Genomic DNA, 57,501 nt, shown 5'->3' on the forward strand with positions numbered 1-57,501 from the left:
GGTATTTTACATGTTGCAGCAGTTTTTGCTTCTAATTTCACCAATCATCTCTATCAACTGAGCAGTGAACTGCTGGAGCAGCATCAGCTGAATTTCGATTTATTGAAACCATTAATCCTGGAAACGGCCGAAAAAGTGCAGTCATCGACGCCAGCTGAAGCCCAAACCGGCCCGGCCATCCGGAACGACCAGGAAACTATAAAAAGACATCTTGATTTACTAAGCAGTACACCCGGACTACAGCAAATCTACCAAACGTTAAGTAATAGCATTAAAAAAAACGATCTATAACAAGATTGCGGTTTTTGCTGCTTATTTTTGAAAACAATTATGAATATTTATCAATTAACAGTCAATTTTGAAGAAAAGGGTAAAGCACAAATCCAATTGCCAATTGCAGGCGGAGAATCAGTGCTGGAAGTCTGTTTGGATAATGGAATAGATCTACAACATAACTGCGGTGGTGTTTGCGGTTGCAGTACCTGTCATGTATATGTGACTAAGGGAATGGATAACATTCAGGAAATATCTGATAAAGAAGAAGATTTCATTGACAGGGCAGTAAGTCCGAAGATCTCTTCCAGATTAGGTTGCCAGTGCATAGTGATCAACGGAAATATCGAGGTTACTATTCCTAACCAGTCAGAATTTTTAGGCCATTAATAAATTATAAAACAAGAAAACATGCAGGATAAGTTTGCTTTACCTATTCACTGGCAAGATCACGAAGATATTGCTCAGGAATTATATGAAAAGTTTGGAAATGATTTTAATGAATCTAAAATTTACCGGATCAGGTTTACTGAATTAGTGGACTGGGTTCTTTCCCTGCCTAATTTCAAAGGTACAAGAGAAGAAAGCAATGAAGGTCACCTGGAGCAAATCCAGTCTGCCTGGGTTTATGAATGGAGAGATAACCAGGACTAGATGTTACTGCAGAAACTTAAAGGAATTACCACGTTTGTTTTTGATGTCGATGGCGTTTTAACTAACGGCGATGTTATAGCAACCGAGTCCGGAGAGCTCATGCGTACTTTCAATATTAAAGACGGCTATGCTTTACAGCTGGCCGTTAAAAAAGGATACCATGTATGTATCATTTCCGGAGGCCGTGGTCAGGCAATGGAGAAACGCTTTGAAGGTCTGGGTATACCAGATGTGTTTTTAGGCGTATCAGATAAAGTTGAGGTCTTCAACGATTATCTGGAAATCTATACTATTAAACCCACACAAGTGCTGTACATGGGAGATGATATTCCTGACTTGAATGTAATGAAGCTGGTCGGTATTCCTACCTGCCCTTCAGATGCCTGTTCAGATATCAAAGCTATCTCTGAATATATTTCACCTTTTAAAGGTGGTCAGACAGCGGCCAGGGATGTCATTGAAAAAGTCTTGAGAATACAGGGGAAATGGTTTGATGCCAATCCCTCTGCTGTCGATTCCAGTAAATAAGTTACACAACAATTTTAAACCTTCCTTTTAATTTTGACTCTATCTGTAAAAAAAAGATAGATATGAAGAAATTATTGATGATTTGCGGAATGTTATTCTGTGTAATAACTTTTGCACATGCACAAGGTGGTAACCGTAACGGAACACCAGAAGAAAGAGCGACAAAATCTACTGCGCAGCTGACTGAGAAATTAACTTTGACTGCTGATCAGCAAACCAAAATCCACGATATATTGCTTGATCAGAATACACAGATGAACAAAGCGCGAGCAGCAGCCGGGGACGATAGAAAAGCTGTGCGTACCAAAATGATGACGCTGATGCAAGGTAATAACGAAAAGATCAAAGCAATATTAACTGACGATCAAAAGAAAGCCTACGCTACTTTTCTTGAAGAAAGAAGAACAGCAATGAAAAACAGGATGGGAGGCCAGGGAACTGGTCAGCCGGCAGAGAACCAGTAGTGCTATAAAATTCAACGTCTGAATTTATATCAGCTTTCAAATAAAGAAAATAATAGAAGCGGCTTTGGGCCGCTTTTATTATTTTTGCCCAAAATATATTCATATGTACAAGCAAACGACTCCCCTTATTCTGGCCTCCAAATCACCCCGCAGACAAGAACTGATGCAATTAATGGGGCTTGATTTTAAGGTGTTATTAAAAGATGTAGACGAGAGTTACCCTGAACACCTGTCTCCTGATGCAATTGCTTGTTACATCTCGGAGAAGAAAGCGATGGCATTTGTTGAAGAACGTTTAACAAGCCTGGTCATTACTGCTGATACTATCGTTGCTTATAATGGTGAGATTTTAGGTAAACCAGCAGATGCATTACATGCTAAAGTTATGCTTGAAAAACTATCAGGTACCAGTCATCAGGTTTATACAGGAGTAAGCCTGGCTTATAAAGACAAGCTTAAAACCTTTTTTGATCAAACAGAAGTGCGTTTCAGAACCCTCAGCACAGCAGAAATAGAACATTATATCCATCACTATAATCCACTGGATAAAGCGGGCTCTTATGGCATACAAGACTGGCTGGGCTTTATCGCAGTAGAACGTATTGAAGGCTCTTATACCAATGTAATGGGGCTGCCAACAGAGAAGCTTTACTTAGAACTTTCAAACTTCTGATCTGACCAGATCCGGTATAATACACCCATCTTTAAATCATAAGTAGATAAGCTGATTGCTTTTAATCCTGTTTTGTCCAGTATATAATTGGTCAGGATGGCGGCGATGACAATCATATCCACTCTGAGCGGAATCAGGTTTGGCATCAAAACCCTTTCTGCATGTGCAGAAGCAATCAGCCTTTCAGCAAGGCTCCGGTACTGTTCAATATCAAAAGAAGCTGAACTTATTGTTTTCAGGTCAATACCTTCCAGTAACATCGCTGCGAAAGTCTCAAATGCACCAGCAGAACCAACCAAAATCTGTGGCTGATACTTTTGACAGGCAGCCAGCAGATCTGCCAACTTCTGATCAAGATGCTTTTGTATCGCAGACTGTTCTTCATTGCTCATCGGATCAGAATGAAAATAAGCCTGTAATAATCTTGCAGCACCTATATTATAACTTTTCTTCCACAGCGGACCATCCTGATTACAAATTATAAACTCAGTACTTCCCCCGCCAATGTCCATAATCAGCGATTGCTGGCTGATCACACCTGTTGCCTTGACGCCATTAAAGATATAAGCAGCCTCATCCTCCCCACTAATCACTTCAATAGCTATTCCGGCTATTCTAAGGGCGGCAATAACAAAATCTTTTCCATTTCCAGCACTGCGTACTGCGGACGTTGCAATGGCACGAACAATAGTAACCTGTTGCGCATCTATTTCTTTTTTAAAGCCCTTTAGCGCCTCTATTCCGCGTTCAAAAGCTTCAGGAATAATCAAGTTCTCATTGATCCTGCCCTGGCCTAATTGGACAGGTAAATTAGTTTTATAAATGACCTCCACACCTAATGGCGTAAGATCAGCAATAATCAAGTGAAAAGTATTCGTTCCTAAATCAATAACCGCTGCTTTCATCTGTTTCGTTAATACTATCTTTTCTTGTTAATTCTGTTCCCTGAATTTTTAATTCTTATAACTGAACCACTTGAACATTTCCTTCAAACTGGTTTTTTTGCCATACATTAATATACCTACTCTGTATATTTTTGAAGCTACCCACACTGTCCCTATAAATCCCACTATCAATAATCCCATAGACAAAGCCAGCTGCCAGTCGGGCACACCATAAGGTAACCTGACCATCATCGCAATCGGAGAAGTAAAGGGTATCATCGATAACCAGAAAGCAAGCGGCCCATAAGGATCATTCACCACAACACTTAAAGATAGGGCATAACTCAAAGTAAGCGGCATCATAATCGGCATCACAAATTGCTGTGTCTCCGTTTCACTATCCACAGCTGAACCAATTGCCGCATATAGAGAACTATAGAATAAATAGCCGCCAATAAAAAAGAATATAAAGACCAGCAGGATTTTTGTCAGATCAAGATTAGCCATACTTTTTTGAATATAAGCAACCGGACCATCGTCAGCTACCTGTTTTCCGATGGAAGTTCCTGTCTTTGATTGTACAGCAGAAACAGTACTTTGCTGCAATCCTTTATTGCCTGTAAACGTTTTAACCGCTACAGTTGAAATCGTGACTGTCAATAAGATCCAAAGAACAAACTGCGTCAATCCTACCAAAGCAATACCGATGATTTTTCCCATCATCAGCTGAAAAGGTTTGACAGAAGAAATCATCACTTCAATAATCCTGCTTGTTTTCTCTTCAATTACGCCACGCATCACCTGAATACCATAAATCAGAATAAAAGTAAACATCAGGATACCGGATGCATAGCCAATAACCGTTGTTGCACCAGCACTCGAATCCTCTTCCTGTCCTGCCTGATTAATCTTCTTGTTATCAATATTGACAGTAGCTTTTAATTTATCAAGGTCTTCTTGTGCAATACCACTTTCCTTAAGTTTTTGAATTCTGATAGTATTCTCCACATCGTCAACTACTTTCGAATTCATGGAAAAGCCGGCCTGTTTAGTTCCTAAAAGTTGTATTCCTGCAGGATGGTCCAGGCTAAACTCAGGCAGGTAAAGAATGTAGTCATAATCTTCGTCCTTAAGACCAGCTTTCATTTGCGCCAATGATTTATGGACATAAACGTAAGTCGTATTTTTAGTAGAAGCAACCTTTTCAGTTAGTGTTTTATTATCATTCACTACCGCAATCCTGTTATTGGCCGAACTAGCCCCTTGTATGGAGAAGTAAATGATCATCCCATAAAAACCTGCGACAATGATTGGTGTTAACAACGTCATGACAATAAATGATTTCTTTCTGACCCGGCTTAGGTATTCTCTTTGTATAATGAGTAAAATCTTGTTCATCGCGTTAATCTTTTAGTTTTACCTGGTCAATAAAAATGTCGTTCATTGTAGGGATTACTTCATCTAAGCGATGAATATTTACGACAGGCAGCAAGGCTGATAAAAGCTGGTTGGCAGTCTTACCTGTGCTGATCTGAACCTTAATCCTTGTTTTACCCGGCAGTGTCTCTTTATGCAGTATTTCAAACAGACCAGTTGCCTGTTCAGCAGGATACTCCCCATCATACTCTACCCAGTAGGTATTATTCCTGTATTGTTCCTTAATATCCGATACTGAACCATCCAGTATTTTTTTAGAACGGTGAATCAATGCAATGCTATCACATAACTCTTCTACAGATTCCATCCGGTGCGTAGAAAAAATAAAAGTTGCACCTTTCTTGTTCAATTCCAGGATTTCATTCTTGATGATGTCTGCATTGACAGGATCAAAGCCAGAAAAAGGTTCATCCAGAATAATCAGTTCAGGTTCATGTAATACAGTAGCTACAAATTGTACCTTTTGCTGCATCCCCTTACTCAGGTCTTCTACCTTTTTATTCCACCAGCTTCCCATTTCCAGTTTTTCAAACCAGTACCTGACTTTTTTAGTAGCTTCAGATGTACGCATACCTTTGAGCTTGGCCAGGTACAGCACCTGCTCACCAATTTCCATTTTTTTGTATAAACCACGCTCTTCCGGGAGATATCCTATTCTTGCAATGTGAGAAGAATTCAGACGTTCGCCATTAAAGATTACTTCACCGCTATCTGGTGCAGTAATCTGCGTAATAATTCTGATGAGTGATGTTTTGCCTGCACCATTTGGGCCTAGTAATCCGAATATCTTTCCCTGCTCTACCTTCAGACTTACATCGTCCAGTGCAAGATGCGTAGCATATTGTTTAACAATATTATTTACGTTAAGCATTTAGTCTTTATTTAGTTCTTAGTTACCCTTTAGACTGAAATCAGACAAAATGTTACAGATTTAGCGAGCTGTATTTGTTAATGCAATTAATTGTTTTGCATTGGTCAATGCCGATGTGCCCCAGGTATTGTTGAAATATACGAATACTTGCTGAGGTCCCTGCATTATAGATTTAGCAAAAGCAATTATTTCCTGTCCGGTATACAGTGATTTATAGAGGACCGGCTTGCCATGGAAGCGGTAATAAACAGGATCATTAAATAGAACCACTCCATCTGGTAAAGCAGAAGGATAACTTAATCCGCTGAAAGTCAGGTGATGTTTTTTAAACTCTTCCATCACCGTATTATTCCACCAGCTAATATGCCTGAATTCAACTACGTTCTTAAACAAAGGATTTAAATTTTTTAACAATAAGGCTAATCTCTCTTCGGTATAAGTGAAAGAAGGAGGCGTTTGAAATAATACGCAGCCTGTTTTATCCCGCAAGCCAGAAGAAATTACCTCATAAAAATCAATAACCAAGCCTTCCACCTCATTAAATTTATTATAATGTGTAATTGTACGGGGCGCTTTAATCGTAAAAAGGAAATCAGCCGGACTGGTCTCATACCAGGTATTAAAGCTTTTTAAAGAAGGCTGTTTGTAAAAGGAAGAATTAATCTCTATCGTATTAAAATGCTGGCAATAATAGCTAAACCAGTCCTTTTGAGGAAGACTGGAAGGGTAGAATACCTCTCTCCATTCTTTATAATAAAATCCGGAGCAGCCAATTCTCCAATCTGCTATTGCTATTCCATCCATAAACCATTTTTTAAATTAAACAACGGTTCCGGACTAAAGTTTTTGCATAAAAAAACAGGCTGTACCCATTCAGATACAGCCTGTTTTAAAATTATATTTAAGAAACGATTACTCGAAATACTCTTTCATTTTTTCAAAGAAGCTCTTGTCATTTTTACCTGGCTGAGGTTTGAAATTCGGAGATTCACGTAGTTTCTCAAGCATATTCCGTTCTTCACTGCTCAGGGCTTTGGGCGTCCAGATATTTACGTGAATAATCTGATCACCACGGTGATAAGAATTTACTTCAGGAATACCTTTAGCTTTCAGGCGCAATAACTTTCCGCTTTGTGTACCGGGCTCGATTTTGATTTTAGCTTTACCATCAATTGTGGGTACTTCGGCACTATAGCCTAAAGCAGCATCAATGATACTTAAGTGTAAATCATAAACGATATTGTTTCCTTCACGTTTCAAGGTTTCATGAGGGATTTCTTCAATCAGAATGATCAGATCACCGGGAACACCACCATTAGGGGCTGCATTACCTTTTCCGCTCATGCTCAATTGCATACCGTCACTCACCCCTGCAGGGATATTGATTGTAATTGTTTCCTCACCACGAACTGTTCCTTCACCATGACATGAGGTACATTTAGAAGTGATTTGTGAGCCGGCACCATTACAAGTCGGGCAGGTAGCAGTAGTTTGCATCTGGCCTAAAATAGTATTGGTTACTCTGCGAACAGAACCACTGCCACCACAAGTTTTACAAGTGCTGATAGATGATTTGTCCTTCGCTCCAGAACCATCACAGGTTTTACAAACAATCTGTTTATTAACCTTTATTTTTTTCTCTGCGCCATGCGCTATTTCTTCAAGGGTAAGTTTGACTTTAATACGAAGGTTAGAGCCTTTAGCTACGCGTCTGCCGCTGCTGCGTTGTTGCTGTCCGCCGAAAAAGCTATCGAAAGGACTGCCACCGCCACCGCCGCCACCAAAGATATCGCCAAACTGGCTGAATATATCTTCCATGTTCATGCCGCCGCCGCCATAGCCACCACCGCCACCAGAAGCTCCGCCAACACCTGCATGGCCATAATGGTCATAGCGTTGTTTCTTCTCCGGGTTGCTTAATATCTCGTAAGCCTCAGCAGCTTCCTTAAATTTATCCTCAGCAGTATGGTCATCAGGATTTTTGTCCGGATGGAACTTTATAGCCAGCTTTCTATAAGCTTTCTTGATCTCTTCCGGAGAAGAACCTTTGCTTACACCAAGGATATCGTAATAATCTCTCTTACTCATAATTAACTACCTACAACTACTTTTGCAAAGCGTATAACTTTGTCATTTAAAGTGTATCCTTTTTCTAATTCATCTATAACTTTTCCTTTCAACTCTTCAGTTGGGGCAGGGACTTTAGTGATTGCTTCATGAAGGTCTGTGTCAAAAACAGTATTTGCACATTCCATTTCCTTTAAGCCTTTCTGATTCAGAATGCTTTTCAGTTTAGTATGTACCAATTGAATCCCTTCACGGATTGCAGTCACATCAGTAGCGTTTTCAGTTGCTTTATTTGCACGGTCAAAATCGTCCAGTACAGGAAGCATAGAAATAATTACATCCTTACCAGCAGTCTGTAAAAGCTCAACACGTTCTTTTTGTGTACGTCTTTTAAAATTATCAAACTCAGCAAAAAGGCGAAGATATTTATCATTCAACGCTGCATTATCAAGTTTTAATTGCTCTTCAGCAGAGATTTCCTCTACAGGTTCAGTGATAGTATCCGCATTCGCGTCATCTGTAAGTTCTTTGTTTAACTGCTCTTCAGCAGTATTTTCCGTAATAGGATTTTCTGTATCGTTTGTTTTCTTCTTGCTAAACATGGTATAGTAGAATTTTATAATGCAAACTCAAAAGGTTTGCCAATGAAGTATATCAGCCATGCTGTCAGTTTTGTTTGAACAACACTGTACAGAATGGCTGAAAAGAAATTATTTTGTCAGGAATGGTCAGTTTTTTGGAACAGACACCTAGTTGATTGTTGCATCATCATGGACGATACCTGCTTCACACTTAATAATACGTGATGGCAGGGTACGGATGATATGATAATCATGCGTAGCCATTAATACAGCAGTACCGCTCTGGCTGATTTGTTTCAGCAACAATACGATTTCTTCGGACGTTTCAGGATCTAAATTTCCTGTAGGCTCATCCGCGAGGATAATATCCGGATTATTTAATAGTGAACGCGCGATTACCACACGTTGCTGCTCACCACCAGAAAGCTCATGTGGCATTTTTCTGATTTTTGAACGCAGTCCCACCTTTTCCAGTACATCTTTAATCCGTTCTTCAATTAGCTTTTTGTCTTTCCAGCCAGTTGCTTTCAATACAAAATCAAGATTCTTTTCAATTGTACGGTCTGTTAACAACTGGAAATCCTGGAATACGATCCCTAACTTTCTGCGCAGATAAGGCACATCCCGCTCGGCCAGTTTTTTAAGGTCGAAGCCTGCAATTTCCCCCTCACCATTACCGATATGAAGTTCACCGTAAATGATTTTCAATAAACTGCTCTTTCCAGATCCTGTCTGTCCGATCAGAAATACAAATTCACCTTTATCTATGTTAAGATTAACATCAGAGAGTACCAGGTGTTTTTGTTGAAATACATCTACATTTTTTAAATTTATAACTGCGTTTCCTGCCATGTCTTAAATATCTAATTTTGCAATCTGACCAAATGGTAAATCTTTTACCATATCCATAATATAAGGCAACTTGTCACCCAGACCTAATTTTTCCAGAGATTTATCAGGCCGGTCTACCCTGAAATAAGCCAGTAAGGTGAATTTATCATCTCTTAGCTGGACATAATCCGGGATTTTGGCAATACCTTTTACTTTGATTACATACATTTTGTTCAAAAATAGTGTTTCAAAATGATAAAATGAGCGCCCGTTTAAATTTGTAGCGGAAACTTATAACTTATTCAGGAAGTTAATTGTATTCACGTTATCCGCATAATCCCATAACTGAGGATGCTGACTTTGGCCAAAAGTTACCGAATCCACATCCAGTTTTAAAGCCGTATGAGTGACCACACACTGGATATTATCCTGCATTCCTTTCAGTTTCTCATTTAATTCAGCCAGGTTTTTATAATGTTCAAAATATAAAACAGCAAGAGGAGAGGATAGCCCTTCATCTTCTTTCAATAACAAAAAGCCATTGTCAAAATGCTGAACTGTATTGACCAGGTAAATAGATTTATTATAATCGTAGTTATTATTGTACTTGAAATGATTGATAATATCCTGATACTGCTCCAGCGGCTCAAAGAAGTTTTTAAGCTCATAACCTTCAGGAACATAGATTTTAGAAACATTTCTGCAACCCAGTCCAAAATAATCAAAGATATCATGACCTAACTGCCCGATCTCAGTTATACTTTCTTTACCATCTAATACTGCAACACTATTCCTGTTTTTTCTGATGATATTGGGCACTTTACCAAAATAGTAATCAAAGTATCTGGAAGTATTGTTGCTTCCTGTTGCAATGATCGCATCGAAATCTTTCAATCTTTCTGCATAAATGATTCTGTCAGCTAATAATGGTTCAAACTCAATAAGCTGTTTCAATAAAGCTGGTAATAACTGGCTGTCAGCAGAAGAAAGTTTGATAATGGCTATGTTTCCTGTAGCCAGGACAGACAAAATATCATGAAAACCTACCAGGGGAATATTTCCTGCCAGGATCAGGCCTACTTTTTTTGGATGCTGGCTGACTGTGATTTGTTCAAACCATTTTTCCAAAGCAGGCAGATTAAGCATTTCCTGAAAAGAAGCTAAAGATCTCCGCACTTCAGCCACAGTAAACCAGGCATTATGATTAGGTGCTGAATCGATTGTATTACTAAATTCATCACCCGGGTGATTTAAGAAATCACTTAGTTTATGGAATGCAATAATTAACTTTTCAGCGGTAAGGATTGACATGTTTGAAGTAATTTTAAAGTATAAATGTTATATTTGCAGTGCAAAGGTAACTTTAGCAAATAGATTTATACGAAGACATGGCTATTAAAATAACAGACGAATGTATTAATTGCGGAGCATGTGAGCCTGAATGCCCAAATAATGCAATTTATGACGCAGGTACAGCCTGGAGGTTTTCTGATGGAACCAACTTAAATGGTATCATTGATTTTGGCGATCAGGAAGTAGATGCTGGTGCGGCTCAGGAAGCAGTTTCTGATGAAGTATATTATATCGTTTCAGATAAATGTACAGAATGTAAAGGGTTTCATGATGAACCTCAGTGTGCGGCAGTGTGCCCGGTAGATTGTTGTGTGGATGATGAAGATATCCGTGAAACAGAAGAAGAATTATTAAAGAAAAAAGCCTGGTTACACCAGGAGAACTAGTTCTTTAATTTGAATATAACAGAAAAAGACAAAAGGGCGCAGATGCGCCCTTTTGTCTTTTTCTGTTATATAGATTTATACTTCTGCTTTATTTGGAATAATCAATACCGGGCAGGCAGATTTCCTGGCCACATGTTCAGCCACACTTCCCATTAAAAAGTGATATAATCCCGTTCTGCCGTAAGTTCCGATCACAATCAGATCGGATCCCCATTCATCAGATTGCTTAATAATTCCATGAGCTGCAGTATCTACTACGCTTAAATACGTAGTTTTAATACCGTTACCATAAGTATCTTCTATTTCTTTAAGCAGCTGATGGCTGTTTTCTTCACTGTTATCGTAGCTTTCCAGGAAAACCGGCGCCAGGGTAAGGTCCTGATTGATTGTTGCCGGCATCGGCTCAATGATATTGACTAAGGCAACTTCTGCATTAAAGGTCTTAGCCAGTTCGTAGCCTGTTTTCGCTGCCTTTTCTGAGCAGGTACTGTTATCTACTGCAATTAATATCTTTTGGAAGTTCATAATTTCTGGCGTTAAAGAATGTAATATCTGGCATTAATATAGGTAATACTTATATAACAAATTAATCAATCAAATGTTTATCCTGTCGTTTTCTAAATCACTATCCTTACTTTTGAGTACTAGATTTCATTATGGAACAGATATTCGCAATTTGCAGGGTAGCGGTAGCACCAATCAGGGCATCATCGGCTGATCAGGCCGAAATAACGACACAATTATTATTTGGAGATCAGGTGGAGGTATTGGAAAAAGCTGAACCCTGGTGGCGGATCCGTAATGCCTATGACGGTTACGAAGGCTGGATAGATTTTAAACAGCTCGGGACACTTACTCAAACCGAATACGAAGCCTGTAAGCAACGTACTGCATTAGTGCCGGCAGCAGTCAGTAATCAGGTTATTGCAGCCGATGGAAGTACGTATTACTTAGCTGCATCGGGTAATCTGCCAGCTTATAGCAATGGATACTGCAAATTGGGTAAAGAAGAATTCCAGGTCTTATTTGAGCCTCATGATATTTCAGCACAAACTACTGGCTTAAAACTTGTTGATTCGGCCTTGTTTTATCTGAATGCACCTTATTTATGGGGGGGGCGCACACTATTCGGTATTGATTGTTCTGGATACGTACAGGCTGTTTTTGCGCTATATGGCATTGCCCTTCACAGAGATGCCTCTCAACAGGCAGCACAAGGAGAAGTTGTTAACTTTTTACCAGAAGCCCAAACCGGAGACCTTGCCTTTTTTGACAATGCAGACGGCAAAATCATACACGTAGGCATTATGCTAAATGCAAATCAGATTATTCATGCTTCAGGAAAAGTAAGAATTGACGCTATTGATGATCAGGGGATTTATAATCCTGAACTTGGACGTTATAGCCACAAACTCAGGATTATTAAAAGATTTATAAATCCCACTCCCACACCATAACCAGCTTATCATCGCCTGTGGTTAATAAATATTTACCATCCAGGCTCCAGATGAGCTTATTGATAGAATGGGTATGACCATGGGTGTTTTTTTCAATACTCAGGATTTTATAGAGTTTCAAATCATCACTACCCCATAATTTGATGCTCTTATCCTGGCTCACTGTGGCGAAATAAGGTAATGAAGGATGAAATGCAATTCCGTAAACACTAAATAAGTGTGCTGGAATGCTATGCTGAAGCTGATAATCCGGCAATGACCAGAAATTTAGCTGTGCATCTCTTCCGCCCGAAATCAAGTATTTCCCATCTGGTGAATACTGAACAGAAGTAACAGGTAAAGTATGCTGCTTTAATATATGCAGCAAGCTGTAATCATGCAGCTCATAAATGCGGGTAACACCATCTTTACAGCCAAAAGCAACCTGTAAACCATCCGCACTCACAGCTATTGCTCTTACTGTATCCGCAGAAACCCTGATCCGGTAAAGTAAGGAGAGGTCGGTCAATGACCATACCCCAACTGTACCGTCTTCACTTGCAGTTAAAAATTCCTGTTTTTCCGGAATGGTTACCAAGTCAAATACAGGTTTTTCATGGGCCTGAAAAGTTGTCTTAACTATTTGCTTGCTCAGGTCGAATATACTCACCTCACCACTTCTCTGACCCACAAAAAGCAGGTCATTATACTGATGAAGACTATAAACAGATGTTTTTACCGGCATTAAAACCTTCAAAAAGGACATTTTTTCCAATGACCATTCTACTACACCTTTATCATTTCCACCTGTAAAAAAAATACCGGCTTTACTGGAATTGGTTAATGCATAAATGGGGTTTTGATGGCCGCTAAGCGATCTTAAATGTTTCAGCATAATTAACGGTGCCTGCCTTCCAGGTTTACCCCGATATCGGCCAGTGTTTTACCTTTCTCTCTTAACAAAACTAATAAGTGGAAGATTAGATCAGAACTCTCGTTCACAAAGTCAACATCTGTTTCGTTCAATGCTGCGATAACAGTTTCCACACCTTCTTCTCCAACTTTCTGCGCAATCTTGTTTAATCCTTTTTTACGCAATTTGTTGACATAAGATTCTTCCGTAGGATGATCATATCTGTCGTGGATGATTTTCTCCAGTTCAAAGATGAAATTCTGGTTGAAGTTAGTTTTAAAACAACTTCTGCTTCCTGTATGACAGGTTGGGCCCACCGGGGTAACTTTGATCAGGATCGTATCCTGATCACAATCAATATGTGTCTCTTTTACATATAAAAAGTTGCCACTTTCTTCTCCTTTAGTCCATAAACGGCTTTTAGAGCGGGAATAAAATGTTACTTTCCCTTCCTGTTGGGTTTTTGACCAGGCTTCCTGGTTCATATAACCCAACATTAACACTTCCAATGTTTGTATATCCTGAATGATTACAGGAACCAATCCATCGGTTTTCTCAAAATCTATAGTCATAACCTTACTGGTATGTTGTATTTTTTTAATTCGTTTTTCAAGTGGGGGATAGGGATTTCACCGAAATGAAAAACCGAAGCAGCTAGTGCCGCATCCACACCTGTTGTGGTAAAAACTTCTGTGAAGTGTTCAACTTTCCCGGCCCCACCAGAAGCAATTACCGGAATATTGATCATTTTACTAATACTATCCAGCAGTTTGCAATCGAAACCCTGTTTAGTACCGTCATGATCCATTGAAGTCAATAATATTTCTCCAGCGCCCAAATCTTCAGCCTGTTTAATCCAGTGTGCTGTCTCGATTTCTGTAATTAAACGGCCTCCATTCAAATGCACCATATTTCTGCCTGCTACTAATTTAGTATCTACCGCAACTACTACGAATTGCACGCCAAATACTTTAGCCAGATCTGCAATAAGCTGCGGGTTTTTAACCGCTGCAGAATTGATACTAATCTTATCAGCACCGGCATTCAATAAAGCTTCTGCATCGGCAATCTCTGTAATTCCTCCACCAATAGTAAAAGGAATGTTGAGCTGTCTGGCCACCGACTTCACCATTTCGATCATCGTTTTACGACGCTCATGGGTAGCGGTAATATCCAGGAATACCAATTCATCTGCGCCTTGCTGGGCATATTGCCAAGCCAGTTCCACCGGATCTCCAGCATCCTTCAGGTCCACAAAATTAACGCCTTTTACGGTCCGGCCATCTTTGACATCCAGACATGGAATGATACGTTTGCTTAACATCGGTTATAAAGAAGTCAGGGCTTTAAGATTCCATTCCTTAATCTCTTCGATAGAGATGCGGTTTTCGTAAATAGCCTTTCCAACTACGCAAGATCTGATTTCAAGCTTTGCCAGTTCTTCAATATCTTCCATTGAACTGATTCCGCCCGATGCGATCAATTTGATAAACGGAGAATGTTCCAGTAATTTTTTATATAAATCTACAGCAGCACCCCCCAGCTTACCATCCTTGTTAATATCAGTACAAAGGAACCTGAAAAAACCTAATTGCAAACATTTATCAACGTAATCCATTAATTTGATAGGTGAGCTTTCCATCCATCCTGAATATTTGATCACTTCATCCAGTACATCAATCGCAATGACAATGCGGTTTGCATAATCATATTTCTTACCTACTTCTTTGCTTAAATCAGCCAGAAAATCAGGATTAGTAATCGCTTGTGTACCTACAATAACCCGGTGGATACCTGCATCAAGCAAATTAGTCACCTGTTCAATGGTACGGATACCACCGCCGTACTGTACGCGCATTTCTGTTTTTTTAATAATATCAAAAAGCTCAATTTGATTACTAAAATCTCCTTTAGCACCATTTAAGTCAATAATATGTATAAATTCAGTACCGTTAGACTTATAAGTCTCAATCATTTCGGCAATGGATACATCGTATACTGTCTTTTGGTTATAGTCACCTTCTCTGAGGCGGACAACTTTACCATCTAAAATATCTATAGCGGGGATAATGTACATCTTATTGTTTTAAGTTAGAAAAGTTCAATAATAATTGTTCGCCTGCAGCGCCCGATTTTTCAGGGTGAAATTGCACCCCGTAAAAATTGTCTTTTTGTATAGCTGCAGCATATTGCAGACCATAAGTCGCTGTTGCTATTTCAAAAATAGCGTTATATTCAATAAAGTACGAATGCACAAAGTAAAATTGTGTCTGATTTTCAACACCTTCGAATAGTAAATTGTTTTTAATCTCTATATTATTCCATCCCATATGAGGGATTTTAATACCCAGATCTTTATCAAATAGTTTCGTTTCCAGCGGTATAATATTCATCAGTTGTGCATCACCTTCCTGCGAATGTTCAGTAAGTAATTGCATACCCACACAAATGCCTAAAACAGGCTTTTTGAGTTGTCTGATGGAGTCTACCAGGCCAGTTTGGTTCAGTTTTTCCATCGCAGCCCCCGCATGTCCTACACCGGGGATAATGATATGGGAATACTGCTCAAAATCATGTTCCGTATTAATCATTCCATAACTGAGCCCCAGTCTGGATAACGCAGAAGTCAGAGAGAAGATATTCCCTGCCCCGTAATTAACGATCCCTATCATTTTATAACATTCCTTTTGTACTCGGTAAAACTAATTTTTCCGCATCTCTTTTGATGGCCATTTTAATCGCTTTTGCAAAAGCCTTAAAGATCGCTTCAATTTTATGGTGTTCATTATCGCCTTCAGCTTTTATATTGAGGTTACATTTCGCTGCATCACTAAAAGACTTGAAGAAGTGGTAAAACATTTCGGTGGGTACATCACCTACTTTTTCTCTTTTAAATTCTGCATCCCACACAATCCAGTTCCTGCCCCCGAAATCGATAGCCACCTGCGCCAGGCAATCATCCATCGGTAAACAGAAACCATAGCGTTCCAAGCCCAGTTTATTGCCTATAGCTTTGGCAAAAGCCTCACCCAATGCAATTCCGGTATCTTCAACAGTATGGTGCTCATCAATATGTAAATCACCTTTAGCGCTGATATTTAAATCTATTCCTCCATGACGTGCAATTTGATCGAGCATATGGTTAAAGAAATTTAACCCGGTTTCTATTTTCGCTTTTCCAGTTCCGTCCAGGTTAATTTCTATCTCTATATCCGTCTCATTAGTCTTTCTGATATGGTGAAATTGTCTGCTGCCTGCACTCAGGAAAGTATAAATATCCACCCAGTTCTGTGTTTGCAAGGCAATTACCTCAGTTAATGTCTCGGCTTTATCCAACATCTCTGCCGATCCTAACATATCATTATTTCTTAACCAGATGGCTTTTGCGCCCAGGTTTTTAGCCAGTACGACATCATTAATCCGGTCGCCAATCACAAAAGAACCAGCCAGATCATATTCACCAGTTAAAAAATGCTGTAGCAAACCTGTATTTGGCTTACGGGTAGGTGCATTGTCATGTGCAAAAGTTTTATCAATGATAATCTCAGAAAAAACTACACCTTCTCCTTCAAAAGTATCCAGAATGAAGTTATGTACAGGCCAGAAGTTAAGTTCAGGATGAGAATCAGTTCCTAAGCCATCCTGATTGGTTACCATCACTAAGTCGAAGTCCAGTTCTGCAGCTATTTTAGCCATATAGTGCAACGATTTCGGATAAAATTTAAGCTTTAAAAATGAATCTATTTGTTCATCTTCTGGTTCAGTGATCAGTGTGCCATCACGGTCTATGAAAAGTATCTTCTTCATGGTTAGTTGGTTAACGATTTTAAAGCGGATATTAGTATTTCATTTTCTGCAGGCGTACCTACAGTAATTCTTAAACAGCCCTCACAAAGGGTTACTTTTGCGCGGTTACGCACAATAATTCCACGGTCTACCAAAGCATCATAAGTACCATTGGCATCTGCTACTTCGACCAGGATAAAGTTTGCATCAGAAGGATAAACCTTGTGTACCATCGGTAAATCCAGCAGTAATCCGGCTAAATGTTCCCTTTCTGCTACTGTAGTTTTAATCCAATCATTCACCTGTCCAATATTCTGCAGCGCAGCTAAAGCCAGATCTTGCGTAGATTGACTGATATTATAAGGGGCTTTAACTTTATTCAGGATATCAATGATCATGCTGGACGCAAAAGCCATACCCAAACGTAATCCTGCAAGTCCCCATGCTTTCGAAAAAGTCTGTAAAACTACCAAGTGTGGGTATTCAGTTAATTCCTGGATAAAAGTACGTTGTTTTGCAAAATTGATATAAGCCTCATCAATTACCACCAACCCCTTAAAATTGGCCAGTATAGTTTCGATATCAGTACGGACCATAGAATTTCCAGTAGGATTATTAGGAGAGCAGATAAAAATCAGTTTTGTATTGGCATCAATTGCCTCTGCTATTCCTTCCAGATCTAATTGGAAATTCGGTAATAAATTCACTTTACGGATTTCTACATCATTGATATTTGCAGAAACCTCATACATTCCGTAAGTAGGCGGAAGGATGATTACATTGTCTTTTCCCGGGTTACAAAAAGCACGGAATAAAAGATCTATAGCCTCATCGCTACCATTTCCCAGGAATGTATTTTCAATTGGGACACCTTTTATTTTACTTAGTGCATCCTTCAGGTCCAGTTGTAAAGGATCAGGATAACGGTTAAAGTTTTCTGGCAAGGGTGAGCCGTAACTATTTTCATTGGCATCTAAAAACACACTCGCCTGACCTTTGTACTCGTCTCTTGCTGTAGAATAGGGGCGAAGGGTTTTGATGTTTTCGCGTTGTAGGTTTTTAATATCCATCTGATGATTTTAAACGAATGGTGATTGCATTTTTGTGCGCTTGAAGCCCTTCTGCGGCTGCAAGTATTTCTACAGTCGGACCAATAGCCTTTAAGCCTTCCGGACTAATCTGCTGAAATGTGATTTTTTTGATAAAAGAATCGATTGAAACACCTGAATAAGCTTTTGCGAAACCACTGGTTGGTAAGGTGTGATTTGTACCTGAAGCGTAATCCCCGGCACTTTCAGGCGTCAGGTTACCCAAAAATACAGAGCCTGCATTGATGATTTTCGGAATCAGTTCCTGAAAGGTATCTGTAGCCAGAATCAAATGTTCTGGTGCATAAGCATTACTGAAAGCCATGGCTTGTGTTTTATCCGCTACCAGTACAGCATAAGAATTTTCAATTGCCTGAGCAGCGATATCCTTTCTTGGTAAGTCATTGAGCTGTATTTCAATTTGACTTAATGCCTCAGTGATCAGTGTTTCAGAGGTGGAGACCAGGATGGCCTGGCTATCTGTTCCATGTTCTGCCTGTGCTAAAAGATCGGAAGCGACGAAAGCCGGATTAGCAGTTTCATCAGCAAAAACCAATACTTCCGAAGGACCAGCCGGCATGTCAATCGCGGTGATCCCTGAAGCCAATACCTGCTGTTTTGCCTGGGTCACATAACGATTTCCAGGACCAAAAATCTTGTAAACTTTAGGCACGGTAGCTGTACCGAAAGCCATTGCGGCGATCGCTTGTGCACCACCCGCCAGATAGATTTTTTCGATACCTAAAAGCTGTGCACAGTAAGCCAGGTAACAATTGGTTTTTCCATCCTTTTGCGGAGGGGAACAAACCACAATTTCCTGACAGCCTGCTAAAGTTGCTGGTGTAGCAAGCATTAAAAAAGTACTGGGTAAAACCGCTGTCCCACCTGGAATATACAAGCCCACACGTTCTATTGCTCTGGACTCGCGCCAGCAGGAGACTCCCGGCATAGTTTCCACTTTTGCTTCTGGATAAAGCTGCGCTGCATGGAACTTTTTGATGTTTGCATAAGCGGTGTCGATGGCAGATTTTGCATCAGCAGGAATAGTAGAGGCAATCTTTCCAATTTCTTCCTTTTCGATGAAAAGCTGCTCCAGGTTTACCTTGTCAAACTGTAAAGCGTAGCTTCTTAGTGCTTGATCTCCTTCTGCTTTGACCTGTGCAATGATCTCTTTTACACTTTCTGCAATACGCGCATCATCAGCTAGTTGTCTCAAACAGAGTTCTTCAATATTCTGTTCAGATAAATCAGTATACTTATAGAGTTTCAATGTTTTACGTTTTTATGTTAACCAATAGTTAACGTTAAAAAGATATTATGGATTAAAAGCGTGGCTTAGGAGATGATCTTTTCGATTGGCATCACCACAATTCCTTCAGCACCAGCAGCTTTCAGACTGTTGATCTTTTCCCAGAAATCCTGTTCTGCAATCACCGAATGCACTGCTACCCAATCTTCTTCGAAAAGAGGTACGATCGTCGGACTTTTAACTCCCGGCAATAAGCTCACCACTTTTTCAAGATTTGATTTTGCAACATTCAGTACCACATATTTTGTTTCCTTGGCAAGTAATACCGAACGGATTCTTTGCAGTAATTCAATTACATCTTCATTCAGTTCCATGCCTTTACTGGCAATCAGTACAGCTTCAGATTTCATCACTTCACCGAAAGGTTTCAGTCCGTTGCTTTTTAAAGTTCCACCTGTAGAGACGATGTCGCAGATAGCATCACTTAATCCAAGACCAGGGCCAATTTCTACCGATCCTGAAATGGTACGGACAACTGCATTTACATTGTTGTCATCCAGATATTTCTGAAGGATTACCGGGTAAGAAGTAGCGATCGCCTTGCCTTCGAGTCCGCTTACATCAGTGATCTCACTTTCGTTTGGAACAGCAATTTTTAGTGTACATTTTCCGAAGCCTAATTTTTGAAGATAGGTCACATCAGCGTTCACCTCTGTGATTACATTTTCACCAACAATACCCAGGTCGGCAATGCCATCCTGAACATATTCTGGAATGTCATCATCTCTCAGAAATAAAATTTCTAAAGGGAAATTGGTCACAGTTGATATGAGGGAGCTTTTGTAGTTTTCGAATGATAAACCACAATTTTTAAGAATCTCTACGGATTTTTCGTTTAGCCTTCCAGATTTCTGGATAGCAATTTTAAGTGTTTTCAATTGATTGAAATTATTGAATGAAACAGGAAAATAATTCGGAAACAAGTTTTGAAGTACAAAACATTACATATCTATCGCCATAACTGGCGATGGTACAAATGTAAGTGATGGTTCAAAATATTGTTCATAATATATGTCTCTATTCAATAATGCATTGCACACTGAGTAGCACAAATATATAGATAGAATTGACAAATCAAAAATATATGGCATTTTATTTGATCAAGTTGGGTATACAGCATCACAACAAAGCTGAATTTAATTAAAGAACGCTCATTTTGAAAAAAGCACTAGCCCTTATTTTACCCCTTTGCCTCTTTTTATCGTCTTGCAACTGGTTTAAAACCACACCAGAGATCGGTGTTATCTTATCAGAACATTTCAAGAATAAACTTTATAAAGATTTTGATACTGCGGCTTATCATGTAGTTTTTAACCGTCACCTTGATTCTTTACAATCTAAATTAAGTAATCCTAAAGTAATTGGTAATTTTTATGCGGATGATGAGCGTAAAAATTTGCTGGTTACCCGTTTTTATGGTAATGGGGAATTAGATACCCTTAAAAGTTATCTCGAAAATAGTAAAGTACATGGATTTAATCCCGAAATATTCAGACATAAAGACCTGGACCGGGCTTTAGCTGCATTAACCGCTAATAAATTTAAAAATATCAATGAAGTATATCCAATACTAGCTGATCTGGAACTTTATGCCGCTTCCTCTTTGCTGAAGTATGATACTTTTATTGGTTATGGAAGTGTTAATCCGAAAAAAGTATTAAACAGATACTATGTGACTACCAGCCGGCCAGATAGCGCAGCAATGAACAAAGTTCTGGAGACGAAAAGTCTGGTTAAGTTATTAAAAGATATTCAGCCTGCTGGTGAAAACTATAAAGTATTACAAGCAGCACTGGCTAACCTTGAGAAAGATCCATCCCGCAATGCGGTAGCCATTAAAGCTATTGAAGTGAACATGGAAAGATCCAGATGGAAAATACCAGGCTTAAACTCTGAATATGTGGAAGTTAATATTCCAGATTTTTCACTAACCTGGTTTAAAGAGCAGGATACAGTAATACATATGAAGGTCTGTGTGGGTGCAAGAAGGGAAAAAGCTTTTGAAGAAAAGCAGAAAATCTATTCAAAGACCCATTCGCTGGATGATAAACCTAAAAATCACCAGACCCCAATCCTGTTGAGTAAATTTAGTGCAATTGAGGTAAATCCGGTATGGAATATCCCGGTTAGCATCGCCAAGAATGAAATTTATAACCAGGCCAGAAGAGACCCTTATTATTTATCAAATAATAACATGAAGGTTTATTATAAAGGGAAACTCGTTAACGATACAGATACGATTCAATGGGAGAAATATTCCAGAGAAAATCTGCCTTTCCAATTTAAACAAGGTTCCGGTTCAGGAAATGCATTAGGCAAGTTCAAATTTATGTTTGATAACGGCGCGAGTATCTACTTGCATGACACCAATAATAAATCGGCATTTAATTCAGCCAGCCGCGCCATTAGCCATGGTTGCGTACGCGTAGAGAGACCTTTGGAGTTTGCACAGAAAATGGTGAATAACGGTGCTGAGTATGATCAATTAAGGATGGAAGTGAACCTGCCACCTGTAGATACTACGAAAATGGGCATTTACAGAAAAAAACTGGCGAAAAAAGCGGATACCTTAAATGTATTTCAATTGAAGCCGAAATGGTTTGGGACCAGAAAGAATATCTCTGTATTTATCAATTATAAAACTGCCTGGGCCGAAAACGGGAAAATAGAATATCGGAATGATGTTTATGGCCTGGATGATGCATTGTATGCTGCAATGAAAAAATACTTGTAAAAATTTATTGGTGAATGATTAAAGGCCTGCTTTTATAGCGGGCCTTATCACTGTATAGTGGACTCATACCCTAGTCAATACTTAGTGTTCTATGGCTTCTACTTTACGAAAAAGGAGTTTTGTTTTGTGCGGTATTAAATTCTATTCTTTTGAAATTTCTGTTTTTTACCAAATGATTGTAATTAAATTTATACCTTTGGTTTTTAATGAATTTCCTCTACCCAGGTTTTCTTTTTTCACTGCTGGCGGTAGCTATACCTATCCTTATTCATTTATTCAATTTCCGGAAATTTAAGAAGGTATATTTTAGCAATGTGTCTTTCTTAAAGGCTGTTACAGTACAACATTCTTCCCGCGAAAAACTCCGTAATTTATTAATTCTGGCTTGCCGGATACTTGCCATCATTTTTCTGGTGCTGGCCTTTGCACGGCCATACTGGTCATCAGGAACAGCAGGCTCTCCGGAAAATGGAAATCTCGTGAATGTCTATATTGATAATTCTTATAGCATGGAAGCCGTTAATAAAGAGGGTTCTTTATTAGATGAAGCAAAACGTAAAGCAAAGACACTGGCTAAACAATTCCAGCTGAATGATAAGTTCCAATTAACAACTAATGATTTTGAAGGCAGACATCAGCGCCTGGTTAATGCAGAGGAATTATCTAACCTGATTGATGAAGTCAAAGTTTCTCCCGTAGAACGCAGCTTACAGCAGGTCATTAATAGGCAAAACTCAGCCGATGCAGGAAAAAGAAATCAGTACAACTATGTGATTTCTGATTTTCAGCAACAGTTTGTTGGGAAATCAGCGCTGAACACTGAAAAAAATAATTCGCTTAACCTGGTCAGGTTAAATGCAAATACCATCCCTAATGTTGCGGTAGATAGCATCTGGTCTTTATCTCCGGCACATAAACCAGGTGACCGGGAGAAATTTGTAGTACAGCTACGCAATTATTCGGCTGATGCCAGTACTGGAATTCCCTTGAAACTGACGGTTAACAATCAGCAAAAAGCATTAGCTACTTTAAATATTCCCGCAGGAAAAGCAATACGCGATACTTTAAGCTTTAGCGGTTTATCTGCCGGATGGCAAAAAGGGGTGATCAGCATTAAAGATTTTCCTGTCACTTTTGATGATAACCTGGCTTTCACCTTCAAAGTCAGCACTGAATTGAAAGTCTTACAACTAAGCGGGGCGCATTCCGGAAAATATGTAAATGCACTTTTTGGAGCAGACCCTTATTTTAAGCTGAATACTATGCCAGAATCAGCGATAGTTTATGCTGGTTTTCATCAATATAACCTGATTGTACTTGCTGGCTTAAAAGCACCTTCAAGTGGCCTGGCCCAGGAACTTAAAACTTATATGAAAAATGGGGGAACAGTTGTTGTTTTTCCTGATCTGGAAGCCGGAGCTGCTGTTTATTCTTCATTTTTAGAAGCCTTAGCGGTTCCGCAGACCGTTTCTTTAAGTAAGGATACGGTTACGGTCAATACAATTGCACTCAAAAACAAGATATTTAATGATGTGTTTGAAGAGATACCTGCCAAATTAGACCTGCCCAAAGTAAACCAGCATTTTATTTATACAGGGAATAACAGCAATGGCAGAGAAGATTTGATGGGGCTGCCACTAAATCAGCCATTTATCAGTAAATACCGTTCAGGGTCAGGACAACTATATTTATGCGCTACCTCTTTGAATATCAAGGACAGTAATTTGCCCCAGCATCCGGTATTTGTTCCTTTATTTTACAAAATTGCTTTAACCAGTGTCCAGGAGCAGCCTTTATATTATACGGTTGGGAAAAGTAATTACCTGAGCTCGGCACCCATTACCCTTAACCCTAATCAGTCACTGCGTTTAATTTCTGGAAAACAGGAAGTTATCCCGGAAATCAGGCAGGTGCCCGGGCAGACTTTATTGTATGTTGCCGACCAGATTAAAACACCCGGAGTATACGAATTGTATAAAGCTGATGCCTTGCTCAGCACTTACGCATTCAACCAAAGCCGCGCAGAATCAGATCTGCATTATGCTGATGATAAAGCGCTTCGGGCAATTTTTGGGGCTGAAAAAGTAAACTTAACGAAACCAGGGGATGATTTATCATTTAAAGCTGTGGAAAATAACCACACAGAGTTATGGAAACTTTGCCTAGTTTTGTGTGCTGTTTTTTTAGCCGTTGAAGCCCTATTGATTCGATTTTTTAACAAATTAAAAATATAAAAAGACATGAACCTTCTCCTCACAGGCGTAACCGTTACCGATCCGAATAGCAAGCACAATCAGAAAATCTGTGATGTTCGTGTGGTACAGGGAAAAATCGCAGAGATAGAGCGTACTTTAAAGCCATTGGAAAATGAGCAGGTGATCAATGGTCAGGGTGCTTATCTGGCGCCAGGATTTTTTGACCTGAACTGTTCTATTGGAGATCCTGGTTTTGAAACTAAAGAAGATATCAAAACAGCAACCGCTGCGGCACAGGCTGGTGGATTTACTGGTCTTGCAGTTTTACCGCACACCAAACCTGTGGTGCACTCGAAAGGAGAAGTAGAATATATTATCAATAAAGCTAAAAACAACCTGGTCGATGTTTATCCGCTGGGCGCAATCAGCCATGATTTGGAAGGAAAAGAGCTGGCTGAGCTTTTTGATATGAAGAATGCAGGTGCAATAGCTTTTACGGATGGAAATAAGCCAATCACAGATGATGGGTTTATGAGCCGTGCGCTGCAATACTGTAAAGGGATTGATGGTTTACTGATCGTATATCCTGAAAATAAAGCGATCGCTGGTAAATCGCAGGTGAATGAAAGCAAAACCAGTGTATTGCTTGGAATGAAAGGTATGCCTGCACTTGCAGAAGAAATGCACATTTCAAGAGATATTTTCCTGGCTGCTTACCACCAGGCACCAGTACATATCACCAGTATTTCTACTGCAGGTTCTGTTGCACTGATTAAAAAAGCAAAGAAAGATGGTTTACAGATCTCCTGTGATGTTGCTGCACATCATTTAGTCTTCACAGAGGAACTTCTGAACGATTTCGATAGCAATTATAAAATTAAACCGCCATTGCGTGGCAGAGCAGATATTAAAGCCTTAATGGCCGGTCTGAAAGATGGGACTATTGACGCCGTTTCTTCTCAGCACCGCCCGCATGAGCCAGAGTTTAAAGATGTGGAATTTGAAATTGCAGCTTATGGAATCATAGCCTTACAGACAGTATTGCCTTTATTGGTGAGCGCTGGTCTGGATGCTGCCCAAATTGTAAAGAAGCTTTCTATTAACCCACGTAAATTACTTAAACTTCCCGTTCCTGTAATCGCGGTTGGTGAAAATGCGAATTTCGTAGTCTTCAACCCGGCAGAAAAATGGGAATACAATAGCACTACTAACTTTTCCAAGTCCACAAATACGCCTTTATTGGATCGGACGATGACCGGAAAAGTTCAACTCGTTTATAACAACAATCAATTTCAAGTATATGGATAGTAAAGTACAGAGTGCTCTTGTAGCCTCATTAGATAAATTTGCAGCACTTTCAGGTAATGATTCATTAACATTACAACAGGATCTACTGGATGTTTTCAATAAGGACCTGGGCTTTTTAGAGAAGGTAGAAGAATTTGATGGCGTATTTGATGAATACCCTGCTTTTGATGAGCTGAGAGAGGTTTATTTTGATTTATTAATGATCAACTTCTTTGCAAGCGATATCAAAAAGCTGGAAGAAGATTACCTGGACACCGATGAGTGGGCAGATATCGAAGAAGATACCATTGACCGTGGAACTGAGTTGTTAAACTTATTGTTGTATATCAATGAGTGTCATGATGAGCAGATCAAACCTGAACTGGGAGATTTCTTAAGAGAATTCTTATTGGTAGAGGAAGATGAGTTTCAGGATGAATTCCATATCTATGAAGATTTGATCAGCAACCAGCAATTGGCAGAAAGCAGTATTGAGGATATCATCAGTCACAAAGGAATGATTGAGCTTGGAGAAGAAATGGAAGAACTATTTGTTCCTTTCATGAGTTTCTTCAATCAGCCAAAAGCAAATGAGCAGGCATTTAAAGATTTAGAGCAATTTAGTGCAAATAAAGAATTTGATACTGCTGTATATACTTTAATTGCTGTTTTTAACGAAAAAAACTAAGCTGTTTTATGGAACAACAATTAAGAGAAATAGAGATTAAACCGAATAAAATTGCCTTTCAGGCTGCTATTGCCTTCTCGCTGTATACATTGGCGCTGGTATTTATATTCAAATTATTGAATATTGATACACAGGATGAGCATATCAGCGTGCCTACAAGGATTATTAGTATGGTCTGCAGTTATGTGCCTTTTATACTGGCAATTTTGTATGCACAGACCAAATACAGAACTGAGCTTGGTGGTTATATGAGTTTCGGCAAGGCATTTTCTGCTGGTTTTAAAGTTGCAGCTTATTCGGGTTTATTTATAGCGCTGTTGTTTGTTTTATATTATAAAGTATTGGATACTTCGGCTTTAGACCACTCTGTTGAGATGGCACTTGAAAAAGCTGGTGACGATCCTAAAGCAGTTAAGGGAGTAGAAATGATGAAACCTTATCTGGCCGTATTTATAGGGTTTGGAGCCGCGATTACTTATACTCTTTTTGGGCTGATTTTAAGTCTTATTGGTGCTGCGGTATTGAAAAAAGAGAACCCTGCTGTTTAGTAGATTGTAACCGCAATCTCCTGGCTGATCATAGCCTGAAACAGAAGATAAATAGCAAACGTGCAGGTTTTATCATTTTAATTGATAAAATTTGCACGTTATTTTTACTTGAATTTATACTGCATGGACATTTCTGTTGTCATTCCCCTGTTTAACGAAGACGAATCATTGCCCGAACTGACTGCCTGGATTGCCAGGGTAATGTCTGACAATAATTTTTCTTACGAAATCCTTTTTGTTGATGATGGCAGTACGGATACCTCATGGCAAGTAATTGAGGAATTGAAAAAGACTTATCCGGCTGTCAAAGCGATTAAGTTCAGACGTAACTATGGGAAATCTGCCGCACTGAATGTAGCTTTTGAAGCTTCACAGGGCGATGTGATTATTACCATGGATGCAGATTTACAGGATAGTCCGGACGAAATTCCAGAACTATACCGCAGATTAAAGGAAGAGAGATTCGATATCATCTCCGGATGGAAAAAGAAACGTTACGATCCGATTACCAAAACTATTCCTACTAAATTATTCAATGCTGCAACCCGTAAAATGTCCGGCATACAGCTAAATGATTTCAACTGTGGCTTAAAGGCATACCGTTCTGATGTGGTGAAAACAATAGAGGTTTATGGTGAAATGCACCGTTATATCCCTGTCATTGCTAAATGGGCAGGGTTTAAAAATATAGGAGAGCAAGTTGTAGAACACCGTGCGCGTAAATACGGAGTAACCAAATTTGGTTTCAGCCGTTTTATCAATGGTTTCCTGGACTTGCTATCTATCTTTTTTGTTGGAAAATTCGGTAAAAGACCCATGCATTTTTTTGGCTCGCTTGGCGTATTGAGCTTTATGGTCGGTACCATTATGGCTTTATGGATTATCGGTGAAAAATTATATCATATCTCGATGAACCTGCCTATCAAAAGAGAAGTCACTGATCAGCCTGGGTTTTATATTGCATTAGTAGCCATTATTGTAGGTTCACAACTCTTTCTTACTGGATTTGTAGCTGAACTGGTTACCCGTAATGCACCTGAACGCAACGACTATCTGATAGAAAAAGAAATACTTTAAGCATGTTTTTTTCGATCATTATCCCTTTATATAACCGGCCGCAGGAGATAGACGAACTCCTGGCTACACTTTGTGTGCAAACTTATACGCAATTTGAAGTTGTGGTGATTGAAGATGGTTCTTCGCTCACTGCAAAGGAAATTGTAAACAGTTATGCGGACAAACTGGATATTAAATATTTCTTCAAGCCAAATGGCGGACAAGGCTTTGCCCGGAACTATGGTTTTGAAAGAGCGAAAGGAGATTATTTTGTCATCTTTGACTCTGACTGTCTTATCCCGCATGATTACCTGGAAACAGTAAAGGATTACTTATTTGACCATCATCTGGATGCTTATGGAGGCCCGGATGCTGCACATGAGAGCTTTACCCCGGTCCAAAAAGCAATCAGTTATGGGATGACTTCGGTTTTTACCACTGGCGGAATCCGTGGAAACGAAAAACATGTTGGACAATTTCATCCCAGAAGCTTCAATATGGGAGTTTCCAGAGCAGTATGGGAGAAAGTTGGCGGATTTATACTAACCAGGCTGGGAGAGGATATTGAATATAGTATCCGTATTCATCAGCATGGTTTTAAGATTGGTTTGATTCCCGGAGCGAAAGTTTTTCATAAAAGAAGAACGAGTATGTTCCAGTTTTATAAGCAGATTCACTTTTTTGGCCGTGCCAGGATCAATATCTACAAACATTTTCCTTCCGAACTGAAATTGGTACATTTTTTTCCTGCCGTATTCACTTTAGGTGTCATCGCGCTGTTAGTATTGAATGTTTTTTATCCCCCTCTTGCTTATTTTGGGAATATATTTCTTCTGGTATACTTTATGCTGATATTTTTTCATTCCCTGGTGCTAAATAAATCGTTGAAAGTTGCATTTTTGAGTATTATTTCCTCATTCATACAATTGACAGCTTACGGATTAGGATTTATACAAGATTTTTTCAAAAGAATAGTACTTAAAAAACAATGATAAACTTTTTAAAGGAGAGCACGTTTATAGTGAATGTAGTGATCCGCAAAGCCTGGGAAGTAACCAAAAGGAATTATTTTTCCATTGCTACTTTATGCTTTCTGATGTTCATCACATCTAATGCATCGAGTTTAATGGCATTTTTCCTGAAAGACGTAAATAAAGGATTAAGTATATTGATGGCGTTTTTTTTCGCCTTATTGTATTTTACCATTAATCTTTCGCTGCTGAAATACATTTTTCACCTGTTGGATAATGAGGAGATTGATGTCAGTATTGTCAGTACACTGCCTACCCGCCAGCAAATCATCCGGTTTATTGTAGGAATGCTTTATTTTATGCTGGTTATTATCGGCGTTTACGCTGTCGTAATTTTAGTCGCGTTTCCTTTTATTTATACGGGCATAAAGATGAACGTGATTACCAATATCGCTGTTTCGGTAGGTATTGTAGCCATATTTATCACCTGGGTAAGGATTTCCTTTTTTCCTTTTTTTATTATTGATAAAAACCAGCCTCCATTTGGCTCATTAAAATTCAGTTTAGCGATCACTAAAGGGAATTTCACTAAAATATTAATGTTATTGCTGGTATTGGGCGGATTTCATGTCTTGTATTTATTCCTGAATTACCTGCAGTGGCCTGTAATTGCATTTTTCGTTAATATATTGAGTTCATTTATTATTGTTCCTTTATCCAGTGTAGCCTTAACAATTGCTTATAGAATGATGACTGGCGCTTATAAAGGAGACGAAAACGATATTATTCACAACATAGTTTAAAACCAGTTTATGGGAATAAAAGCGGCATTAAGTAAACCCTTTGCAGCCTTTATTGTAAAAGGGGTAACCCGATGGAAAAAAGATGCGGTAGCTGCACAAAAGGAAACTTTCAGGCAGCTGATCGATGCTGCTCAGGATACTGCTTTCGGCAAAGACCATCAATTCTCTTCCATTAAGAACTACGAGGATTTTAAAAAGCAAGTTCCGGTCAGGGATTATGAAGAATTGCGGCCTTATATTGACCGGGTAGTTGCCGGAGAAAAAGATGTCATGTGGAAGGGGAAACCTGCTTACTTTGCAAAAACTTCCGGTACAACTTCAGGTGCAAAATACATTCCGATTTCTAAAGAATCAATGCCTGAGCATTTGAAAGCAGCACGTAATGCGCTGCTGACTTATATTCATGAAACAGGCAATGCTGATTTTGTAAATGGCAAAATGATTTTTTTACAGGGCAGCCCTGTCATGACCGAGAAGAATGACATCAAAGTAGGCCGTTTATCGGGTATTGTAGCGAATCTTGTACCTGCTTACTTGCAAAAAAACAGATTACCATCTTATCAAACCAATTGTATTGAAGATTGGGAAGAAAAAGTTGAAGCGATAGTCAAAGAAACTTATCATCAGGATATGACTTTGATTTCGGGGATACCACCCTGGGTGCAGATGTATTTTGACCGTTTGATAGAGAAATCGAATGGGAAGCAGATCAAGGATATTTTTAAAAATTTTCAGTTGTTTGTTTATGGTGGAGTGAATTACGAACCTTACCGTACAAAAATTGAGACCAGTATTGGCAGAAAAATTGATTCAATAGAAACTTATCCTGCTTCAGAAGGATTTATAGCTTATCAGGATAGTCAGCAGGATAAAAGTTTATTGCTATTGGCCAAAGCAGGCATGTTTTATGAATTTATTCCTGCGGATGAATACTATAATGATAACCCTGCCCGTTTGAGTCTGGAAGAAGTAGAATTGGATAAAAACTATGCTTTGATATTGAATACGAATGCAGGACTTTGGGGTTACAGCATCGGCGACACCGTTAAATTTGTCTCTAAAAATCCCTATAAAATTCTTGTCACCGGCAGGATTAAACATTTTATCTCGGCTTTCGGTGAACATGTGATCGGAGAAGAGGTGGAACAGGCGTTATTAAGTGTAGCGAATGAACAGGGGGTTGGAATTACAGAATTTACTGTAGCGCCTCAGGTGAATCCTGGAGCAGGTGAATTGCCTTACCACGAATGGTTTATTGAGTTTTCCAAAGCGCCCGGAGACCTGATTGCTTTTAGTAAAAAAGTAGATAAGGCTTTACAAGAAAAAAATATTTACTACTTTGACCTTATTGAAGGCAAAATTTTGCAGCCGCTGGTTATTCGGACCTTACAAAAAGATGCATTTGTAACTTATATGCGTTCACAAGGTAAGCTGGGGGGGCAGAATAAAGTTCCCCGTCTGTCTAATGATAGAAAGATTGCAGATAGCCTGATTAATTTGATAAACAAGATTTGAAAAATATAGCTATACTGGGGTCCACTGGATCTGTAGGCACCCAAGCCCTTGACGTGATTCGTGCGAATCCTGAATTATACAGGGTTTGTGCATTGACGGCTAATGCAAACGCTGCTTTACTGATTCAGCAGGCCATGGAATTTAAACCTCAATTGGTTGTAATCGGTGATGAAGGCCAATATGCAGCAGTGAAAAATGCACTTTCTGGTCAGGGAATGAATATTCTTTGCGGGGAAGATGCTTTATGCGAAGCGGCTTCTTTAACAGCTGCCGATTTTGTACTGACTGCAATTATGGGGTCTGTTGGCTTAAGACCAACTATTGCAGCCATTAAAGCGAAGAAAAAGATTGGCCTGGCTAATAAGGAGACTTTAGTGGTAGCAGGAGAACTGATTACACAGCTGGCTGCTGAAAATGGAGTAACAATTATCCCGGTAGACTCTGAGCATTCTGCAATTTTTCAATGTCTGGTAGGGGAGGAACTGAGTTCGATAGAAAAAATATACATCACAGCCTCTGGCGGACCGTTCAGAGGAAAAGACCGTGATTTCGTAGCTAAAGTTAAGAAGGAACAAGCTTTAAAACATCCAAACTGGGTAATGGGCGCAAAGATCACTATTGATTCTGCTTCCTTAATGAACAAGGGGCTTGAAGTGATTGAAGCTAAGTGGTTGTTCGATCTGGATATCAGTCAGATAGATGTTATTGTGCATCCGCAATCTGTGGTGCATTCTATCGTGCAGTTTAACGATGGATCAATGAAAGCGCAGCTGGGTGTTCCGGACATGAAATTGCCGATTCACTATGCAATGGCTTACCCGGAGAGAATACAAAGTAAGTTTCCACGTTTTAATTTCATGGATTATCCAGAATTGACCTTCTCCAAACCTGATATGGATACTTTCCGTAACCTTCAGCTTGCCTATATGGCCTTAGAAAAAGGTGGTAATATGCCTTGTATCATCAACGCAGCTAATGAAGTAGTTGTTGAGGCCTTCTTAAATGACCGCATTGGATTCCTCGAAATGAGTGATGTCATTGAGCAGTGTATGTCTGATTTAACCTTTATTCAAGCACCCAGCCTGAATAATTATTTAGAAACTGACCAGCATACGCGTATATTTGCCCGTCAGTTAGTAACAAAAAAACATTTAGCGATCTAATATTCAAAAGTAAAAACACTATATAAAATATGAACGGATTAATTATGGTTGCCCAATTGTTATTGGGATTATCAATATTAGTAATCTTGCACGAACTAGGACATTTTCTTGCGGCACGTGCCTTTGGTATTAAAGTTGAGAAATTCTATCTGTTTTTTGATGCATGGGGTGTAAAATTATTCAGTATCAAAAGTGGTGATGTAGAATATGGTATTGGCTGGCTGCCTTTGGGCGGTTATGTTAAAATTGCCGGAATGATTGATGAGTCTATGGATAAAGAAGCGATGGCTTTGCCTCCTCAGCCCTGGGAATTCAGATCTAAACCAGCATGGCAGCGTTTAATCGTGATGCTTGCGGGTATTTTTGTGAACATTGTTGTAGGTATCTTTATTTTCTGGATGCTTACCTTTAAGTTCGGTGAGACTTTTATCCCAAACAGTTCTGTTAAAAATGGGATTAATCCAGGAAGTATAGGAAGAGAGATCGGTTTGAAACAAGGTGATCATGTTATTGCGGTAAATGGTAAAAAAGTTATCCGTTTTGATGAATTAACCAGCTCAAAAGTATTATTGGATAATACGAACCTTACAATTGTGCGTGAGGGTAAAACTTTAGATATCAAAGTTCCTGATAATCTTTTAAATAAGGTTGCAGATCTTGGTCTGGAAGAGTTTATCAGCCGTACACCATTGTTAAGTACTGTAGTAGATACAGTGGTTGCTGGTCGTTCTGCATTTAAAGTAGGGATGAAAAAAGGTGACCGGATTGTTGCGGTTAACGGAGTTCCTGTGAAATTCGATGCCGACATTCGCAGAGAGTTGAAAAAAGAGAAAAATAAGAAACTGATTGTTGAGGCTTACCGCGGAAATGAAAAACTTAATTTTGAAGTCAGCACTGATAGCGTAGGTACCATCGGGATGGGCTTTAATCCGAATGAAATCAAATTGGAAACAATTAACTATGGTTTCTTTGAGGCTTTACCAATTGGTGTAAACCAGGCCTGGATTACTTTCACCGATAATGGTAAAGGTATATGGAAAGTATTAACGGGTAAGATCAAGGCAAATAAGGCTTTTGCTGGCCCTGTTGCCTTAGCACAGAAGGTTTATGGTGGGGTTTGGATCTGGTCGCATTTCTGGGCTTCTACAGCGTTAATTTCTATCGCCCTGGCATTTATGAACTTATTGCCAATACCAGCACTTGATGGTGGGCACGTAGTATTCCTGATTGTGGAAATGATTAAAGGTAAGCCTGTAAGTGATAAGTTTTTAGAAGGTGCCCAGATGGTTGGCTTCGTAATCTTGTTGAGTTTGATGGTCTTTGTGCTCGGAAACGATATTTTCAAAGCCTTTATTCAGTAGCGCTATATGGACTATTTTGAGTTTTATAAGCTGCCTGTATCTTTTAATCCGGATGCCCAGCTGGTGAAACAGCAGTTTTATGCGTTGAGTAAAAAGTATCATCCTGATTTCTATATCAATGAATCTGCCGAAAAGCAAGAGGAAGTTTTAGAGTTATCAACGTTGAATAATAAGGCTTACCAGGTATTGAGTGATCCGCAGAAGCGCCTCCATTATATTCTTGAATTAAAGGGGATGCTGGCAGAAGGAGAGAGTTATGCTCTTCCTCAGGATTTCCTGATGGAAATGATGGATGTGAATGAAGCGCTGATGGAATTGCAGTTTGAACCGGATACGGTGAAGCTGGAAGAGATCAAAAAAGAGATTGATACTATTGCTGGAGCAATGCAGCAGGAGCTGGACAGACTGATAGCTTTGTTTGATAAGCAGAATAAGGACACTGAAGCATTTACTTTGGCAGCGATTAAGGATTTGTACTACAGAAAGAAATACTTGAACAGGATCAACGATAGCCTGCTTAAGATGGGATAGGTGTCCCGCCAATGTAAAAAATAAAGATAACCGGGCATTGCTGTCCCGGTTTTTCTATTTTTGGACAAATCATGAATTTATGAGCACTTTATCCCTTTTTAGAAAAGTAGCAGTTGCTGAAGGTATTTCCTATATCGCACTGATTTTTATCGCAATGCCATTGAAGTACTTTGCGAACATGCCATTGGCTGTAAAGTATACTGGATGGGCGCATGGTGTATTGTTCATGTTTTATGTAGTAATGGTAATCATGTGCTGGATGGAGTACAAATGGAAAATTGGAAAGACGATTTTAGTGTTTTTAGCTTCATTATTGCCTTTTGCGCCTTTTTATGTAGATAAAAAGTTAAAGGAAGAGCCTGTGGGTCAGGTTAAAGCATAAAAGAAGGGGGTTATTTTAAAAATAAGTCTTGGATATATTGGCTTGAATATATACATTTGCATCCCGCTTAATAGCAATGCCCAGTTGGCGGAATTGGTAGACGCGCTGGTCTCAAACACCTGTGGGAAACCGTGCCGGTTCGACTCCGGCACTGGGTACGACTCAAAAGCCTTCGATGAAAATCGGAGGCTTTTTTGGTTTACGCCCGATATGTAAAAATCAGGTAGAAATTGGATCAACTTGGACTGTACTATAAGTTCGGATCAAGTCATAACCTTGTGGAGCAGGCTCTTATTTAAGTATAAATTTTGACACGCTAAACAGAAAATCTTTGCTGTCACGGATGCTCTTATGCCTCTGGAAGTTGTGCTGAAAGCTTTCCATTTGCATGGGAATGACTCAACCGAAACAAGGCCGGGCTGTTCGTAAATAAATTCAAAATAGCTTAAATAATAAAGCTATATCGGCCGGGTACTGCCTGAGTACTGGTCGGGTACTCGTTAGGGTAAGAGCAGTGCTAAAGTAATGCGAGAGCATGGCAAGTCCAAGTCAAAACAACTAGTTGAAATGACTTGGACTTGCCATAGTTAAAGCCCGTTCTCAACCTGTTGTCATCCCGACCACCACTCAGGCACAACCAAACCATAACTAGTTGAAGATTAATGAAATTATAATTTCCCCTTTGACTAACCCACAGACAACTGCGGACAATTGCAGACAGCTGCGGACAATTACGGACATTTTTTACGCATCAGGATAATCTTTAACGCGAATAGCTTACATTGGTGGAAAGGCATTTATTTATTATAGGAAGTTTAACGGGTAAATTTCAAAGGGAATCCTGGACGATTTCATTTTTAAAGCAGCAGTTTGGCGTACTGGTTGTTTCAAAAGTTCTGTACCGGGCACAATGAAAACCGAAAGGCATCAGAGAACTTTCGTCAAAGTAGCAAGCCTGGAAAAATCAGGATCTTTCCTCCCCCTAAGAATTCCACTGAAGCGTTGGCCGATCTCTTATCAAAGTAATCAGGAGCGTTTAATACTGATAAATTGAACTATAAAATCAGGAAGTAATTTGCTTATTAAAGAATCTTAAACATCTGCTTTGAACTCAAAAAATATCAAACCCAAAACTGGAAATTTAATATCATATACTCATTATCAAAAACTAAAGATGACGTTTGAATAATGAAATGAGTTCTTGATAAATTGCAGAAGACCATGGTCTAGGTATTTTATAGTAGGCCTGTTTTATAAGTTGTATATATGAGTGTTTTTTATAGGCAAATCAGCCTATCAACCTTTTCAATTATACCAACTTATGAATCAATCCTTCAAGCTTGCACTCAGGGTCAACTTCCAACCGCCTTGTATAGATCTGCTTTGGTGCTCATGTGCATCCATTGGTGCGCAATCCGATGTTTCAAAATATAACTGCAATAAACTATTTACGCTTCATTTGTCACTTTTGAACATATTTTAGTCACAACAAGCTATTTAGATATCAGGCATAAAAAGGACATTATCGGTTCAAGAAGGCTTAGAAATCTGTCAAGGTGTTCAAAGTATTCCCGCTCATGGGTACTAACCGGAATCGAACACATCGATTCCGGTTTTTTTATGACTTTTCTGGGCTTAATGATGCCTCCCATTGTGTTCAAAGTATTTCGGTTGAAGTGATCAGAAAATGGGAAAATATTGAGCGTAATTGGAAGAGGTAGAAAAAGTCGGCTTATATTCATACTATTGGTATTAAATTTATATAATATTACTTGCTTTGGAAAAAACACATGCTGACGCCTTGTTGATAAATCATGTATTGAAAAGAATCAATCTATCAAAAGATGAACAAATACATTTTACCTCACTTTTTACCTTTAGAAAAATTTTGCCAAGGCAATATCTATTACAGCAAGGGGAGATTTGTAAATATGAGTTTTTTATAGTTGAGGGTTTTTTACGTTCCTTTTTTGTGGATAAACTTGGCAATGATCAAACGCTCAATTTTGCTTTCGAAGACTGGTGGATTTCTGACTCTAAAAGTTTTCTTCAATCGCTCCCCTCCGAAATTAATATTGTCGCACATGAACCTACTTTCGTGATGCAAATAGAAAAGGGAATCTTAGCTCAACTTTATCTTGATTTTCCAATATTTGATAGATTCTGGAGACTGCTAAATCAAAATTTCAATCTATCGCAAAGTGAAAGAGTTTTAAACGCTATTTCAATGAATGGAGCAGAACGGTATCAGGCATTGATTGTTAAATATCCCAAGATTGAATCTCGCTTAGCCCAAAAGCACATTGCTTCCTACCTCGGAATTACGCCTGTATTCCTAAGTATGATCAGGAGAAGCCATTCAAATATTAAATAAGTTTAACCTATAAAATTAAAATAGTTAAACACTTTATTTGGCATTAACAAGGATATTTGGATTTTTAAATCACATCCTTAAATAAGATTATTATGAAATTTGATCATGCGGCTTTACAAGTTCAAAGTATGGACAGCGCAATTGCTTTTTACACAGAAAAGTTAGCCTTTACTCTAAATCACAGCGCTATAAATGAAGAGGAACAAGAGGAATATGCTTTTATCTCCGCTGGTGATGTCCGTATTGAATTAATCCAGGATTTGACTAGTGACTATAGCTTGCCTATATTGAAAAAGCCATTTTGTCCCCATTTATGCATCGAAGTAGAAGATTTGGAGCAAGCTGTAAGTAAGCTGAAAGCGATGGAAATCCCAATACTAAGGGGGCCATTGAAGATTGAGAATGAAGAAACCTGGGTATATTTTTCCGATCCTGATCACAATATCCTTGAATTCATCCAATGGTATAATAAAAAGTAATGGCTCAAATGTAGTTTTACCCTTCTGGCCGGAACCAAAAGGTTTCCTGCTATCCTGCAAATCAACATTGAAAAATAAACGATTTGTTGAGCCATACAGGCAAACTCTTTGAGCCGTGGAAACAACTATAATGGATTTTGAAGCTTGATCTTTATCTCATGAAAAACATCACAAAAATTCAGTTGGGTCAAAGTGGCCCGTTCGTTTCCAAACTTGGTCTAGGCTGTATGCGTATGTCCTCTATCTGGGGCGGCCCTGTACCTGAGGAAACAGAAAGTATAGCTACCATTCATGAAGCCTTGGATAGTGGTATTAATTTTTTGAATACCGGAGACTTTTACGGTGCCGGTCATAATGAAATGCTGATAGGCAAAGCCATTAAAGGAAGACGCGACGATGCCTTTATCAGCGTAAAATTCGGTGCCATCTTTCACAATGGCCGGCCAATAGGAATGGATCTGCGCCCAGTCGCTATCAAGAATTTCATAAACTATTCTCTGACCCGTTTGGGTATTGAAACCATTGACCTCTATCAGCCAAGCCGGATGGACGGCAGTGTGCCGGTAGAAGATATCATTGGAACGGTGGCCGACCTGATTAAAGAAGGTAAAGTTCGTCACATTGGTGTGTCTGAAATTACGGCCGGGCAACTTCGTAAAGCTAATGGCATTCATCCCATCAGCGCGCTGGAGATCGGTTATTCTCTGGCCGACCGTCAAATAGAAAGTGAACTGCTCCCAACAGCAAAAGAATTAGGCATTGGTATAGTGGCTTTTGCGAATACTGCAGAAGGTTTATTAACGGGTGAAATGAAGGCACCACTTGCAGCAAAAGATTACCGTAACCATTTCTCTCGTTTTCAAGGTGAAAACTTAATTAATAACCTGCGAAAAGTAGAAGTATTAAAGCAATTAGCCAGCAACAAGGGGATTACACCAACACAAGTTGCGATCGCCTGGGTGAAGGAGCAAGGAGATCATCTCATGTCTTTAGTAAGCATGAGCCGCAGGTCACGTTTGCCAGAAAATATTGCAGCGATGAATATTGTATTTACGCCAGAAGAAATGAGCACCTTAAACACTACATTTACATCAGGCGCTATATCTGGCGGCACTTACTTACAACGCTAAATGACAAGTCCGGCAGAAATCCTCCCCGGTGTGATCTTCTATTCTTACCTCTCTGCTGAACGGAAAGAGAAAGTATGTTTATGGAACCACCATACCTTAATATTCCAGGTTTCAGGACAGTTTATATTAGAGACTTCTGTGCAAAATATTTCGATGAACGGAGGTGAAATGTTGCTAATTGGCAAAAATCAGCTGGGTACAATTACCAAAACACCACTACCCGGGGGGAACTATGAAACAATTGTTATATCACTGCAGGAGGATCTTTTGCGTAAGATTGTATTAGAAGAAAAGCTTGAAGCAGACCAGAAATATGTCGGTCCGCCAAATATCTTAATTCCGTCTAACGAATTCCTGCAGGGATATTTTCAATCTATAGTTCCTTATGCGCGTAGTTCGGGAGCGACCATGACAGACGCTATGGGCATTCTTAAAGTGAAAGAAGGAGTTAAACTGCTGCTGCTTGCCCTTCCGGCACTTCGCAACTTTTTATTTGACTTTTCAGAACCTTATAAGATTGACTTGGGAAGGTTCATGCTCAGCAACTTTCATTTCAATGTTCCTGTCGGAAAATTTGCGCAGCTGACTGGCCGCAGCCTGGCAGCTTTCAAACGTGACTTCCAAAAAACTTTTGGCTCACCACCACGTCAGTGGTTGCAGGACAGGCGGCTGACCGAAGCAAAGCACCTTATCGAAACCAAGCACCAAAAGCCTTCGGCGATTTATCTTGACCTGGGTTTTGAAAGCCTGTCCCACTTCTCGCATTCCTTCAAGAAAAAATTTGGCGTGGCACCTACTGAACTCAATTGCGATCGAAAGTTGTTCAATTGACAGGCTTCTAATCCTGATCAGAATTTGCGCTCCGCATCTCTGGAATCCGATGTCTTTCTCTTATCTTTGCCGATAACTCAATATTCTCATACTGTGATTAATGTAAATAACATCTCCGTTTCATTTGGTGGAACCGTCCTGTTCAGTGACGTCACCTTTTCGATAAACGAGAACGATAAGATTGCCCTGATGGGTAAAAATGGCGCGGGCAAGTCGACCATTCTAAAGATCATTGCCAATGCGGCTAAACCTACTTCTGGTAACGTAACCGGTCCAAAGGACGCGGTAATAGCGTATTTGCCACAGCATTTGCTTACCCAGGATAAGGTTACCGTTTTTGAAGAAACGATGAAAGCTTTCGAAGAGGTCAACCAGATGCAAAAAGAGCTTGATGAGGTGAATGAGCAGCTCACTATCCGTACCGACTACGAAAGTGACGATTACATGAAGCTGATTGAACGCATGTCAGAACTGAGCGAGAAATTTTATTCGATCGAAGAGACCAATTATGATGCAGAGGTAGAAAAGGTGTTGAAAGGGCTGGGCTTCGAGCGCAAGGACTTTACCCGCCAAACTTCGGAATTTTCAGGTGGATGGCGGATGCGTATCGAATTAGCCAAAATTCTGTTAAAGAAACCTGATCTCATCTTACTTGATGAGCCTACCAACCACATGGATATCGAAAGTATACAATGGTTGGAAGATTTCCTGATCAATTCGGCAAAGGCGGTTATGGTCATCTCACACGATCGTGCCTTTGTAGATAACATTACCAATCGTACCATTGAGGTGACCATGGGTAAAATATACGATTACAAAGCAAAATATAGCCATTATCTCCAATTACGTGCTGATCGTCGTGTACACCAATTGAAAGCTTACGAAGAACAACAACGTTTTATTGCAGATAACCAGGAGTTCATAGACCGGTTCAGGGGAACTTACTCTAAAACTCTGCAGGTGCAATCGCGTGTAAAGATGCTCGAAAAGCTCGAAGTGATTGAGATCGATGAAGTAGATACTTCGGCATTACGATTGAAATTCCCACCATCACCGCGTTCTGGTCAATATCCTGTGATTGTAGAAGACCTGACTAAAACTTACGGAGATCATGTGGTGTTCGAAAAAGCAGCCATGGTAATCGAACGTGGAGAAAAAGTGGCTTTTGTCGGTAAAAATGGTGAAGGTAAATCGACCATGATCAAAGCCATTATGAACGAGATCGATTTTGAAGGAAGTTTAAAAGTAGGTCACAATGCAAAGATTGGATACTTTGCCCAAAACCAGGCTGCGTTGCTTGACGGGAACTTAACTGTATTCGAAACCATTGACCAGATTCCACTAAGTGATGGTTCTATAAAAATTAAAGACCTTTTGGGTGCCTTTATGTTCAGCGGTGATGATACTACGAAGAAAGTTAAGGTACTTTCTGGAGGAGAGAAAACCCGTTTAGCTATGATCAAGTTGCTGTTAGAACCTGTAAATGTGTTAATACTGGATGAGCCAACTAACCATTTAGATATGAAGACTAAAGATATTATCAAAGATGCGCTTAAGGATTTTGATGGAACTTTGATATTGGTATCCCATGATCGGGATTTCCTGGATGGGTTGGCTGAAAAAGTATTCGAGTTTGGAAATAAACGCGTTCGCGAGCACTTCTCGGGTATCAAAGAGTTCTTAGCCTATAAGAAAATGGCCAGCTTAAAAGAAATCGAACAAGGCTAATCTTTTTGTTCCTGCTTATGGAACACGATCTAAAAGCCTCCGATTTTGCAATGCTCCATAAAATGTCTAATTTTTTGGAGCATTGCAAAATCGGAGGCTTTTTTGTTTTTTTTAACTGATTTCTTCACGCAGAACAAATATCTTTAGGTATTAAACAGGTAAAATGAATAATACAAGAGTATATAAAATGTCTTTTGCATCCGTTTATCCACATTACATTCAAAAAGCAGAGAAAAAGAGGCGGACAAAAGATGAAGTAGATGAAATTATATTCTGGTTGACAGGATATGATCAGCAAATGCTGCAGCAACAACTGGACAACAGAACTGATTTTGAAACCTTTTTTGCTCAGGCACCGCAAATAAATTCAAATGTTTCAAAAATCACCGGTGTAATCTGCGGTTACCGTGTAGAAGAAATCAAAGAAGAGCTCATGCAAAAAATACGTTATTTAGATAAGCTAATTGATGAATTGGCAAAAGGGAAAGCAATGGATAAGATTTTAAGGAAGTAAGCAATAAACGATCATATTTCAATTTCGGTTTTAAAGACCACTGTAGCATTACCTTTTATCTTAATCAGTACTGGTAAATCGTTCTCAATTCTAACGCTGACATTTATCACCCCGGCTCTATTGAGCTTTTCCCCTTGTTTACCATTAAATTCAAATAAATTCTGCTGAAAACCGGCAATTTTATTCTGTATAAGATATCCACCCAATGGCCCGTTTGCATTACCTGTAACCGGGTCTTCATTGATTCCGATGGCTGGAGCAAACATTCTTCCATGTGTGAGTATGTCTTCATCATCCGATTCAAATGTGAATACAAAATATCCATTACAATTAAGCTGTTTACTTAGCGCAATCAAAGTACTATAATTTGGATTCAGCGCATTTAGCTTTTGCCTGCTTTTTATCCCAACCATAACTTTTGAGTGTCCTGTGGACGCAATCTGTACTGGACATCGTTCATCAGTATCCGAATGATCAAGTCCTAAGGCAGCTAATATCTGTTGAGTTGTTGTGGAATCAAACGCAGGACTAAGTTCAAATTTGCCTTGAGTCATAATAACCTGGTAATCCTCATCCTCCTTAACAATCTCGAAAGGAAGCGTACCAACTTTGGTTTTAAATCTTAAAATACAAGAATCCAGATTGTGTTCCATAGCTTTTGCATACATCGCGGCAATTGTAGCGTGTCCACAAATCGGAACCTCAGAAGTTGGTGTAAAATATCTGATCAGGCCATCAGAATCATTGTCGTCAGGAGAAAAAATAAAAGCTGTTTCAGAATTGTTTAATTCTCTTGCAATCTGTTGCATTTGAGTGTCACTTAACCCGTCGGCATTGACAACTACTCCTGCTGAATTTCCGCTAAATCTCTCTTTTGTGAAAGTATCTACTTGATATATTTTAAAGGTTTTCATAGTCGTTCCGGGTTTGTGGTAAGCTGTTGTCTACGTAATTTGCTTATAGTGCAAAGTGATTGGATTTCAAATATATCTAATTTTATAAGCATTATTTCACTTACCTCTCCCGGATTATTCTTGGAAAATGTGTCATAAATAATCAAAATGCGTAGAAATACGATCTGCCTATTGAACATCAATATGCAGGATTTGACGATTCTCTTCCTGGATTTGAAGGTAAGGGTGAGAACTGGTGGCTGGTCTAATTTCTTTACCTCAGTATTCCCGATTACGGAAGATTAGCATCGCAGAAGACCAGTATCGACTCCGGTAGCAGTAAAAAAGAAGATAGTGTTGTAAAAGGTTATTCTTCCCATCAAAAAATGGTAGAGGAGTAGAAAAGTAAAGGGGCTGTTACCCGGTCCTTTTACTTTTATTATCCCAATGCTGTTGCAGTATAACCGAAATGCTTTTTAAAGGCAAAAGAAAAATGAGACAGATCCTCAAATCCAAGATCCAGATAAATTTCATTGGGTGCTTTTTTCTCCTTTTCAATAAGAAAATGAGCTTCTTGCAATCGCCTTTGTATGAGCCAGCGGTTAGGCGTTTGTCTGAATATATCTTTAAAATCTCTTTTAAATGCAGACAGGCTTCTTCCTGTAAGGTAAGCTAATCTTTCAAGGCTTACATTAAACTTGTAGTGCTGTTGCATATAAGCTTCCAGGTCAATTCTGCCAGGTTTTCCAAAGTCAAAGAATAAGTTGACCAATTCTGGTTGTATAGCTAACAGGAGTTGGAGGAGCTTTTCTCTGATCTCGTCTGTACGTTGTATTGTTGCTTCCTGACTTTCGTATGCAGGCAGCTGCTTAAGGATGAAATCTGTAATGGCAGACGGACTATCCAATGGAATAAAAACATCAGAGACAAAATGCCCTGCTGCTGAAATCCCATATTTCTTTTGATATTTCTTCAGAAATTCTTCATCAAATATGACCACAACTTTTTCAAATTCGTTCTGGTCTTTTTGCTTGTTATATCTTGCCAACCTGTTTTTACGCACGATGCAACATTCTCCAGGCTCTATTTTTTTGTGTTTCGTACCATCATAACCATTCATTTTACCTTTGAGTATAAAGATGAAAATGTGTTCGGGCACAAATTGCTCTGGCGAAATCTGCGGACCTAAATAGCAGGAAGTTATTGCTGTAATCTTCATATTGTTTCAATCAAAAGGATGCTGATTTACAGGCTTCCACCATTTTGTAAATACTTGTCTTTGGCCAGTTTTTTAATGTCACTGATTTCCAGAACTTGTTTAGCATAACCATTATGTACTGCATTAATCATAGCCTGTCCCAATTCATTCAGGCTGATGATGTTTTTGGGTGAAAAAACTTTGATGATGTTTACAATAACTACATAAAGCATTTTGGCATTTTTTTGCCCTTTTGCAGGCGACATGCCACCCGGACGGAAATTGTATTGTCCTTTAAAAGGTAATTTTATCAAATCGTTTTCAGTTTTACCTTTTACCCGCGCCCACATTGTTTTACTTTTCTCTGTACTATCAGTATATGCACCAGTGATGTAATTGAAAACCATTGCTGGATTAATCTTAACCAATGTTTTTGCAAATTGCAGGGTTGTATCATAAGTAATGACAGTGTATTTTTCTTCATTAATTCCTAAAGAACTGATACCGGCACAGAAAAAGCAGGCATCATAACCTTTTAATGAATTGCTAAAGTCTTTTATTTTCAAAAAATCAGGGACTAATAATTCCTTTAGTTTGGGATGTGCAATTTCTAAATGTTTTCTATTGACCATCAATATTTCTGTAATAGCATTATTTTGCAGGCATTCTAATAAAACGCCCTGACCAGCCATTCCTGTGGCCCCTGTTACTATTATTTTCATCGTAGATTTAAATTTTGTTCAGGTTATATTTTAATAAACTTTCTGCAGCAGCCAGAACCGCCTGTTCATTGGTTCTGGGTTGCCAGCCTAAAAGTTTTCTTGCTTTTTCATTGCTCGCATTGCGATTGATGCCCAGCATTGGTACAATTGCCCTTGCTTTCGGACTGAATATTGCAGCCAAACGAACAAGCCAATCCGGTAACGTTTTTGTTGACGCATTTTTTGCAGCCTCTGGTAGCTCCTGTTTCAAGAATTGAGAGATCTGCGGCAGAGACATGGTGCCACCTGCCAGTGCAATAAAACGTTGCCCATTAGCTGCAGGATTTGTCATCGCACGAATGTGTAAGTCTGCTACATCACGAACGTCCACAATACCCAAAACCAAATTGGGTATGGTTTTCATGGTGCCATCTAATATGCTTTTCAATAATTCATATCCGCTTGATAAATCAGCATTGAATGATGGACCGAAAATTCCCATTGGATTAATCACCGCAAGTTCTAAGCCCTGGCCTTCTGTTTTGATAAAATCCCAGGCAGCAAGTTCGGCCAGGACTTTAGACTTATTGTATGCTGATAATCCCTTTTCAGCGGGATCAGTCCAGCTCTCTTCTGTAATTAAGGCAGTTTTGACTTTATTGCTATAGCCAACAGCTCCAAAATTAGAAGTCATGACAACGCGTTTTACACCTGCATTTCTTGCGGCTTTCAATACACGAAATGTTCCTTCTACTGCAGGTTTTATCATTTCATTTTCGTCTTTAGGTATTTTTAAATTAATAGGGGATGCAATGTGTAAAACATAGTCGCAGTCTTTTGCTGCTTCATCCCAATTTGCATCTCTGGTTAAATCTGCTTCTATAAATTTAAGCTTATCAAATTGAATAATGCCGGCTGTTTTTAGCATGGCCAGTATTTCTTTTTTACGGTCTAAAGAACGAATTGTAGTTTTTACCTGATAACCTTTTTGCAACAACTGATGGATAGCGTGAATACCCACAAAGCCTGTACCGCCTGTTACTAAAATAAGTGTTTGGTTGTTTTCCTTTATCATAATGATGAGATCAGGATACAAAGATGAGTGTTAATTTGAACTCAAGCTTTGTTGAAAAGTCCAAAGTTTAACTGTCAGGAAGCTCAGTACTTATATTTTTATTGGGAGTGATTGATGTTGATAGCGATCCATAATTCCGGTTTGTACCATCTTTATAAGACCACTGATCCTAAAAAAACAGTTAGTTCATCGTAGAATGTTTGAGAGATATTACATATTTTAAAGCGCAGCGGTAAGCATTTGATGTAACATCCTGATTGGATAATGAATAAAGCATCAAACAAGTAAAGCTTCTTAATTGTATTAAATACAGAAATTAAAATCAAAAGAAATGGGTAAAATTACAGTAAAAGACGGCACTGAAATTTATTATAAAGACTGGGGAACCGGGCAACCACTTTTTTTTCATCACGGTTGGCCTTTATCCGGTGATGATTGGGATGGACAAATGATGTTTTTTCTGAAACAAGGATACAGGGTTATTGCGCATGACCGCAGAGGACATGGAAGATCAAGTCAGGCTTCTGGCGGACATGATATGGATACTTATGCGGCTGATGTTGCAGAGCTTACACAAGCACTGGAGCTGAAAGATGCAATACATATAGGCCACTCCACTGGTGGTGGTGAAGTTATCCGTTACGTAGCAAAGTATGGACAAGGACGTGTGGCAAAAGCAGTACTTATAAGTGCTGTTACTCCAATAATGATACAATCAGAAAATAATCCGGACGGTGTTCCTTCGGCTGTTTTTGATGAGATCCGTGAAGGAACTGCAACTCAGCGCGCGCAATATTTTCAGGATTTTACGATTCCATTTTATGGCTATAATCGTGAAGGCGCAAAAATATCACAAGGTGTCAGAGATAACTGGTGGCGTCAGGGAATGATGGGTGGGGTAAAAGCACATCATGACGGTATTAATGCATTTTCAGAAACAGATTTCACTGAAGATCTTAAAAGTGTAGATATTCCTGTACTGGTTCTGCATGGTGAAGATGATCAGATTGTTCCTTTTCCTATTTCGGGGGCGAAAGCAGTGAAGCTTTTAAAGCATGGAAAACTTATTTCATACCCGGGTTTTCCTCATGGAATGCCAACAACCGAAGCTGAAACCATCAATGCAGATCTTTTAGCTTTCATTAAAAGTTAACTTCTATTCAACAGCTAAAAAACAGTAACAGCTGAATAATTAACACTAAAAAAATGCCCCCAGGCAGTGTACAATCTGCTGAGGGCATTTTTTTTGCTAATCAAATCAATTAATGAACAGGGCTGCCACAGCCTTCACCGTTATCTCCAAGAGAATCTACTCCTGGAATAGTGCCGTCCGGACAAAAAGAAGTACAGGAATTCTGTCTTTTCACACTGCCTTCATAACAAAAACAACTGCAACCTGCAGGAGGAATTGGTTTTCTTCCACCCATAACATCTCTCATGTCTTTTCTTGACAGTTTTTGAACTTCATTTAAAGTTTTCATACTAATTTATTTTAAGTCTTGTTAAGTCAGCTACGAATTACTAGAAGCTTAAATTAAATGTAATGAAATTTATAGATAATAGATTAATTGTAGTTAAATAATTACGAAGAGTTGTGTTTTTTTGTTAATTCAAGCTTATTATATATTTTCTGATCAGCGTTAAGCCTTGCTTGTCTAAAACAGTTGTGGATCCGATCAGGTCAATCCTAATACAGCAGCTATATTGTTTTACAGAATGTAGGTACATTTGACTCGATGTCAACTCCATTAAAATGAAAATCATACCGATCAGGCATATCAATGAAACACGAAAAGAACCGGGTTTATCGGGAAACTTTAGCATCCGGAACCTCAGTGATTTACTTGCCGGACAAGATATGCTACAGGAGCTTCACAGACATGATTTCTTTTATGTTCTTGTTTTAAACAAAGGTATTGGTGATCATGAGATTGATTTTACAACCTATACTATTTGTGATCATTCAGTTTTCTTTATGCGTCCAGGGCAGGTACATCAACTCCGGTTAAAGGCAAAAAGTACTGGGTACCTGATCCAATTTGGAAATGAATTCTTTTGCTCAAATGAAAAAGTATCAAACCAGCTATTGCGCAAAGCAGGCAGTTTCAATTATTATCAGTTTAATCCTGATAAATTTCAAAAGCTACTGGCCATATTAAATCATATTTTCCAGGAATATACTGTCAAAGAAGGGAAATATCAGCAAGTTATTAAAGCAAATATGGATGTTTTCCTGATTGAGCTTATCAGGCAGCAAAACAAAGATATTTCTGAACATGACAACCTCTATTCGCAGGAAATAATGGAAAAGTTCTCAGAATTATTAGAAAAGCATGCTGTTGAACATAAACAAGTAACTCAATATGCAGCTATGCTAAATCTTTCTACGTATCAGCTTAATTCAATCGCTAAGTCAATGCTGGGCAAAACTTGTTCAGCGCTCATTAATGCGTATATGATATTGGAAGCGAAAAGAAATCTTCTGGCAACAGCGAATCAAATTAATCAAATTGCCTGTCATTTAGGATATGAAGATGTTTCCTACTTTATCAGGTTCTTTAAAAAACATACCGGGTATTCTCCTGAGATGTTTAGGCATAACTTAAAATAAATCCTATAAAACTAATTTTTTGTCCTGTCTTCTGGTTGAAACCAGAAGTTACTTTTGTAGTAAGAATTATTATCGGGAAGTTTTAAATTAATGTATATGAATAAGTCTGTAGAAGAAGAAGCTGAAAATAAATGGAATAACCGTTATCAGGAAGCACATTATGCTTACGGGAAAGGTCCTAATTTGTTTTTTAAAGAATGGCTTTACAAATTTGAACCCGGAGCTATATTAATGCCTGCCGACGGCGAAGGGCGTAATGGAGTATTTGCTGCTCAGCTTGGTTGGAAAGTCACTTCATTGGATCTGAGTATAGCTGGAAAATCAAAGGCTTTACAACTTGCTGAAGAGAAGCATGTCGCCTTGGAGTATATCGTTGGAGATTTGGAGCAACTCGGATTCGAAAAAGAATCATTTGATGCCATCGGACTCATCTATGCACACTTTGCAGCTGAAAAGAAGTCTCTGTTTCATAAAAAAATGGATAGCTATCTTAAACCAGGAGGCATCATTATCCTGGAAGCTTTCAGTAAAAAGCATTTAGAACTGAATAACCTCGACCCTAAAGTTGGCGGGCCAAAAGATATCGATATGCTATTCTCTAAAGCAGAAATAGCTGCTGACTTTGAAAATTATGAGCCATTAATTCTGGAGGAAGTGGAAGCATTTTTAAATGAAGGAGAATATCATATTGGAAAAAGTGCCATAGTCAGGTTCGTTGGCAGAAAACTTTATTGATATAAATTAAATATAATTTTAATTTATTTAATTATAATTAGAAGGGTAAATCCTAATGCATAACCGCACTTAACTTGACAAATATGAACGATCAAATATCTGAATTAGAAATATTAAATTATATCAATGCTCACACGCTTGTTGGAATCAAAGGAGGGACAAACAGAGCGACATTTCTGGAGATCTGGATGGTTTCTGTTGGTCAGCGGATTTTTGCCAGAAGCTGGGGAATGAATAATAAAAGCTGGTTTACTGAATTCGTTTCGCAGGGTGTCGGGCAACTAAAACTAGGAGCGCATAGCATTGAAGTTCAAGGTCAGCAGTTGAAAGACGAGCAAATGAATAAACTGATCGATCAGGCTTATAAGGACAAGTATATTCAAAAGGAAAATGAACCCTATGTAAATGAGATCACTGAAGCGAAATATCATAACTTCACAATGGAGTTCTTTCCTTTATAAATTAGCGTACAGCAGTCTTGTTTTTATTGCGGTTCCGTGGTGCCTTTAGTATTCAGTTCCTTTTGTTTCTCCATATTGAACTTAAAAAGCTCTTCCGTTGAGACTAATTTCCGCTTGCATTTTTCTATATCTGTACCTTCTTCTGACCATAAGTAGGGGCGGAAACTATAAGATTTACTTCCATCCAGGTTCGCAATGAATTGATTCCATGTGGACCACCTTAAACCTTTATAAAAGGCAGACAAGTCGCTGTCAAAACAGAAACGGATAAATTCACTATAACCAAGACCGAGCGGTTCCCATTTTAAACTGTTAGGAGCCAGGTAATAAACATTCTTTAAGTCCTCTCCAAATGCCCCGTAGTTTATCGCAAAAAAACCGCCGGCAGCATCATCAGCTACTAAAAGATAAGTTGGTTTATCCCCATATTCCTGGATGGTCTTTCCTTTGTTCCATTCTGAAACAGAACGGTTCAATTTTTTGCTTCCTGATCCCAGAATTCTTAACCAGCCATCATCAACCATAATTCCACCGCTATTGTAAATGACTGCACCCAAAGTGGAATAAGTGGAAACCTGGGTGTTGAACAATACATTTTTAGCTTCAACTGAATCAAATTCAAGCACCTGAACTTTATTCTTTGCAGAATCAATCCACTTCTGAACTAATGGCCAGGCGGGATCTGTTTGATTAATTAGCTCATTCAGACTTTGCATTTTGTTTTGTGCAAAGGTGACTGCTGACATTAGGGTAAAACCCAGTATTAAGAGATTTTTAATTGCGCTTTTCATCGAAATGGAACTTATCTTTTCCAAAGATAGAATGATTTTAATAACCAGTGGTCTGAAAATATTTTTATAGCTGAAAAAGAAATATTGATTAAGCTTATGGAAAGACATATGGAGCAGCATCCATATTATAAATGAGCAAGAAGTATTTTATAGTATAGTGCTAACCTCTAAATTTTAAAGCAATGTTAGGTTCAAAAATCGATTTATTTGGCAGTGAGTGGCTTGATGTAGTATTTGAGCAGAAAAACAAAAGTTATGGTGCTTATATGCTCCGCAGACAAAGTTCTTCTGACACAGTTAAAGCACTTTTTATTGCAGGAACACTTTTCATCCTGCTGTTTTTATCTCCTAAAATTATTAGCCTGATTAAAGGCAGTAATACATTGGATGAGCATCAGGAGATAACAAGGGAGGTAACCGTTCAGGCTACTCCTCCAGTAGTTAAACATGAAACTCCGCCACCTGCTGCAGTTGTACCGCCCCGTGCTAAAGAGCCCAGTGTTAAATTCCCGCCGCCAATAGTTGTGGACAGAGAGGTTGAAACAGATCCAGTGCAGATTAAGGATCTTGTGAATGCAAATCCAGGGCAGAAAAACATCGTTGGTGATCCGGATGGACAAGTTGTAGTGACAGGGCCAACCGGTGATGGACTGGCAAAACAAGCCGCGGTTGAGGAAGATCCAAAGGTTTACGACTTTGTAAACCTGGAGGTTCAGCCCGCTTTTCCTGGAGGAATAGCTCAATTTTACACCTACTTGTCCAAGGCAATTAGATTTCCTGAAGCAGCTCAGGAAGCTAATGTACAGGGTAAGGTTTTTGTATCTTTCATTGTAGAAACAAACGGTAGATTGACGGATATCAAGGTAGAAAGGAAATTGGGTTATGGCACTGATGAAGAAGCTATTCGGGTATTAAAAGCTAGTCCGGTATGGACTCCTGGTATTCAGAATGGAATAAAGGTTCGGGTAAGGTATAATATTCCGATCAGTTTCTCTCTTGCGCAATAAAATAACAAACAGGACGCATCAATAAACCGGTACGCCCTGTTTGCTCTTGAAATTACTTTTTATTCAGCTGAAGTTCTTTTTCCTAATATTTTAAGACTTTTCTCTTCGCCATCTAGTACAGCTACATGAGGTAATGTACCCCAGTCTTCAAAACCAAAATGTCTGAATAATCTTAAACTAGGTTCATTATGTGCAAAGATAAATCCTAAAACAGTCGTTATTCCCAGCGCAGTGCAACGACTCAATGAATCAGCCAATGTTCTTTTACCCATCCCTTTACCACGTTGATTCTCCTCCAGGTAAATACTTATTTCTGCAGTACCGTTATACGCAGGTCTGCCGTAAAAAGCTTGTAAGCTTATCCAGCCAACAATCTCTTTGTTTTTGTTTTCAATTATCCAAAGTGGATGTTTATCTGCAGTATGTTGTTCAAACCATTTTATTTTACTCTCTACGGTTACAGGCTCGGTGTCAGCCGTTACCATTCTTGAAGGAATTGTTGAATTATAAATGGCTACAATTGTTTCCAGGTCAGATAATGTGGCATTTCTGTAGTTTATTTCTTCCATTCACTTGAATACATGATTAATATTGGCCTATTTAAATCTTTTTATTGCTTTAGACTGGTGAAATTAGAAATGTTATCTGTGAAACTGAAATTTTTAACAGATTTTTTGCTTTATCTGGTAAAAAGGCAGAAGTTTATTTATTAATAAGTTATTGTTATTCCGCCACCATAACCCATATCACTATCATAGTGTGTAGAAAAGGAGAAATATTTAGTCATCGCGTACCTGAAACCAGCCATATATTCTCTGTCTGTGTTTCCGGAAAGATTTAACCTTAGCCTGTTGGTGATTGGAATATCTTCACGTTTCAACTGAAAACGCAATTTTCCTTTGCTATCTAACCTGGCTTCCGCAGTGACCAGCATAGGTAAAGTGTATTGCATACCTATTACAAATGCCTTTCTGTTAGTCTGATTAGTCAACTGCCCAAGCATATTCTTCTCCCTATTATTCTCTCTGCTGTTGTAATGATAATCAAAACCAATGAAAGGCATGAACCATTGCATTTTACCTATATACCGCCCGAAATAGGTTTCACTCTCAAATCCATGACTTGCCTTGAACCCCAATCTCCATTCCGTAGCAATACTATAACGGGTATTTGCTAACCGTGCTGTACCATCACTACCATTACTTTCTAAACCTATATTGGTCATCAGGTGCATTTTCCTGTCATCAGCATACAGTTTCTGAATAGCGGCTTCAGGATCTGGGAGCAGCAGATTAGGTGGTGAATCCTCATAGCTGAAAATTCTGCCCATACCGCTCATCATATGGTATAATATATGGCAATGGAAAAACCAGTCTCCGCTTTCTGTCGCTGCAAACTCGATCGTATCGGTTTCCATCGGCATAATATCAAGAACGTTCTTTAAAGGCGCATATTCACCTTGTCCATTCAAGACGCGAAAATCATGACCATGCAAATGCATTGGATGGCGCATCATTGAATTATTGTATAAAATGATCTTTACATTTTCCCCTTTTTTAATCAGGATCTTATCAGACTCAGAAACTGTTTTATTATCAATAGTCCAGACATAACGGTTCATGTTTCCAGTCAGCTCAAAACGTAATAATTTCTCAGGCCCCTTTCTTAATGTAGTTTTTTCAGTAGCTTTTAACATCCCATAATTGAGCGTAACCAGATCAGCCTTTTCGCCCATATCCATTCCTTTCATTTCGGACATATCCGTTTTAAGTGCAGCAGTGACTGGTTTTTTCTTTCCGTAATTATCTCCCGTTATTTCCGGATACATAACCGCATTCATGTCCATTTGCTGATTGCTCATTTCCATACCCATCGGCTCCATATCACCATTCATCTTCATCATGCCGTTCATCATTTTCATCCCTTCAAAGTATTTTAACTTTCCTAAAGGTTTAGCAGGTACTTTAGTTCCACTGCCCAGCCAGATAGAAGTAAAACCAGTACGATCTTCGGCAGTAGATAAGAATTCGTAACTTTTATCTTCAGTAACAGAGACAATTACATCATAGGTCTCAGAAGGAGCAATAATCAGCCGGTCAACTTCAACAGGCTCAACATCATTACCATCATTAGCCACAACAGTAATTTTACCTCCTGCATAAGTTAACCAGAAATAAGTAGAAGAACTACCACCGACAATACGGAGTTTAACTTTCTCTCCGGCTTTAAACTGAGGTTGCTCATTGCTATGTTTCCCATTCGTCAGAAATTTTTCATAGTACACATCACTTACATCCATTGCGTTCATCCGCTTCCATTCATTCGCAACTTTGGTTTTAAAATAGCCCTTTTGTATCGCCTCTGCATAACCTTGTGTAGTTCCTTTGCGTATAGCAAACCAGTCGTTGGCATTATGAAGCGAGCGGTCTGCTTCTTCAGGTTTCATATCGGTCCAGTCACTCAATACAACCGGAATCGCAGGAATCGCAGGTTCATTTCTTTTGTTGAAGATTAATGCTCCGTACATCCCGCTTTGTTCTTGCAGCATCGTGTGGCTATGATACCAGTAAGTGCCATTCTGAATCACGGGGAATTTATACAAGAATGTAGTATGCGCTTTAATTGGCATTTGAGTTAAAAAAGGGACACCATCCATATTGTTGGGCAGGAATACACCATGCCAGTGAATAGAGGTTTCCATATCCATCAGGTTATGGACGTATATTTCTGCAGTATCACCTTCTGTAAATACAAGGGCGGGGCCGGGGATACTTCCATTGACAGCCATAGCCATTTTTGGTTTCCCGGAATAGTTAACGGTCGTGTCATTGACATAAAGATCATAACGAATTACCTTTGAACGGTGGCTTTTCTCCTGAGCCTGTGCAAAAGCAAACCCAAAGAAACCTGTGAATAGTATAGATATAATTAATGATTTCATTGCTGATTTATTAAGGAGATACTGTCTTTCGTTTGCTCCATCCAATTGATAACTAATGCCTGAGCCGCCAGAGATAGCTTAGCATTTTAAGAATTAAGGTATAAGTAGCCAGAGGCATAATTCCATCCCGAATACTATCGATTTTAAAGGAGAATTATCAGGATAGCAGGGCAAGCCTGTGAAAAAATACACCCTTAAATCAAATCTGAAAACTTTGTATGGCAATGCGTACATCCGGAACAGGGACACGGCTATGCCTTTCAAAATAAATATTGGGAATATTTGCAGGAATAAAACTTAAACTATCCTGAAAATAAACTGGTGCAGGGAAAATGGCTGAAATTGAATGTTGAAAACTATAAGCAGGAATAGACTGGGCCTCTTTATCAGCAGTTGTCAACTTTGAAACTTCATCTTTGCAGCAATTGTCTTTTTGGTGCGCTGCGATTTGGTTAGCAGCGGCATGAAGATGTTCCTTTTGTCCGGCAGCATGCTGATGAACGCCGGGTTTTTCAGGATGATGCATTCCGTTAAATCCCATGTCTGCCCCAATAGCACAAGCAAAACCTACCACAGTATTCAAAAAGAATACGATAATCAGGAAGGTTGCTTTAAGCATAATGGAACACTGGATTTTCATAGAGCACAAATATAGCGCATACCTGTTTTGATGGATTTACATAATTTGGATAAAAATATTCAAAATTAAACTCAGCAGCTGACTTCATTTTTTATATACAGCGCTATAACCTTATCGTGCACGAAAAAAACAGATCTGTACCAATAGAAAAATGATTCAAGCTTTGGATCATTTAGCTGTGGATTTGTCACCAATTTGTCAAAGAAACATTTTATTTGCTGATGCATCTGTGCCTTAAATACTGGTTTTTTTGGAGAGTGGTAACATCCCAAATGGACGTCAGGAAAAATTGACCTTCAAATTTTTAAGAAGCAAAAACGATTTTAAAATGCACCAGATTAATAATCTTTTTTTCCCTTCGGAATGAATAAATTGAACAATCTGATTGCGTCAATTAATAGGTAGTTTTCGACTTTGAAATGAGGCTTAATAATTTTTTTTATACACATTAAACCTTTCAGAAAAAATAAAGTCTCACACGATATTCAATAAATAATAACCTTATGATCAGTCACTTACTTTACATTGACCCAGGGACAGGCAGCCTGTTCTTCCAAGCTATTTTATCAGCTATTCTTACACTATCTGTTTTTGGAAGCAAATTAAAATTATTTGTTTTATACTTTATCAGAAGCATTAAATCCAGGAAAGGAAATAAAGAATAATGAGTTTACTGCAAGCAATTTCCTATAAAGATCCTGCTGGTTTTGTCGTTGAATTAGAGGATGGATATTATAGATATATTGCTCCTGACTACGCCAAGGAATTTGATCACCTCACCGGATCAGGACTCTATCAGGCTTTGATAGATCAGGAGTTAATGATACCGCATACTGAGGTTTTAATGGATGATAAATTCCCAGGTTATTATAAGAAGATATTTCCCCGGCAATTGGCTTTTATATCCTATCCCTTTGAGTGGTCTTATGCACAATGGCAGCAAATGCTATTAGCATATACCAGGATTAATCAGCTCTCCCTCGCACATGGAATGATCCTGAAAGATGCTTCCCCCTATAACTTCACTTTTCACAATGACAAATGTGTATTGATTGATACACTGTCTTTCAGCTTTTATAAAGACGGAGACCCCTGGATAGCCTACCGGCAGTTTTGTGAAGAATCACTGTCTCCATTTCTGCTCATGTATTACAAAGATCCATTGTGGTCAAAATTATACAGGGGAAGTATTACCGGGCTGCCTCTTCCTTTTGTGAGTAGTCATTTACCCTTCAAGACTCGTTTTGATACCTTCTGTTTAATCCATATTCATTTACATTCCCGCTTTAGCAATGATAAAAAAAGTAAAAGCGGAAAGGCAAGTCAGGGGCTGAATAAAGAGAAACTAGTGGTTCTTTTTGATACAATTGCCAAAAATGTTCTTGCTAAAAAAGAGCCTTTACTTAAAAATAGTATATGGGACCACTATTATGAAAATGACATTGAAAGCGAAAAATATATCACAGCTAAAATAGATATTATTACCAGGTGGCTTTCAGAAATAAGGCCCGGTGTGACTATTGATTTGGGCGCAAATACAGGTAAGTTTTCTCGTTTAGCTGCGCCGTTTTCGAAGACGGTTTACGCAGTAGAAAGCGATGTTTATTGTGTCGATGAAATTTATAAAAGCAATGTTCAGACAAAAGACAACAATATCACTTCAATTTTGGCAGATCTTGCAGACCCTTCACCAGGCCTGGGTTGGCATAACGATGAAAAGTCACCACTTTTAAAGCGGCTAAGAGGAGATATGGTGATGGCACTTGCTTTAATCCATCATCTCTGTCTGAGCAGAAATTTGCCAATTCCTTTCGTTGCCAGGCTTTTCTCTGAAATGACAACACAGTATGCGATTGTTGAATTTGTTCCAAAAGAAGACCCTAAATCCAAACTGTTATTGCAGCATAAAGGGGATATTTTTGAACATTACACAGAAAAAGAATTTATCAGTTCATTTGAACAATACTTTAAATTGGCAGCATGCCATCCATTTGAAAACTCATTAAGAAAGTTGTTTTTATGGGAAAAATTATAGAAGACTGGCTCAGCAAAGCAGTGTTTATTTATAGTTTTGGTTTGTTTTTTCTCCTTTATAGAAGCACGCTGTATTTTCCATCATTTGAGCCATTAACTTTTATCTGTTTTTTTGCAGCGTATGGTCTGATTAATTATACCATTCTTTTTATCCAGAAAAAACTGGGACTTTATGAATATGGGTCATTGTGGCTCATATTCTCCTGGATAATCTTATTGTTTATAGATCGGTTTTTAGATCTTTTGAGCAAATTTATTGATCCATCTTTTTTTCATTTAGCGTATGTCATCATGCTGATCATTATACTTTGTTTAATAATAGGTCTGATCAGTAAGAAAACGGGCTCCCGGAAACTGAGGAAATTGTATCCAGTTATGAATGTTTTTATTTTTATCCTCATAGGTTTGACTTTGCTTTCCGGGATAAAACTTGATCAGCAAGAAAAAAAACATGCTACTGCTTTGACTAACAGAAAACTACCCTCTGTTGAAATTAAGAATAATAAAGATCTGATATGGATACTACTTGATGAATATGCTGACCCTGCTAGTTTGAAAACTCAGTTCAAGTTTCATAGTTATCTGGTGGA

At 38.8% G+C, this 57,501-nt stretch carries 63 protein-coding genes and 1 tRNA gene (2 of these 64 running past the window's edge); 36 read left to right on the top strand and 28 right to left on the bottom strand.

The window, feature by feature from the left end; all coding sequences use genetic code 11:
- The 6 genes from AY601_RS00515 to AY601_RS00540 all read left to right on the top strand — a co-directional run.
- On the top strand, positions 1-291 hold the 3' portion of the coding sequence (locus tag AY601_RS00515) for a Rossmann-like and DUF2520 domain-containing protein (RefSeq protein ID WP_068395145.1). The gene continues 474 nt to the left of window position 1, outside the view; the window shows 291 of its 765 coding nt (coding positions 475-765); the start codon falls outside the window, past its left edge; the stop codon is at positions 289-291.
- A 39-nt stretch (positions 292-330) separates the two neighbouring features.
- Positions 331-663, top strand: coding sequence for a 2Fe-2S iron-sulfur cluster-binding protein (locus tag AY601_RS00520; RefSeq protein ID WP_068395147.1), 333 nt, complete (start codon positions 331-333; stop codon positions 661-663).
- A gap of 21 nt (positions 664-684) precedes the next feature.
- A complete protein-coding gene (gene iscX, locus AY601_RS00525) occupies positions 685-927 on the top strand; it encodes a Fe-S cluster assembly protein IscX (RefSeq protein ID WP_068395148.1) in 243 nt (80 codons plus the stop codon).
- Positions 928-1,455, top strand: a complete 528-nt coding sequence (locus tag AY601_RS00530) for a KdsC family phosphatase (RefSeq protein ID WP_068395149.1) — start codon at positions 928-930, stop codon at positions 1,453-1,455.
- Positions 1,456-1,517: 62 nt separating this feature from the next.
- The gene (locus AY601_RS00535; protein WP_068395154.1) at positions 1,518-1,919 is read left to right on the top strand and encodes a hypothetical protein; all 402 of its coding nucleotides are present in this window, start codon (positions 1,518-1,520) and stop codon (positions 1,917-1,919) included.
- A gap of 103 nt (positions 1,920-2,022) precedes the next feature.
- The gene (locus AY601_RS00540; RefSeq protein WP_068395156.1) at positions 2,023-2,592 is read left to right on the top strand and encodes a Maf family protein; all 570 of its coding nucleotides are present in this window, start codon (positions 2,023-2,025) and stop codon (positions 2,590-2,592) included.
- Here AY601_RS00540 and AY601_RS00545 read toward each other — a convergent pair.
- The 9 genes from AY601_RS00545 to AY601_RS00585 form a co-directional block, all read right to left on the bottom strand.
- On the bottom strand, positions 2,568-3,497 hold the full coding sequence (locus AY601_RS00545; protein ID WP_068395158.1) for an exopolyphosphatase: 930 nt from the start codon (positions 3,495-3,497) through the stop codon (positions 2,568-2,570). The two genes, AY601_RS00540 and AY601_RS00545, sit on opposite strands and share 25 nt — an antisense overlap.
- A 48-nt stretch (positions 3,498-3,545) precedes the next feature.
- On the bottom strand, positions 3,546-4,874 hold the full coding sequence (locus AY601_RS00550; RefSeq protein WP_068395160.1) for an ABC transporter permease: 1,329 nt from the start codon (positions 4,872-4,874) through the stop codon (positions 3,546-3,548).
- A gap of 4 nt (positions 4,875-4,878) precedes the next feature.
- Positions 4,879-5,784, bottom strand: a complete 906-nt coding sequence (locus AY601_RS00555; protein ID WP_068395162.1) for an ABC transporter ATP-binding protein — start codon at positions 5,782-5,784, stop codon at positions 4,879-4,881.
- Positions 5,785-5,844: 60 nt separating this feature from the next.
- The gene (locus AY601_RS00560) at positions 5,845-6,588 is read right to left on the bottom strand and encodes a DUF72 domain-containing protein (RefSeq protein WP_068395164.1); all 744 of its coding nucleotides are present in this window, start codon (positions 6,586-6,588) and stop codon (positions 5,845-5,847) included.
- 108 nt (positions 6,589-6,696) lie between these two features.
- Positions 6,697-7,872 carry a molecular chaperone DnaJ gene (dnaJ, locus tag AY601_RS00565; RefSeq protein WP_068395166.1) on the bottom strand — a complete coding sequence of 392 codons (1,176 nt, stop codon included), beginning with the start codon at positions 7,870-7,872 and terminating at the stop codon, positions 6,697-6,699.
- A gap of 2 nt (positions 7,873-7,874) precedes the next feature.
- Entirely contained in the window at positions 7,875-8,453 is a 579-nt protein-coding gene (locus AY601_RS00570) for a nucleotide exchange factor GrpE (RefSeq protein ID WP_068395168.1), read from the bottom strand.
- Positions 8,454-8,600: 147 nt separating this feature from the next.
- The gene (locus AY601_RS00575) at positions 8,601-9,284 is read right to left on the bottom strand and encodes a cell division ATP-binding protein FtsE (protein ID WP_068395170.1); all 684 of its coding nucleotides are present in this window, start codon (positions 9,282-9,284) and stop codon (positions 8,601-8,603) included.
- A gap of 3 nt (positions 9,285-9,287) precedes the next feature.
- On the bottom strand, positions 9,288-9,491 hold the full coding sequence (locus AY601_RS00580) for a fructose-6-phosphate aldolase (protein ID WP_068395172.1): 204 nt from the start codon (positions 9,489-9,491) through the stop codon (positions 9,288-9,290).
- 63 nt (positions 9,492-9,554) lie between these two features.
- Complete coding sequence (locus AY601_RS00585) at positions 9,555-10,574, bottom strand: acyl-CoA reductase (protein WP_068395174.1); 1,020 nt, start codon at positions 10,572-10,574, stop codon at positions 9,555-9,557.
- A gap of 77 nt (positions 10,575-10,651) precedes the next feature.
- On the opposite strand from AY601_RS00585, the gene AY601_RS00590 reads away from it, so the two are divergent.
- Entirely contained in the window at positions 10,652-11,002 is a 351-nt protein-coding gene (locus AY601_RS00590) for a 4Fe-4S dicluster domain-containing protein (protein ID WP_068395176.1), read from the top strand.
- A 75-nt stretch (positions 11,003-11,077) separates the two neighbouring features.
- On the opposite strand, the gene AY601_RS00595 is transcribed toward AY601_RS00590, so the two are convergent.
- Positions 11,078-11,527 (bottom strand): universal stress protein, encoded by a 450-nt coding sequence (locus AY601_RS00595; RefSeq protein ID WP_068395177.1) that lies wholly within the window; start codon positions 11,525-11,527, stop codon positions 11,078-11,080.
- A gap of 131 nt (positions 11,528-11,658) precedes the next feature.
- Here AY601_RS00595 and AY601_RS00600 point away from each other — a divergent pair, with 131 nt between their 5' ends.
- Positions 11,659-12,459 carry a C40 family peptidase gene (locus AY601_RS00600; RefSeq protein ID WP_068395178.1) on the top strand — a complete coding sequence of 267 codons (801 nt, stop codon included), beginning with the start codon at positions 11,659-11,661 and terminating at the stop codon, positions 12,457-12,459.
- Here AY601_RS00600 and AY601_RS00605 read toward each other — a convergent pair.
- The 9 genes from AY601_RS00605 to hisG all read right to left on the bottom strand — a co-directional run bounded on the left by AY601_RS00605 (position 12,434) and on the right by hisG (position 20,412).
- Positions 12,434-13,333: a WD40 repeat domain-containing protein gene (locus tag AY601_RS00605; RefSeq protein ID WP_068395180.1), complete on the bottom strand. Its 900-nt coding sequence runs from the start codon at positions 13,331-13,333 to the stop codon at positions 12,434-12,436. The genes AY601_RS00600 and AY601_RS00605 overlap by 26 nt on opposite strands.
- A gap of 2 nt (positions 13,334-13,335) precedes the next feature.
- Positions 13,336-13,923 (bottom strand): bifunctional phosphoribosyl-AMP cyclohydrolase/phosphoribosyl-ATP diphosphatase HisIE, encoded by a 588-nt coding sequence (hisIE, locus tag AY601_RS00610; RefSeq protein WP_068395182.1) that lies wholly within the window; start codon positions 13,921-13,923, stop codon positions 13,336-13,338.
- Positions 13,920-14,675: an imidazole glycerol phosphate synthase subunit HisF gene (hisF, locus tag AY601_RS00615; RefSeq protein WP_068395184.1), complete on the bottom strand. Its 756-nt coding sequence runs from the start codon at positions 14,673-14,675 to the stop codon at positions 13,920-13,922. The genes hisIE and hisF overlap by 4 nt, the downstream gene beginning before the upstream one ends.
- A gap of 3 nt (positions 14,676-14,678) precedes the next feature.
- A complete protein-coding gene (hisA, locus tag AY601_RS00620; RefSeq protein WP_068395186.1) occupies positions 14,679-15,428 on the bottom strand; it encodes a 1-(5-phosphoribosyl)-5-[(5-phosphoribosylamino)methylideneamino]imidazole-4-carboxamide isomerase in 750 nt (249 codons plus the stop codon).
- 1 nt (position 15,429) lies between these two features.
- The gene (gene hisH, locus AY601_RS00625) at positions 15,430-16,023 is read right to left on the bottom strand and encodes an imidazole glycerol phosphate synthase subunit HisH (protein WP_068395188.1); all 594 of its coding nucleotides are present in this window, start codon (positions 16,021-16,023) and stop codon (positions 15,430-15,432) included.
- Between the two features lies 1 nt (position 16,024).
- The gene (gene hisB, locus AY601_RS00630; protein ID WP_068395190.1) at positions 16,025-17,158 is read right to left on the bottom strand and encodes a bifunctional histidinol-phosphatase/imidazoleglycerol-phosphate dehydratase HisB; all 1,134 of its coding nucleotides are present in this window, start codon (positions 17,156-17,158) and stop codon (positions 16,025-16,027) included.
- A gap of 2 nt (positions 17,159-17,160) precedes the next feature.
- Entirely contained in the window at positions 17,161-18,207 is a 1,047-nt protein-coding gene (hisC, locus tag AY601_RS00635) for a histidinol-phosphate transaminase (RefSeq protein WP_068395192.1), read from the bottom strand.
- A complete protein-coding gene (gene hisD, locus AY601_RS00640) occupies positions 18,197-19,495 on the bottom strand; it encodes a histidinol dehydrogenase (RefSeq protein ID WP_068395194.1) in 1,299 nt (432 codons plus the stop codon). The genes hisC and hisD overlap by 11 nt, the downstream gene beginning before the upstream one ends.
- 65 nt (positions 19,496-19,560) lie before the next feature.
- Complete coding sequence (hisG, locus tag AY601_RS00645) at positions 19,561-20,412, bottom strand: ATP phosphoribosyltransferase (RefSeq protein ID WP_068406973.1); 852 nt, start codon at positions 20,410-20,412, stop codon at positions 19,561-19,563.
- A gap of 278 nt (positions 20,413-20,690) precedes the next feature.
- On the opposite strand from hisG, the gene AY601_RS00650 reads away from it, so the two are divergent.
- From AY601_RS00650 to AY601_RS00745, 20 genes are all read left to right on the top strand, one after another.
- Positions 20,691-22,268 (top strand): L,D-transpeptidase family protein, encoded by a 1,578-nt coding sequence (locus AY601_RS00650; protein WP_068395196.1) that lies wholly within the window; start codon positions 20,691-20,693, stop codon positions 22,266-22,268.
- 206 nt (positions 22,269-22,474) lie between these two features.
- Complete coding sequence (locus AY601_RS00655) at positions 22,475-24,502, top strand: BatA domain-containing protein (protein ID WP_068395198.1); 2,028 nt, start codon at positions 22,475-22,477, stop codon at positions 24,500-24,502.
- A 6-nt stretch (positions 24,503-24,508) separates the two neighbouring features.
- Complete coding sequence (locus tag AY601_RS00660; protein ID WP_068395200.1) at positions 24,509-25,771, top strand: dihydroorotase; 1,263 nt, start codon at positions 24,509-24,511, stop codon at positions 25,769-25,771.
- Entirely contained in the window at positions 25,764-26,438 is a 675-nt protein-coding gene (locus tag AY601_RS00665) for a hypothetical protein (RefSeq protein ID WP_068395201.1), read from the top strand. The genes AY601_RS00660 and AY601_RS00665 overlap by 8 nt, the downstream gene beginning before the upstream one ends.
- Before the next feature lie 8 nt (positions 26,439-26,446).
- On the top strand, positions 26,447-26,986 hold the full coding sequence (locus AY601_RS00670; RefSeq protein WP_068395203.1) for a DUF4199 domain-containing protein: 540 nt from the start codon (positions 26,447-26,449) through the stop codon (positions 26,984-26,986).
- Positions 26,987-27,109: 123 nt separating this feature from the next.
- Entirely contained in the window at positions 27,110-28,063 is a 954-nt protein-coding gene (locus AY601_RS00675; protein ID WP_068395205.1) for a glycosyltransferase family 2 protein, read from the top strand.
- Positions 28,064-28,065: 2 nt separating this feature from the next.
- Entirely contained in the window at positions 28,066-29,034 is a 969-nt protein-coding gene (locus tag AY601_RS00680; RefSeq protein ID WP_068395207.1) for a glycosyltransferase, read from the top strand.
- On the top strand, positions 29,031-29,816 hold the full coding sequence (locus AY601_RS00685; RefSeq protein ID WP_068395209.1) for a hypothetical protein: 786 nt from the start codon (positions 29,031-29,033) through the stop codon (positions 29,814-29,816). The genes AY601_RS00680 and AY601_RS00685 overlap by 4 nt, the downstream gene beginning before the upstream one ends.
- A gap of 9 nt (positions 29,817-29,825) precedes the next feature.
- A complete protein-coding gene (locus AY601_RS00690; RefSeq protein WP_068395211.1) occupies positions 29,826-31,331 on the top strand; it encodes a GH3 auxin-responsive promoter family protein in 1,506 nt (501 codons plus the stop codon).
- Positions 31,328-32,494 (top strand): 1-deoxy-D-xylulose-5-phosphate reductoisomerase, encoded by a 1,167-nt coding sequence (locus tag AY601_RS00695; RefSeq protein ID WP_068395213.1) that lies wholly within the window; start codon positions 31,328-31,330, stop codon positions 32,492-32,494. Before AY601_RS00690 ends, AY601_RS00695 begins: the two co-directional genes overlap by 4 nt.
- 29 nt (positions 32,495-32,523) lie before the next feature.
- The gene (rseP, locus tag AY601_RS00700) at positions 32,524-33,855 is read left to right on the top strand and encodes an RIP metalloprotease RseP (protein ID WP_068395215.1); all 1,332 of its coding nucleotides are present in this window, start codon (positions 32,524-32,526) and stop codon (positions 33,853-33,855) included.
- 6 nt (positions 33,856-33,861) lie between these two features.
- Entirely contained in the window at positions 33,862-34,386 is a 525-nt protein-coding gene (hscB, locus tag AY601_RS00705) for a Fe-S protein assembly co-chaperone HscB (protein ID WP_068395217.1), read from the top strand.
- 79 nt (positions 34,387-34,465) lie between these two features.
- Entirely contained in the window at positions 34,466-34,768 is a 303-nt protein-coding gene (locus tag AY601_RS00710) for a DUF3817 domain-containing protein (RefSeq protein WP_068395218.1), read from the top strand.
- Positions 34,769-34,846: 78 nt separating this feature from the next.
- A tRNA-Leu gene (locus AY601_RS00715) sits at positions 34,847-34,926 on the top strand.
- Positions 34,927-36,545: 1,619 nt separating this feature from the next.
- Positions 36,546-37,142: a Crp/Fnr family transcriptional regulator gene (locus AY601_RS00720; RefSeq protein WP_084358999.1), complete on the top strand. Its 597-nt coding sequence runs from the start codon at positions 36,546-36,548 to the stop codon at positions 37,140-37,142.
- Positions 37,143-37,234: 92 nt separating this feature from the next.
- Positions 37,235-37,621 carry a VOC family protein gene (locus AY601_RS00725; RefSeq protein ID WP_068395221.1) on the top strand — a complete coding sequence of 129 codons (387 nt, stop codon included), beginning with the start codon at positions 37,235-37,237 and terminating at the stop codon, positions 37,619-37,621.
- 158 nt (positions 37,622-37,779) lie between these two features.
- A complete protein-coding gene (locus AY601_RS00730; protein ID WP_068395223.1) occupies positions 37,780-38,751 on the top strand; it encodes an aldo/keto reductase in 972 nt (323 codons plus the stop codon).
- Positions 38,752-39,582 (top strand): helix-turn-helix domain-containing protein, encoded by an 831-nt coding sequence (locus tag AY601_RS00735; RefSeq protein ID WP_068395225.1) that lies wholly within the window; start codon positions 38,752-38,754, stop codon positions 39,580-39,582.
- A gap of 93 nt (positions 39,583-39,675) precedes the next feature.
- A complete protein-coding gene (locus AY601_RS00740) occupies positions 39,676-41,310 on the top strand; it encodes an ABC-F family ATP-binding cassette domain-containing protein (RefSeq protein ID WP_068395227.1) in 1,635 nt (544 codons plus the stop codon).
- A gap of 163 nt (positions 41,311-41,473) precedes the next feature.
- Positions 41,474-41,824, top strand: coding sequence for a DUF2200 domain-containing protein (locus AY601_RS00745; RefSeq protein ID WP_068395229.1), 351 nt, complete (start codon positions 41,474-41,476; stop codon positions 41,822-41,824).
- 11 nt (positions 41,825-41,835) lie between these two features.
- On the opposite strand, the gene AY601_RS00750 is transcribed toward AY601_RS00745, so the two are convergent.
- Entirely contained in the window at positions 41,836-42,738 is a 903-nt protein-coding gene (locus AY601_RS00750) for a PhzF family isomerase (RefSeq protein WP_068395231.1), read from the bottom strand.
- A 147-nt stretch (positions 42,739-42,885) separates the two neighbouring features.
- Between AY601_RS00750 and AY601_RS25480 the strand changes: the two genes are divergently transcribed.
- Positions 42,886-43,023 carry a hypothetical protein gene (locus tag AY601_RS25480; protein ID WP_157287630.1) on the top strand — a complete coding sequence of 46 codons (138 nt, stop codon included), beginning with the start codon at positions 42,886-42,888 and terminating at the stop codon, positions 43,021-43,023.
- Between the two features lie 133 nt (positions 43,024-43,156).
- On the opposite strand, the gene AY601_RS00755 is transcribed toward AY601_RS25480, so the two are convergent.
- The 3 genes from AY601_RS00755 to AY601_RS00765 are packed head-to-tail and all read right to left on the bottom strand — an operon-like array spanning position 43,157 to position 45,691.
- A complete protein-coding gene (locus AY601_RS00755; protein ID WP_068395233.1) occupies positions 43,157-43,936 on the bottom strand; it encodes a helix-turn-helix domain-containing protein in 780 nt (259 codons plus the stop codon).
- 26 nt (positions 43,937-43,962) lie between these two features.
- Positions 43,963-44,637, bottom strand: a complete 675-nt coding sequence (locus AY601_RS00760) for a hypothetical protein (protein ID WP_068395235.1) — start codon at positions 44,635-44,637, stop codon at positions 43,963-43,965.
- A gap of 7 nt (positions 44,638-44,644) precedes the next feature.
- Entirely contained in the window at positions 44,645-45,691 is a 1,047-nt protein-coding gene (locus tag AY601_RS00765) for an SDR family oxidoreductase (protein WP_068395237.1), read from the bottom strand.
- A gap of 331 nt (positions 45,692-46,022) precedes the next feature.
- Between AY601_RS00765 and AY601_RS00770 the strand changes: the two genes are divergently transcribed.
- The gene (locus AY601_RS00770; RefSeq protein WP_068395239.1) at positions 46,023-46,844 is read left to right on the top strand and encodes an alpha/beta fold hydrolase; all 822 of its coding nucleotides are present in this window, start codon (positions 46,023-46,025) and stop codon (positions 46,842-46,844) included.
- A gap of 109 nt (positions 46,845-46,953) precedes the next feature.
- Here the strand turns inward: AY601_RS00770 and AY601_RS00775 are convergent, their stop codons facing one another.
- Positions 46,954-47,172, bottom strand: a complete 219-nt coding sequence (locus AY601_RS00775) for a TIGR04149 family rSAM-modified RiPP (RefSeq protein ID WP_068395242.1) — start codon at positions 47,170-47,172, stop codon at positions 46,954-46,956.
- Between the two features lie 272 nt (positions 47,173-47,444).
- Here AY601_RS00775 and AY601_RS00780 point away from each other — a divergent pair, with 272 nt between their 5' ends.
- The 3 genes from AY601_RS00780 (at position 47,445) to AY601_RS00790 (ending at position 49,498) form a co-directional block, all read left to right on the top strand.
- Positions 47,445-48,302, top strand: a complete 858-nt coding sequence (locus tag AY601_RS00780) for an AraC family transcriptional regulator (protein WP_068395244.1) — start codon at positions 47,445-47,447, stop codon at positions 48,300-48,302.
- Between the two features lie 96 nt (positions 48,303-48,398).
- Positions 48,399-49,037, top strand: coding sequence for a class I SAM-dependent methyltransferase (locus AY601_RS00785; protein WP_068406979.1), 639 nt, complete (start codon positions 48,399-48,401; stop codon positions 49,035-49,037).
- A gap of 83 nt (positions 49,038-49,120) precedes the next feature.
- Positions 49,121-49,498, top strand: a complete 378-nt coding sequence (locus tag AY601_RS00790) for a DUF2255 family protein (RefSeq protein WP_084359003.1) — start codon at positions 49,121-49,123, stop codon at positions 49,496-49,498.
- Between the two features lie 23 nt (positions 49,499-49,521).
- On the opposite strand, the gene AY601_RS00795 is transcribed toward AY601_RS00790, so the two are convergent.
- Positions 49,522-50,244 (bottom strand): DUF2625 domain-containing protein, encoded by a 723-nt coding sequence (locus tag AY601_RS00795; RefSeq protein WP_232324671.1) that lies wholly within the window; start codon positions 50,242-50,244, stop codon positions 49,522-49,524.
- 227 nt (positions 50,245-50,471) lie between these two features.
- On the opposite strand from AY601_RS00795, the gene AY601_RS00800 reads away from it, so the two are divergent.
- A complete protein-coding gene (locus AY601_RS00800) occupies positions 50,472-51,296 on the top strand; it encodes an energy transducer TonB (RefSeq protein ID WP_068395246.1) in 825 nt (274 codons plus the stop codon).
- 59 nt (positions 51,297-51,355) lie between these two features.
- On the opposite strand, the gene AY601_RS00805 is transcribed toward AY601_RS00800, so the two are convergent.
- From AY601_RS00805 to AY601_RS00815, 3 genes are all read right to left on the bottom strand, one after another.
- Entirely contained in the window at positions 51,356-51,865 is a 510-nt protein-coding gene (locus AY601_RS00805) for a GNAT family N-acetyltransferase (RefSeq protein ID WP_068395248.1), read from the bottom strand.
- A 140-nt stretch (positions 51,866-52,005) separates the two neighbouring features.
- A complete protein-coding gene (locus AY601_RS00810) occupies positions 52,006-54,237 on the bottom strand; it encodes a multicopper oxidase domain-containing protein (protein WP_068395250.1) in 2,232 nt (743 codons plus the stop codon).
- Between the two features lie 199 nt (positions 54,238-54,436).
- Positions 54,437-54,877 carry a hypothetical protein gene (locus tag AY601_RS00815; protein ID WP_157287631.1) on the bottom strand — a complete coding sequence of 147 codons (441 nt, stop codon included), beginning with the start codon at positions 54,875-54,877 and terminating at the stop codon, positions 54,437-54,439.
- Between the two features lie 664 nt (positions 54,878-55,541).
- Between AY601_RS00815 and AY601_RS00820 the strand changes: the two genes are divergently transcribed.
- Together AY601_RS00820 and AY601_RS00825 are read left to right on the top strand one after the other, a co-directional pair.
- Complete coding sequence (locus tag AY601_RS00820; protein ID WP_068395255.1) at positions 55,542-56,912, top strand: hypothetical protein; 1,371 nt, start codon at positions 55,542-55,544, stop codon at positions 56,910-56,912.
- Positions 56,897-57,501, top strand: partial view of a sulfatase-like hydrolase/transferase gene (locus AY601_RS00825; RefSeq protein WP_068395257.1) — the start only. The gene runs 754 nt beyond the window's last position; the window shows 605 of its 1,359 coding nt (coding positions 1-605); the start codon lies at positions 56,897-56,899; its stop codon lies beyond the right edge, outside the window. Before AY601_RS00820 ends, AY601_RS00825 begins: the two co-directional genes overlap by 16 nt.

The sequence above is a fragment of the Pedobacter cryoconitis genome, assembly GCF_001590605.1.
GTDB classification, from domain to species: domain Bacteria; phylum Bacteroidota; class Bacteroidia; order Sphingobacteriales; family Sphingobacteriaceae; genus Pedobacter; species Pedobacter cryoconitis_A.

Bases quoted from the DNA above. Each gene is read 5' to 3' on its own strand.
- AY601_RS00690 (WP_068395211.1), top strand. From the start codon at position 29,826: ATGGGAATAAAAGCGGCATTAAGTAAACCCTTTGCAGCCTTTATTGTA.
- AY601_RS00535 (WP_068395154.1), top strand. From the start codon at position 1,518: ATGAAGAAATTATTGATGATTTGCGGAATGTTATTCTGTGTAATAACT.
- AY601_RS00760 (WP_068395235.1), bottom strand. From the start codon at position 44,637: ATGAAAATAATAGTAACAGGGGCCACAGGAATGGCTGGTCAGGGCGTT.
- AY601_RS00520 (WP_068395147.1), top strand. From the start codon at position 331: ATGAATATTTATCAATTAACAGTCAATTTTGAAGAAAAGGGTAAAGCA.
- AY601_RS00555 (WP_068395162.1), bottom strand. From the start codon at position 5,784: ATGCTTAACGTAAATAATATTGTTAAACAATATGCTACGCATCTTGCA.
- AY601_RS00725 (WP_068395221.1), top strand. From the start codon at position 37,235: ATGAAATTTGATCATGCGGCTTTACAAGTTCAAAGTATGGACAGCGCA.
- AY601_RS00655 (WP_068395198.1), top strand. From the start codon at position 22,475: ATGAATTTCCTCTACCCAGGTTTTCTTTTTTCACTGCTGGCGGTAGCT.
- AY601_RS00765 (WP_068395237.1), bottom strand. From the start codon at position 45,691: ATGATAAAGGAAAACAACCAAACACTTATTTTAGTAACAGGCGGTACA.
- hscB (WP_068395217.1), top strand. From the start codon at position 33,862: ATGGACTATTTTGAGTTTTATAAGCTGCCTGTATCTTTTAATCCGGAT.
- AY601_RS00810 (WP_068395250.1), bottom strand. From the start codon at position 54,237: ATGAAATCATTAATTATATCTATACTATTCACAGGTTTCTTTGGGTTT.
- AY601_RS00585 (WP_068395174.1), bottom strand. From the start codon at position 10,574: ATGTCAATCCTTACCGCTGAAAAGTTAATTATTGCATTCCATAAACTA.
- AY601_RS00580 (WP_068395172.1), bottom strand. From the start codon at position 9,491: ATGTATGTAATCAAAGTAAAAGGTATTGCCAAAATCCCGGATTATGTC.
- hisC (WP_068395192.1), bottom strand. From the start codon at position 18,207: ATGGATATTAAAAACCTACAACGCGAAAACATCAAAACCCTTCGCCCC.
- AY601_RS00665 (WP_068395201.1), top strand. From the start codon at position 25,764: ATGGATAGTAAAGTACAGAGTGCTCTTGTAGCCTCATTAGATAAATTT.
- rseP (WP_068395215.1), top strand. From the start codon at position 32,524: ATGAACGGATTAATTATGGTTGCCCAATTGTTATTGGGATTATCAATA.
- AY601_RS00670 (WP_068395203.1), top strand. From the start codon at position 26,447: ATGGAACAACAATTAAGAGAAATAGAGATTAAACCGAATAAAATTGCC.
- hisH (WP_068395188.1), bottom strand. From the start codon at position 16,023: ATGATAGGGATCGTTAATTACGGGGCAGGGAATATCTTCTCTCTGACT.
- AY601_RS00550 (WP_068395160.1), bottom strand. From the start codon at position 4,874: ATGAACAAGATTTTACTCATTATACAAAGAGAATACCTAAGCCGGGTC.
- iscX (WP_068395148.1), top strand. From the start codon at position 685: ATGCAGGATAAGTTTGCTTTACCTATTCACTGGCAAGATCACGAAGAT.
- AY601_RS00815 (WP_157287631.1), bottom strand. From the start codon at position 54,877: ATGAAAATCCAGTGTTCCATTATGCTTAAAGCAACCTTCCTGATTATC.
- AY601_RS00800 (WP_068395246.1), top strand. From the start codon at position 50,472: ATGTTAGGTTCAAAAATCGATTTATTTGGCAGTGAGTGGCTTGATGTA.
- hisF (WP_068395184.1), bottom strand. From the start codon at position 14,675: ATGTTAAGCAAACGTATCATTCCATGTCTGGATGTCAAAGATGGCCGG.
- AY601_RS00735 (WP_068395225.1), top strand. From the start codon at position 38,752: ATGACAAGTCCGGCAGAAATCCTCCCCGGTGTGATCTTCTATTCTTAC.
- hisB (WP_068395190.1), bottom strand. From the start codon at position 17,158: ATGAAGAAGATACTTTTCATAGACCGTGATGGCACACTGATCACTGAA.
- AY601_RS00560 (WP_068395164.1), bottom strand. From the start codon at position 6,588: ATGGATGGAATAGCAATAGCAGATTGGAGAATTGGCTGCTCCGGATTT.
- AY601_RS00790 (WP_084359003.1), top strand. From the start codon at position 49,121: ATGAACGATCAAATATCTGAATTAGAAATATTAAATTATATCAATGCT.
- AY601_RS00805 (WP_068395248.1), bottom strand. From the start codon at position 51,865: ATGGAAGAAATAAACTACAGAAATGCCACATTATCTGACCTGGAAACA.
- AY601_RS00600 (WP_068395178.1), top strand. From the start codon at position 11,659: ATGGAACAGATATTCGCAATTTGCAGGGTAGCGGTAGCACCAATCAGG.
- AY601_RS00770 (WP_068395239.1), top strand. From the start codon at position 46,023: ATGGGTAAAATTACAGTAAAAGACGGCACTGAAATTTATTATAAAGAC.
- AY601_RS00775 (WP_068395242.1), bottom strand. From the start codon at position 47,172: ATGAAAACTTTAAATGAAGTTCAAAAACTGTCAAGAAAAGACATGAGA.
- AY601_RS00595 (WP_068395177.1), bottom strand. From the start codon at position 11,527: ATGAACTTCCAAAAGATATTAATTGCAGTAGATAACAGTACCTGCTCA.
- AY601_RS00675 (WP_068395205.1), top strand. From the start codon at position 27,110: ATGGACATTTCTGTTGTCATTCCCCTGTTTAACGAAGACGAATCATTG.
- AY601_RS00685 (WP_068395209.1), top strand. From the start codon at position 29,031: ATGATAAACTTTTTAAAGGAGAGCACGTTTATAGTGAATGTAGTGATC.
- AY601_RS00730 (WP_068395223.1), top strand. From the start codon at position 37,780: ATGAAAAACATCACAAAAATTCAGTTGGGTCAAAGTGGCCCGTTCGTT.
- AY601_RS00540 (WP_068395156.1), top strand. From the start codon at position 2,023: ATGTACAAGCAAACGACTCCCCTTATTCTGGCCTCCAAATCACCCCGC.
- AY601_RS00755 (WP_068395233.1), bottom strand. From the start codon at position 43,936: ATGAAGATTACAGCAATAACTTCCTGCTATTTAGGTCCGCAGATTTCG.
- AY601_RS00590 (WP_068395176.1), top strand. From the start codon at position 10,652: ATGGCTATTAAAATAACAGACGAATGTATTAATTGCGGAGCATGTGAG.
- AY601_RS00745 (WP_068395229.1), top strand. From the start codon at position 41,474: ATGAATAATACAAGAGTATATAAAATGTCTTTTGCATCCGTTTATCCA.
- AY601_RS00710 (WP_068395218.1), top strand. From the start codon at position 34,466: ATGAGCACTTTATCCCTTTTTAGAAAAGTAGCAGTTGCTGAAGGTATT.
- AY601_RS00605 (WP_068395180.1), bottom strand. From the start codon at position 13,333: ATGCTGAAACATTTAAGATCGCTTAGCGGCCATCAAAACCCCATTTAT.
- AY601_RS00530 (WP_068395149.1), top strand. From the start codon at position 928: ATGTTACTGCAGAAACTTAAAGGAATTACCACGTTTGTTTTTGATGTC.
- hisIE (WP_068395182.1), bottom strand. From the start codon at position 13,923: ATGACTATAGATTTTGAGAAAACCGATGGATTGGTTCCTGTAATCATT.
- dnaJ (WP_068395166.1), bottom strand. From the start codon at position 7,872: ATGAGTAAGAGAGATTATTACGATATCCTTGGTGTAAGCAAAGGTTCT.
- AY601_RS00785 (WP_068406979.1), top strand. From the start codon at position 48,399: ATGAATAAGTCTGTAGAAGAAGAAGCTGAAAATAAATGGAATAACCGT.
- hisA (WP_068395186.1), bottom strand. From the start codon at position 15,428: ATGTACATTATCCCCGCTATAGATATTTTAGATGGTAAAGTTGTCCGC.
- AY601_RS00660 (WP_068395200.1), top strand. From the start codon at position 24,509: ATGAACCTTCTCCTCACAGGCGTAACCGTTACCGATCCGAATAGCAAG.
- AY601_RS00570 (WP_068395168.1), bottom strand. From the start codon at position 8,453: ATGTTTAGCAAGAAGAAAACAAACGATACAGAAAATCCTATTACGGAA.
- AY601_RS00680 (WP_068395207.1), top strand. From the start codon at position 28,066: ATGTTTTTTTCGATCATTATCCCTTTATATAACCGGCCGCAGGAGATA.
- AY601_RS25480 (WP_157287630.1), top strand. From the start codon at position 42,886: ATGCGTAGAAATACGATCTGCCTATTGAACATCAATATGCAGGATTTG.
- AY601_RS00795 (WP_232324671.1), bottom strand. From the start codon at position 50,244: ATGTCAGCAGTCACCTTTGCACAAAACAAAATGCAAAGTCTGAATGAG.
- AY601_RS00545 (WP_068395158.1), bottom strand. From the start codon at position 3,497: ATGAAAGCAGCGGTTATTGATTTAGGAACGAATACTTTTCACTTGATT.
- AY601_RS00820 (WP_068395255.1), top strand. From the start codon at position 55,542: ATGAGTTTACTGCAAGCAATTTCCTATAAAGATCCTGCTGGTTTTGTC.
- AY601_RS00750 (WP_068395231.1), bottom strand. From the start codon at position 42,738: ATGAAAACCTTTAAAATATATCAAGTAGATACTTTCACAAAAGAGAGA.
- AY601_RS00575 (WP_068395170.1), bottom strand. From the start codon at position 9,284: ATGGCAGGAAACGCAGTTATAAATTTAAAAAATGTAGATGTATTTCAA.
- AY601_RS00780 (WP_068395244.1), top strand. From the start codon at position 47,445: ATGAAAATCATACCGATCAGGCATATCAATGAAACACGAAAAGAACCG.